The organism is Clostridium ljungdahlii (assembly GCF_001636845.1).
Classification (GTDB): Bacteria; Bacillota; Clostridia; order Clostridiales; family Clostridiaceae; genus Clostridium_B; species Clostridium_B ljungdahlii_A.
Genome location: NZ_LITT01000019.1, coordinates 1 through 40,792, shown reverse-complemented (window position 1 = coordinate 40,792; position 40,792 = coordinate 1). Strand labels below are relative to the sequence as shown.

The following is a 40,792-nucleotide window of genomic DNA, read 5'->3' as shown; positions in this document are numbered from 1 at the left end:
TGGTTATGGCGGAGCCTTAAGTATGAAAATATTTATCTGCAAGATTATGAAAGCCCTCGTGAAGCACGTACAGGAATCAATAATTATTTAAAATATTATAATTATAAGAGACCCCACCAGAGCCTTGACTATAAAACCCCAGCTGAAATATATTTCAGTAATTAGTTGGTTACTTTCCTATTAAAAATAATACTTGTAGATAAAGATGATATCAAGGATGCTGATGCACCATCTACGATGGCAAGTCCCTGACATAATCTTTACCTACAAGTTGAGAATATCTAAAGGAAAGTAATCTTAAATATTATTAGATAATTTATTAGAATACATGTTTATTGACCTAACTATAAATATACTAAAAAATTGTCTTGACAAAGGGGTCCACTTTAGCCATCTAACTTGCCCACATAATTCAATAGCAAAAATATTTCTTCTAATAAAATCACTTCCTACAATTCTATACTCCTCACTTTCTAATTTAAATATCATATTTTCTCTAAAAAGCATTAGTCATCACCTCAACAACCTAAAATTTTATCAAAATTGAAATTATTTCATCTAAATTGATACTTTTCTCCATGTCTACTGCAATCTCTTTTATTCCTATCAAATACCTAAAGATAAAAAGAGCAGTTCCCTCATTAGCTCCAACATTAGTATCAAACTTTTCTAAAACTTCATTCAGCTTTCTTTCTCTGTTTTCTTGTAAAAAATAGCATAAGCTTTCTGCTAATTCTCTTTTGTCTTTTATACCTCTATCCATTAACGTTTCTCTAACCCACTTAATATTATCTACAAATTGTTTATCAATCTGCTTTTCCGTCACTACATAAAATAATATTCCTTTACTATTCCAATATCTTCTCTCAATTTCCATCTTTTCAATAACAGTTTTTCTTTTAAGTTCTGATAAGCCCTTAACTGATATTGCAACCTGTTCTTCTATGTTACTTCTTTTAATCGTCACCAAAAAATTAGTATGAAGCTGATATAACTTTCCTGTTTCCTTATCTGTAAATTTGTCCAATCTTAAATTCTCTACATCATTAATAATAATTTCCAAGTCTTTAAGCTCTACATTTTCCTCAATATCCTTAACACTCTCATTCCATTCCAATATGAGAAAAACCCTTAATTGATTATCACTTTGAATATGATGAATTCTCTTAGTTTTATATCCATATATCCTTGTAACTCTTCCCTTGCTACTAAATGTTGTTACTTTTAAACTCAATAGTTTCACTTCTTTCTAATACATAAAATAAAAATTAAAGCTTTTAACATAGCCTAAGCTTATCTTTAACTCTAATATTGTTATACTTATGGCAAAAAAAGAATAAAAAATGCACTATAGTAAAAAAACCCACTTTTTTTTAAAGGGATTACCATAGTGCATTATCTATTCTATTATTATATTGTATCATTATAGTAATTCTGCCATTTCTTTAAGCTTCTTCCTTGATGGATTTGTATAGATAAGGGTAGTTCTTGTATCTCTATGCCCCGCTTGATATGCGACTTCAGCCACAGAATATCCCATATCCAGTGCATGGCTGCAGTAATAGTGCCTAAGCATATGAGGCGTTATAACATTGCTATATTTTTTAAACTCTCTATTAACCACTGACCTACTTAAATTTTTACTTTCTCTGGAAACAAATAAAAATTCACTGTCATCTCTTCTTACTTTCACGTAAGCCTTTAATGCTTCAACAATTTTAGTATTTATATAAACTACCCTTTGCTTATTTCCTTTACCTTTACGGATGATAATTTCCTTCCCTTCCAAACATATATCCGCAAGTTTTATGCTAAGTGACTCTGTTATCCTTAATCCAGAATATGACATTAAAGTTGCTAAAGCATATAACCTTTTTTCTCCTGCCTCTAATATTTTTTGTCTAAAAGCTTCTACATCTTTTTTCTCCACTATGCATGGATTAGCATATTCCTGTTGTACCTTTATTGTATCTTTATTGTTAATAACTAATTCTTGCTGAATACCTTCCTCTATTAAAAATTTATTTATAGCTACTAATGAACTTAACTTTACATTAATTGTTCTTGCATTTAGATTCCTTCCTTTAAACTTTTTAATATTTAATAAGTAAGATTTATAATCTAATACATTTTCTCTATAAAGTTTTGTAACTTCTAATCCATAACTATCATTAAACCACTTAATATATTCATTTATGTTAATGATATAACTTTTTATAGTGTTTTCACTTTTACGTTCTTTTAAAAGATATTTTTTAAATTTATCTAAATCGAATATTGTCTCCACCTTCCTTGTAATTATGTTGCACTTAAATTTAACCTTATTTATAGTAATTATGTATCACTTACATATAAATTTTATCACCAAAACCACCTCTAAAACAACATATTTCCAATTATGTTGTGTTGAAGATAGGCAACGCATTTTTTTAATTACGTATATTAAAAAAGCATCTTAAAGATGCTATAATTTTGATTTTAGCTCTATGCTGATTTACTTTATCACATGCTCTACCGTTGAACTAACTCCCCTCAAACACCACATCTTAAATACACCAATCTAACAGATTCCTAATTTTACATAATATTGACTATATTGAGAGTAATTTATTAATAAAATTCTGATATAATAAATATTAAGTTAGGAAAATCTAACCTTTAAGAATGTTTTTGTGTGTGAAAAGTATAAACCCTTTCTTATTCTTTATTTAAAACAATAAGTAGAGTTTATATTTTTGTCATTTACTATATTTAATTATAATTTTTTATTCGTTTTAGGATTTGGATTAATCTTAACCACTGAGGAGATGACATCAAGCTTTGTTGGGGAACTGCAGGATTCAGTAATTACATGCAACTTCCAACTGTGAATAGTAAAAGCCAATATATTGTCCATCAATTTGCAACTTTACTTTTTTTCCTTTATTATTCTTAATAACATAATTTAATAGTTTTTCAGAAATTCTTTTTTTATTATTGACTACTAATATATAATCTTTTATATCCCAAGAAAAACATTTATCTAAGTCATAAACATATACTTTGACATCTATTGTCGTACCGTAGTATTCGTGTCCAATTGCATAAGTACCATTACCTCCTGGTGTCTTAGGATTATTTTCATATTCATACTGTTTATTTTCCTTAACTCCTTGTTTTATATAAACTCCTGTATGAACATTTTTTTCGATTTCAACAATTCTTCCCTTTAACATTTCCATAATGCAAACACTCCCTTTTTATTTTAATTATAATTATTATAAATATTGCATCTATACTAATCATGGTATGTTTTATTAAATTATACCTAAATTAAAACAACTTTTAAGGAATGAGTTTTGCAAAAAAACTATACTAAAAATTTTGCTTTTTCATTAAGTAAACAAATTAAATTGTTAAATAAAATACTATTTAGTCTATTACACCATTCAAGAATTAACGTTTCATCATATAACTTATATAATTCTAAAAATAAATTAATAGCATTTTTTTGTATTTCATTTTTCAATATATATACGTAACTTAAATCATTTTCTCTAAAAAAACCTCTGTTTATTTTCTCCCTAATAAAAATATAATCTAAGTTTTTTTCAAATACTTCCACTTCAATTTTTTTTGAATCTAACTGAGCATAATAGTCTCTCATTATCCCAATTGCTTTTTTTGACCTCTTACTATATTTATTATCATTCATGTAGATTTCCCTAAAAAACACCTTTAAGTCTCGAACGTTTTTTTCATCAATATTACGTCCGCCATATTTCTTAAAAATATTAATAGCTTTTTTTGTCTCTTCAAGTTTTTGTTTATACTGATAAACTTTTTGTCCTTCGCAAATAATATTTTTCAATTTATCACTATCTGCTATTCTCATATGTTTAGTTGTTTCAAATTCTTTCTTTATAGGTCTAAACATATCTTGATTTTCCTTCATCTCTTTTTCTAAATTTTTTAAAATATCAACATACTCTGTACAATAACTACTTTCTTCCATCCACATAACAAATATATCAAATCTTTCTATTGCATAATCAAATATAAGTTTCTCGTCTTCCTTATTGAATTGCATTTTTGAATATTTGTTGATATTTTCTTTCTCTACTTCTTTTAATCGTTCAACCATGTTATTTTGTAGAGTTAATAGTTCATCTATAATATCATTTTTATTAAGAATCTCTTTATTAGTTATGATTATGTATATTAAAGCTTGTATCCATGAATCATATATTAACTTAGTATATGCTTTTACTTCATTTAACGCATTTTGTCTCGTTTTCTTAATTCCCATTGCTTTAAGTATATTGTTTTCAGTTCTAATTTCTTTATATACTTGAGAATTATAAAAAATTACTTCATTTATTTTATCAATTATATTGTGGTTTAATCTAATCACTCCTCTATTAATATTAATAAACCTTTCATATGAGCTTAAGTATGCATTTTCATCATTACTATTGTCACTATCTTTATAATAGCTATAAAACTTCTTATAATCTATATCTATGGTAGTTTTTTTGCCTTTGCCTAATATCTTTCTGTTTATATTATGAATTATTTGTCTTTGTCCACAACATTCAATTTTATTAAATATATACTCTATTAATTTAAGTTTTATCTCTTCGTTATATATTTGTATCGGAAATCTGCTAAGGAAATTATCTTTATCTTCTAAATTATTATAAATTTTTTCAAGTCTCTTTTTTATACTTTTTTTACTAAACTTTGTCCTATCTGCATCTTCTATGCCTTTTTTATTTACTTCACTTTCTTTATTTTTATATATTTTTTCTACCAAATCTCTAAAATTCATTTTATTCTATCCTTTTCTACTATACTTTTTATAATTATATATTTTCAATTTAAATTTAGTCCAAATGCTTTACTGCCTAATTTTTTTTTGTAAATTGCTTCTATAGAAATTGCTTCCTTCTCAGTAATAGTTTTGGATAGTGTTCTTAGTATAGAATATTGAAAGTTTTTACTATAATTAGGATTATTTTTTAACAATTTCAATAATACTTTATCACCTCCATCTGCATTTTTACAATACTCTTTCCAACGTCCTAAAATACCTTCCTTTCCATATGCTGAGCCAATATATTGCTTACCAGTTAATCTATCTAAAATCAAATAAATTCCCGCTACCGACGATAACATTGTGTGCCACTCTTTATTAGCATCTGGGTTATTTATAATTTTCTTTAATTCATTATACTTTAAAATAATGTTTTCAAATCCTGGAAAATTGTCATAATAACCCTTTGGTAATATTTCAACCACCTCTTTTTTCCGTAATTTCTGGTGCCACTTAACAGTTCCTTTTCCCCACTCAATTATCAATCTATCTTTTAAATCTGAAAGATAAGTTGTTTCTTTTTGTTCATAATAAAACTTATTATCTGTATAGAAGTTTTCTATTCCTAAATTTTCTACAAATTTAGTTGTCCCTTTTTCATCTTTAACTTTAGATTTTCTAATTATTTCATATATTCCAACAAATTTAGCTTTCGTACCTCTTGTGGCTATAAACGCTACTATATATTGAATATCTTTAAAAACATCCTGTGATTGAACACTTTGATAATTTAGCAGTTCCCCATTTTCATAAATCTCATTAATGTCATAAACTTCTCCACTTGTATGCCTAATCAGCATTGTTTTTTTATTTGTATCAAATCTATCCATTCTTAATAACTGAATAATATTCAAAATCATTCCCACCTATATCTTGTATTTTTAGTTCAACTCTTATAAAATCACTTATCTTTATTATTCCAGTTTATTCTTTATAAAAATAGTTTTCCTCTTATCCTATTTTATAAACATTTCTTAATTTAAGGCTACCATTTTCTTCATCCATTGCTTTTCTTACAAGCTTAAAATTCTTTTTTAAAAATATATAACACACTTTATAATGGACATATCCTTATTATTATTAACATAGCTTATATAAGTCTGATATGCTATAAGCTATGGTGTTAGGTTGTAGATATTCCTCCTGTAATATTTCAATAATATTGTTTGGAGGTATAGGGGCTTTTACCATAAACGCCGATTTAAACTCTGTATTATATCTACCTTTTATACACTTATCATTATTATAATGGTCAGTAATAATACTTTCATCTTGACAAACAAGGTCTACAATAGCAGCTCTATATTGTATATCTTTTTTCGTAATTGCTCTTTTATAATAGTCTATAATATTAGAACCATATAAATCTTCGAGTATTGGAAGAACCTTATTTATGTCATCTTTGCCAAATGCATAATGAAGAAAATCTCTTCCGTCTATGTATACTTCTGATATAGGCATTTCAAACTTGATTATCAATGGTTTTGTATTAATCTTACTTTTGTTGTGTATGTTTGCATAATATCTTGCGGTATTTATATCACTTGAACAACAAACACAATTATTAGAATCTATATATTCTCTATAAAGACCATCCTTAGTATGAATAACTCTCGAAGGTCTGGTCATTTCTAAATTAAGATTAGAATTATTTAAAAGAGTTGATATATTGCCTTTTACATCGTGGACAGAATAAGAAACTGCTTCCTCACCTGTAATTCCATTTGTTTTTATATGTTCAATAATTTTATTTGCTTTAATTGGTTCAACTGTTATTCCTCTATAAAAAATCATATTTTATTTACCTAATTGCGAAAATAATAAAATTCGCAAACTCTACCTTTCTTAATTTTTTATTATTTTTTTTAATCAAATGATTAAAAAATTATATTATTCTACGTTATGGATAACCTCACACGACTAAATTTACAAGTATGTGAGTACTGTTTATCCCTACTTTAGTCTAACAAATCCTAATTTTAAAATTCCTTGAACTATTTTACCCAATAATCTTATCTACTTATTTATGTATAACCAAATAATACATAATGATATATTTTACAAATTTAAATTCTAATATATAATTATGCGTATAAAAAAAGCACCATTTCACTTAGGTGCTGTATTTTGATTCAGCTCTATGCTGATTTACTTTATCACATGCTCTACCTCTGAGCTAACTCCCCGCAAACGCCACATAGAGCTATAATTGTAAATATAATATTCATAACGCACCATATCCTTCCGTATTCTTCCTTGCAAGTTGCAATTAAGTTACCAATAGTAATTTTAACTGTAGCATCACTAAGTTGCTTAATAGCACAAATACTTATGATTATGAACGTAGGGAGTGCAGGAATCGAACCTACGACCTGGGCAAACGATATTATTAATAGTATTTAAATCTTAAATTAAAATTTTTAACATCAATATTTAGTATTTCACTTGATTTAATTACTATAATATAGCTTAATTACAGTAATTTGTATCCATTCATTATAATCTTTTTTTATTGTTTTTGCAATTTATAACATGCTATTTCTTCTTTATTTTCATTACACTTATATTTTTTAAGTCAAAAGGCATCTGTATAATCCTATACTTTTTCTATACTACAAATTAATTACATCTTCATATGGTAAGTCAGTGCCACAATTAAATACTCAATCTGAAAGACTCTCAGTTTTACACAATATTGACTATATTGAGCGTGATTTATTAATAGAATTCTGATATAATAAATATTAAGTTAGGAAAATCTAACCTTTAAGAATACGTTGTGTGTGAATATGTGTGTAAAAAATATAAACCCTTTCTTATTTTTTATTTAAAACAATAAGTAGGGTTTATATTTTTGTTATTTAATTATAAATCTTTATATTAGCATGGATTGGAAGTTGATAAAATGAACGCATGGGAAATTAAAAATTTTATTATTCAGGAAGTTGAGTGTAATAAGTTCGATATTAACAACAAAAATATATTTGATAGTAAAGAAAAAGCTTTAAAATCTGCTATAGCTAAGGTAAATCAACGAATTGCAAATAATTTAAGTTGCTTAGGAAATCTAAATAAAGAAGTCTTAGACCAAAAATCCATTGTAGAATATTATCTTCTCAAAAAAAATAAATTAATTGAAGAAGCTCAGATATTATAAATACAAACTATTCCCAATTTTTTCATATTTATTTAAAAAACTATTTTAGGAAATCAATTTATTTATTTGCTATTCTCTGCTAAAATAGTTTTTTAAATATTTGCTTATTTGTAATGTAAGTATAGACAAACCAATCATTTCTAATAAAAATACAACAATTTCCACTTGTTCTCTAACAATAGCAATGCTGGTAAGTAAGCAGCATAAAAACAATTCTACTTTTGAAATGACTATAAGTATATTAGATATATATACTATTATTTTCATTAATTTTTCTCTATTCATGCTCTTTTCCTGTAAGATTCAAATTATGCATACAACTTATCCCATGTCATCATAATTTGAATACTTTCCTTTTGCTAATACCAATATATCCTATAACGTGCTCGAAGTAATTTTAATATTAGCTCATTTTTCTTGAGGAGTGGGTCTGATTTTAGAATATCATCTGGAACCGTTATTTTCTTTCTTTTTCCATTAGTTGTTACTTTATCTCGTCGAATACTTGTCATTATTATTACCTTCTTTCTTTAAAGATAATTTATTATATATAAATTATACCAAAAATTATCCAATATTGTTGTTGCATATAAACAAATATTGCATCATACGAATTATTCCTTCTTATTCGCTCCCATTAAACTTATTTAGCACGATTATTTAGTAATAATTCATACTTCTACTGTATATTATATAAAAATACTTAAACCCTTATAGGAGGAAGCAAAGATGAAAGAATTATTAATAGCAGTGGATTCTGGCAAATCTGCAACAAAAGCAATAATTAAAATGAGAAATAAAATTGAAAAAGTTATTTTTAGAACTAAGATTAAAGAAATTTCTGATTTAGGTGTAGACATAACATCAAACTCATATTTAGTTCAGTTTGAAGGAAAATCTTACCTTATAGGCGACATGGTCTCCGAAAGCTCCTGCAACTACCAAATAACAAAACATACAATAAACCACAAATTAAGTGTATACCTTGCAATTTGTAAAATAATTGCTAAGACAGACACTTTAAAGTATGGTTTACCTAAAATAGATTTAGCTCTAAACATACCCATTAATGGATATAAAAACAATGTATTAAAAGAAAATTATAAAAAGTTTATGCAAAATAATAATAATATAATCTCGATGAAAGTTAATGGAACAACCTATGTATTTAAAATTAGTTCTTTACTAATTTTACCAGAAGGTATGGGAAGTTTATATGCTCATACAAATAACTTTAAATACAATAGAGTTACTGTTATAGACATAGGCTCTTTAAACATAAATTATTGCACATTTAATAAATTAGTTCCAGAATTAAATAGCATGAATATCTCTAACTCTGGTATCAATGTTTTAAGGTCAAAAATTGCTGAAACCTTAACCTCTACATATGGAATACTGGTAAGCGATGATGATGTAGAAGAGATATTAAAAAATGATGGATGTCTTTATATATCAGGTATAAAGAAAATAGAAAGCAAAAAAGTTATTCAAAATTTAATTATTAATCATATATCTGAAATATTTAATTATGGCAGAAGCAGAGGTTTGACATTTAATAATATGAATCTTGTATTCTGTGGAGGTGGGGCATTGCTCTTAAAGGATTATATACTCAATCAATATCCGCTTGCAACAATAGAAGAAGATGGTCAATTTTCTAATTGTTTATCTTTCTTAAATATTTTAGAGGTAAAACATGCTAACTAAGAAATTATCTATCAGTTTTTCCAAATGTAATAAAGATATATATGATTATTTAAAAACAAAGGATAATATAAGTAACTACATCTGCCAACTTATACGGTCTAAAATGAATAATAAAGATATCCTAAATCCAGAGTTTGAAGGTAAAATTGAAGAGATTATAAAGAAAGTTCTAAAAGAAAATAACTATTCTTCAAATAATAATTCTCCAGTAATTACAAATAATGATGTAATAAATTCACTTACAGAAGATGACAAATCCTTAATTAATGATTTATTCTAATAAATATCAAAAGAAAGATGGACAATACTAAAGCATGTCCATCTTTCTTTGATATTTATATAAATTACATACTAACATACTTTAATACTATAACTTTTCCTGGATTTTGAAGCAATTTATAATTATTTTTACCTGTTTTTAAAATTTTATTTTTTAACTCTATAAATCCATCCTAACTCCATAATTTTTCAGCCATTCTTTTCTCACTTCATAATCTGGAAGTACAGAAGCTACAAACTCCCAAAACTCTTTTGAATGATTTTTATGGTACATATGACACATTTCATGGACTACTATATAATCAAGGGCATTAGACTTAGCCATTATACATCTCCAATTAAATAGTAATTCATTCTTTGATGTACAGCTTCCCCACCTTTTTTTCTGTTCCTTAATTCTAATATTCACAGGCTGTATATTAAAAAATCTCTGATAGTATTTAATTCTTGAAGTTATTACGTCCTCGGACTTATCCCTATACCATTGTTCCATAGCATTTCTAATATCTTCATCATTTTTATTACTTGCTTTAACTATAAATTTACCACGATACAACTTTACTTCTGTCTTTTTAATCTCTGAATTCACTTCTATTTGTAGTGAATAATTTCTTCCTAAGTACATAAAGGATTCTCCATTAACAAATTCCCGTTCAATATGCCTATACTGCATATGTTTAAAAGAATATATCTTTTGGATAATCCAACTTCCTTTGCTCTCAACTTTTTTAAGTATTTCCTCTTCTTTTGTTCCTATTGGAGCAGTAACAGTGATAATATTAGGTGGTTCTATAGCTATTTCCATCGTCTTTCTATTCTTAAATACTACATTAAATACTATATCCGTTGTTCCATATTTAAACTTCAATTTCATAATTCAAACATCAATCCCCTTAACTTCTAACTTGCAGCTCGCCGCTTCTCACTTGTCACTTATCACTTGTCACTTATCACTTGTCACTTATCACTTGCTACTATCGAATAGTGTTTTTTAGCTAAGTTTAATAAAGGTTGTATCATATTCCTTCTACTTTTAAGTGGTATCTGCTTAAAATACTTCTTGTTAAGTAGCATAAATATAGCCCTCTCTATGTCAGAAGTTTTAGTCTGATTATTTGTCCAGTCCACCACATAATTATCTACTACTACTTTACGCACATCTACGGCTATACTTTTAGACAATTCTATAATTTCATTGCTTATATAAATTTCTGCTTCTTCTTTAACAACATCATCTCGATGCTCTTCACTCTCAATATATTTTTTTACTACTTCAAAGAAGGCATATTCTTTTTCATCTAAACCTAAGTTTTCTGATTGAGATTTCGTACCTTTTTCAACTTCTCTTTCAATAAATTCTTCAAGCTTCTTCTTTCTTTCAATCCAATCATTTTTAGTTTCATCAAGTATCTTTTGAAGTTTTTCCAATAAGCTTGTATAAAATACTGGGTTATCATCCATCTTTACACTAATGGCATGTTTAACAGCATGTTCCATAGCAGAAGCCTGAGCTTCATCAGATTTTAAAGTATTAATTTTAGTCTTAAAATCATCTTCAAATAATGTAATTGGTTCTATCCACTGAATTACACCAAGAGATTTCAAATGTTCTTCTATTATTTTTCTCACTTTTTCACCACAATCGCTTATATCCAATTCTTCTTGCGGACTATACTTTGCTTTAGCTCCTGCTCTAATATAACCAAGCCATTTTACATCATTTAAAATATCTGTTCCAGCATGTGACGGAAGTAATGCCTCTACTGCACCTGAAAATCGCTTATATCCAATTTCAAACTCTGCTCTCTTATCCTGCGGTTCTAATCCCTTGATTAATTCATCAAGATTGTTTTTATCCTTACCCTTAAACATATTCATAACATCTTCTCTATAAGAAAGCATTTCCTTATATAAGTCCTCCATAGATTGCATTGGCTCACCTAAGTCTTCTTTATCAAAAATATCTAAAGCTTCTTCTAAATAATCAGATACACCATAATAATCAACAACGTAACCACACTGCTTTACAATACTTTCCTTTTTAATTTCATTATCATCTAATTTACGATTAATATTCATTGTACAAGTTCTATTTACTCTTGCAATAGCCTGTAATAAATTATGCTCTTTCAATGGTCTATCCAAATACATAACCTGCTCTATAGGTGCATCGAACCCAGTTAAGAGCATATCTTTTACTATAATAAAGCACAGCTTGTCCTTTTCTATTGGCTGCTTAAATCTACTGATTATTGCCTCTTGCTCTGCTTTGGTTGTAAAATGTTCTTTTAAATGAGTGAGGTCGTTTAACTTGCCAGAAAATATTACTTTAACCCCTAAATCCTCACCTATAATTTCCTTCATATGTTTCTTTAAAGCATTATAATATTTAACACAGGCCTCTCTGCTTGCACATACAATTTGAGCTTTGAAGCCATTAGGCATTATATTATCCCTGTAATGTTTAAGTATATCTACCGCAATGTCATTAATTCTATCATCATTTTCAATTATTGCTTTTTTATTAGCATATTTTTGCTTTATTGCTTCCTTTTCTTCATCGCTTTTATCTTCAAAAGCTTCATCAAACAATTTATCTAAACTTTCACCTTTTATATGGAGCTCTGGTCTTCTTCCTTCATATACTATTTTTACAGTAGCACCATCATCTACAGCTTCTTTAATCCCATATTTATCAATGTATCCTCCAAAAGTTCTTGGAGTTGATTTATCCTGTTTATCTATAGGAGTACCCGTAAATCCAATAAAAGTTGCATTAGGCAGAGCCGTTCTCATATTTGCTGCTGTATCTTTATATTGGCTTCTGTGAGCTTCATCAGAAAGTACAATAACATTAGATTTTGTTGTTAAAACTTCATATGGTTTGGCAAACTTTTTCCTAACCTTTATAGCATTTTCAACTACTTCCTTTTCTTCTGCTTCACTTTCAAATTTTTGAATAGTAGTCATGATAATTTTAGGTTGGGCCTTTGATAAAAGCTCTTTCATGACTGATATTTTATCAGCTCTCTCTGGTGTAGTAATTTTAGATAAAGTTCTCAAAAATGTTCCATATATCTGCTTATCTAAATCAATTCTATCTGTTATAACAACTATAGTAGCATCAGAAAGTTCATTAGTTCTTTTTATCTTTCTTGCAAGCATTACCATAGTCAAAGATTTTCCAGAACCCTGAGTGTGCCAAACTACTCCGCCTCTTGATAGAGAATCTTTTCCACTTTTTAATCTATGAATAGCTTTATTAACAGCTCTAAACTGTTGATATCTGGCGATTTTTTTAACAGTTACATTATTATCAGTTTCGAATATTAAAAAATTTCTCATTATATCTAAAAGATTCTTCTTTTCTAATAAACCTTGAATAAATAAATTTTGTCCAAAATCATCTACATCTTTTACATTATCCTTGCTAAATGGATAAGGGTCTTTCCACTCCAGATAGTGATTGTATTTTGAGCTGATTGTTCCCACATAAGCATGATACTTATTTAAGATACCAGTAAAAAAATTAGTATAGAAAAGCCTTGGATTGCCTTCCACAACATTAATATCTCTCTCATTCATATATCTTTTAAGCTGCTCAAATGCTTCTTTTTTACCTATATTTTCATTTTTAGCTTTTTCTAAAAAAGGAGACTTACATTCAAGTATAACTACAGGTATTCCATTAACAAAAACAACTATATCAGGAAAAATAGACTTTCCAAACTGAGTTTTTACCTCAAATTGCCTTGTAACTAAAAAATCATTATTATCAACACTATCCCAGTCAATAAAGTGTACTGTCTGAGGTTTCTTTTGACCATTGCCATAAATGTCCTGGTCTACAGTATAATTTAAGTCTACTATAGCATCATAAAGCTTTTCATTTATCTCTAAAAGACTTGTACCTAAATTTTCTGGTCTGTTTAAAAATCTAACAGCTTTACGAAGATTTCCTTCATCAATCCATGGATTTAATCTCTTTAATGCATTTCCAAGCCTTTTAACTAATATAACCTCAGTTAAAGAATCTCGTTCTCCATTCTCAGGAATTAATTCTTTTCCATGTATAAAATCATAATTTAAAATATCTTTTATGTATTTGATTGCAGGAAGCTCTACAAGAGTTTCTTCATTACCCAAGTTAGGCATTTTCTCACACCCCCCATTTTTAGTGACAAATTTCAAGTGACAAGTTTTAAGTTTCAAGTTATACTTTTTACCATTGATTTTTAACTTGTCACTTATCACTCTTACTTTGTCACTTATCTCTTGTCATTTGTCACTTAACAAACTTTCACTCTGATTTTTCCTGTCAAGAGTTTCTGCATAAGTCCTTTTTTTAGTTCTTGTAGTTTTTCTTTTTTAGCTTCATATTGGTCTATCTGTTCGTCTACAGAGGATAGAATTGATGATATTTTTTGTTGTTCTTCAAATGTTGGTACTGGAAAATATATTTTTGAGAATTCAGAAGTTTTTATATATGGTTGGTCAGAACCTACAAGTGAACTTGTCAATATATTTATAAAATAGTCACTCTGCAAATATTGGAAATAAAAATTCGGATTATATTTTTCTAAATCCATTTCTAATCTACCAACTCTTTGATATAAAATCGCAGGTTCATTTACCACTTTACCAATTTTTAGCTGATTATTTGTAACTGGTCTATTCAAAGCTACTAATATATCTCCTTTTTTAAGTACAAATTCTTTATATTCTTCTAAATATGTTTGTGGTAGAAAGCATAAATCTTCATCTGTAATCTTACCGTACATAACATTATTAATTCTAATTAATGGTATTCCATTTTCAACATATTCATTTAATTTAAACCCAAAACCTGATTTTATATTTATAAAGCTACATTCAGAACTCCATTCTTCTGGTATTCTCCCAATCTCCGTATTCTTAAATCTGCTGTGTCCAATTCCTTTTGTAAAAAGCTTCTGCATAAGCCCTTTTTTAAGTTTCTTCGTTTTTTCTATAAGATTATCACTTATTTCTATTTGCTCATCTACGGAGGATATGATTAATGAGATTTTTTGTTGTTCCTTAATAGAAGGGATAGGTATTATTATGTTTTTAAAATCTACCGATGTAAAACTTGCTTGATTTACTGCTGGTTTAGTTATTAACCCTATATCCATGTTATATTTATTAGTTTGAGTATAATAATAAAAAAACTTATTATCTACTAACTGTGTATTAACCTTAATTCTAAATATATTAGTTGTGTAAATTGATTTTCTACCAATATTTCTATAAATACATGTTTTTCCAATTTGAGCTATACTATTAATAAAGTTCACTAATATATCGCCATCATCTAATACATAATCATCAATATTGGCACCTTTATCATCTTTTAAGAACCAATATTTTAAATCAGCTTTATCAATTTTTCCGTTTACCATGTTATTAGACCTTATACAAGGAATTCCAACATCCTCTTCCTTTAGATTTCTTGATAACCCGCTCTTCATAAATGAAAGAACATCACCAAACTTCCTAATTTCCCACTCTTCTGGTACCTCACCTAATTCAGTCATCTTATATCCACTTCTACATCTTAACTTTTCATTCTTAACTTCATTCTCATTATTCTCTGTTATTTGTTCTTTCTTATCTGAATCAAGTCCTGCTCTAACTTTTTTCACTGCCATCACCTACCTATTACCTTTAGTTACTTTCATTCCATCTAAATTAATTATCGCTCCTACTTTTTTCATAAAATCCATTCCCAATATACCATTTATCTCAAAGCCATAATCCATAACTCCTACTTCTACTTTAAAATTATGAAGCTCCAAGTCACCTAAAGCTATTGAATCTACCTCTTTTTTATATACAAATTCCGAACCGCCTACACCTGAAATAGTTTCAATGACATCATCATCTTCTATTGTTATATCTATTTCCTCAACTACATCCATTTTGAATACAGTACCACCTGAACCAGTATCTAAAAGTACATTGTCAATACTTATCTTTTTTCCATTATAAGAAAGACTAACTGTGCAAAATGGAAGTCCATATTTCAAATCAAGTTTAACCATTCTTTCGCACTCCAATCCAGTTTCTTTCTTCTATTAATAATTGTTCATTTTTAGTATTATAAACGTACATCTCTCTACTTTTATCCTTTTTATGCTTCTCTGCATACTCTTTAAGAGCTTCTTTTCCGTTGTCATATACATTTATAACTGAAAGTTCCTCAACAATTCTTTTACCACCCTCAGAACAAGCCTCTATAGCTTCAAATAAAAGCCATTTATTTGGATATACTTTTCTCGCCTCATTCCACTTCATTCAAACTTTACCTCCTTACTTTTAACCTTTTTTACTTGCCGCTTAAATCAAATAATCTCAAATCCCAACTCTTCAAGGTATCCGTTAAGTTTTTCTTCTGAGTCTGCCATCTTCATTTTTAATTCTCTGATATCCTGTAAAACTAAGTCAATATCTACTTCTTCCTCTTCTTCTGTAGTATCAACATATCGGCTAATATTAAGGTTATAATCATTCTCCTCTATAGTTTTTAAATTAACTACGCTTGCATATTTTTCTACATCTTTATATTCATCAAAAACTTTAACTATTTTATCTATATCTTCGTCTCTAATCTTATTTTTATTTCCATCTTTAACAAAATCATTACTTCCATCTATAAATAAAACCTTTTTTCTTTTATCTTCATCCTTATTCTTATTAATAACTATTATAGCTGCAGGAATACCTGTACCGTAGAATATATTTTGAGGTAATCCTATTACAGCTTCTATTAAGTCATCTTTTAAAAATCCTGTTCTTATTTTCTGCTCCGCTCCACCTCTAAAAAGCACACCATGAGGCACTACACTCGCCATCTTACCTTTTACATTTAAACTTGCCACCATATGAGATACAAATGCTAAATCTCCATAAGATTTCGGTGGTACTCCATAAGAAAATCTATGGAACTCATCAACACCTGCTTCTTCACGTCCCCAATTCTTCAATGAAAATGGAGGATTGGCAAGAACCTTGTCAAATGTCTTTAAAACTCCACCTTCTGTATGTTTAGGTTCTCTTATGGTATCTCCCTTTTGTATGTCAGCTCCTTTTGCTCCATGAAGTAACATATTCATTTTGCAAATTGCCCAGGTAGAAAGATTTATTTCCTGGCCATAAAGAGATACATTCTTGTAATTTCCACTATGCTCTTTTATGTATCGAATACTCTGAATTAACATACCACCAGAACCACAAGTTGGGTCATACACTCTATCACCTTCTTGTGGCTTCAGTAAATTAACCATTACCCTAACTACTTCTGTTGGAGTATAAAATTCTCCTCCCTTCTTGCCTCCTTCATCTGCAAATTGTTTAATTAAATATTGGTAAGCGTCTCCTAAAATATCTTCTGATTCAAGATATTTATTTGAAAGATTCATACCATCAAAAATAAGTAACAATTGGCTAAGTTTTTTATCAGGTACACGTTCCTTATCATTATAATTAACCGTAGTTAAAACTCCTATAAGTTCACTATTTTTAGGTTCGTCCTCTATAGCTTTAAACGCTTTATCAAGTTCGGGTCCTATATTTAAATTTAAATTTTTTAACTTATCCCATCTTGCTTGTTCTGGAATATAGAAAGTTTCATAAATAGACGAATCATTTAAAAGTTCTTCTATTTCTTCTTCAACCATACCTTCCTCTTTAAACTCATTAAATCTAATCTTCCTTTCGGAAACAAATTCATCATTCATCCTTTTTAAAAATAACATTCCAAATATGTAGTCCATGTATTGGGTCGCTGATAATTCTCCTCTAAGAACATCCGCACACTCCCAAAGCTTTGATTCTAATTGTTGTAATGTTAGTTTCTCCATAATCTTTTTCTCCTCTTAAAATATATATTTAATATAAAACTAATAATCTTCTAACTTACTACATTTTATCACAATCCTATATCTTATTGTCTATAGTAAGTAGTTTATCTGCTGTAACTAATAATGAATATTGTAAATAAAGTTGCAATTGTATAATAATATATAATTCAATGCCATACTTAAATTTCAATAAAAATGATTAAATCCTGCTTAACTTGCATATGAAAGACTTCTATATTTTATAAGTTTCATATCAAATTAAACAGGATTAATTTATAAAATTGTTAAATTACATTTATTTTACAATTCTATTATTGCTTTAGCTTCTTCGTAAAATTCATGGGTATCTTCATAGATGTCAAAGTGAATCCCCATTTCAAACTCAAATGTTTCTATATAATAATTTCTTTTAAACTCATAAATATCTTCCTCTAATACTTCAACAATAAAAGCCTCATATTCATCATTATAATAGTCACTATTAAATTCATAGTCATATTTTCTTTCTATTCCATTAACCCAATCTTGATATTGTTCGTTAAATGCCTCAAATTCACAATATTCGTTTCTTATAGAGTCGCCAATGAAAGGACCATCATCATACGCGTCTTGGTGATAAATGCATCTAATTGTAGTAGTATCTCCCAGGCTGAATGTTCCATCATCTATGCCTGCATATATTTCACCTGTTTTCAGATTTATTTCAACCGTATAGCCATAATCATAGATTGAATTATCAACTACATTTTCTGCTATATTAAAATCATCAATAGCTTCTATAGCCTCTTCCTCTGCAATAACTTCATATTCTTTTATATCATTTGTAGATTCATCTAATCTCTCAACTATTACTTTTTTCATAAATTATTCCTCCTATGCTTTTGTTTTTTAGTTTGTTTATTCTTTTCTACTCTTTTATATAAAGCGATGTTAAGTACGCCTGAATATGGCTTTTCAATACTAATGCAAATTTCTTTAAGTCTTCATCATTCAAAGGTACTCTAACAATTTCTTCTGGCTTATCCTGAGGAATAATTAGTCCTGTTTCACTCTCTTCTCCTGCTCCTATCTCTCCAGAAAAAATCCAATTTACCTTATCACCAGGTGTTATTTTAAATCTTCTAAATAGACACTTTCCATCTGGCCGCTCTTTTCCACGCTCTTTTAATTTTACTGCTGACACTCCTCCAATATCGGCATAAATTTCTTTGCAGTATTTATACCCACTTTTTTCTTTTATGTTATTTGCCTGTTTAGCTAATGCAGCTAACCTACCACTTAATATGTCATTTGCTAATATCAATATTTTATCAATATCTATATATAAAGAAATGTTTATTAACTGTCTGCTATTTTTTTCAAGTTTCAAATCATATTTAACAAAATTTATCTGTACTTTGTTGATTTGGAAAGCATTATTCATAACTTCGAGAAAAACATTCTTACCATCTATTCTTAAAATTTGATTTATATTATTTTTAACCATTTCTTATATTCAACCTTTCTCTATACAAATAATTATGAATATAGTTCATTCATCTTCATTCTAATTAATTATTTTCTTATATTCAGTATATTCGCAATATGAATATACTGAATATTCTGATATATGTATTTGCAAGATTATTAAGAAATCTGAATTTCTAACAAATATCTTTCTATTAAGTAAAATAATAAAGAACAGTGTCTTGTATTTTGAAAGCTCAATTTTATTCTGAATTAACTTTTTAACTACTTCTGATGCCAATTTTCATAGTCTGCAATCCATCTTATTTAATTAATCCCCAAAACATTAGTATATCTAATATTTTATACTTTTAATTAAGTCATATTTTCCTAAGTAATTTATTATAGCTATAGCCTCTCTCTCTTGAAAATCATCTTGATAATCTGAATCAGCTGGATTTGTAAGCCATACTATTTCTGCCTCATTGCCATTTTCTATTAGTTTTACTACTTCTTCAATAGATTTCTCAGTTGGATTACAACATTCACTCCAGCCTGCATTATCATTTATGTCACAATCATAATCAGGAAACTCTTTCTTAGCTCTCTCTATTACATACTTAGAATCTACATCATATTTTAATTTTATAGCTTGTTTTAAATACTGACTTCCATATGCTGCAATCCATTTATCTCTTTCTTGACCAAATGCTTCTTCTTTTTTCTTTTCTTTTTCTAACTCTTTGAGTTCTTCTTTGCGTTCGTTCTCTTCTTTTATTTTTAAGCGTTTATCCTCTTCTTCTCTTTCTCTTAGAGATTGTTCTCTTCTAATTTCCTCAACTCTCTCTCTTTCTTTTCTAAATTCTTCTTCTCTTTTATCTCTTTCATCAATAAATGGCTGATACTTTTCTTCTAATTTTTTTAAATTTTCTCTTCTATTTTCTTCCCAAGTCAACAGTTCGTTAACTTCTTGAACTTTATCAAAACGCTTTTTCCTCATTTTTTCTGTTAAATATTTTCCACATTCATCCTCTTTTTTAATATAATCAACAAGTATATTTTCTAAATGATTCTTATACTCTGAAAATATAAATCCAATATTTAAATATATATTTCCATTAGTATCTACATTAGCAAGTTTCAAAATTCTCTCTGAAACCTCAGCTTCAATCTCTTGAATTTCTTGTCCATCTCCACCTAATAAAATACTGTTTTTTCTTCCATCTTCATTAAAAGATATTTTACTATTACTTTCTTTTTTTCATCCATTCTTATTTTCTCCTTTTCATCTTAGTTTAACTTTCTTATCACTTAAGCCATCATTATGCAACTGCAATATACAAATTCTTATATGGACAATAGTCTTTAATACTATCAATATCTATTATGTTTTCATCATATATAAGTGCATGCCCTTTCCAAAATTGTAAGCATTCCTTTAATTCATTTTTTGACTTAATGTTTAAATCTTCTGGCTCTTTAAAACTTTGGCTGGCTGGGAAAGCAGTTATCAAAAAATATTCTTCATCATTATTTCTATTTTTGTTTAAAATAAAAACAATTGACTTTACAAGTTCAGCTCTTCTATTTTTTACAAGCCTGGAATAAATCTCTCTGCCTGTTCTCTTAGCAAACACTATTTCATCTTCTGGTTTTGTCTGTATGCACTTACAGTACCCTATGTTATATTCAAATTCGATTTTTACTATTTCAAAGGATTTATTTAAACTATCAAACTTTCCTTCAATCTCACACTTTTTTAATAACTCCTTCCAATTAACTACAAAATCAGTCTCATGAACTTTCATATGTTTTTTAGCGTTATTACTTATAATAACCTTCATATCATTAAAATCCTCCATTCTTATTGAAATCTTATTGAAATTATCTATATATTGATTTATAATGTTTGTGTGTTTATAATTTATTTTTATTTTAGCGGTTAAGTTAACCTGGCAAAGTTAACTTAATTTTTTGCTATTTTGTTCCAAATATTTCTTTTAATAATTTTTCTACATCAAAAATACTTTTTCTTTTGCTCCAAAATTCAAAAGCCATTCTTATTACAGTAAAGCTCCTAAATGAATCAAATTTATATATTTTTTCAAGTAGCTTGTCTATATTCACATTGTAAATTAAGTCAGCTCCTTTGGTTGCTCTTATAGTTATTAATATCATTACTATAATAGTTTTTCATCTTTAGACTCCCTTTCTTTTATTTTTGGTTTTCTATTAACTCCGATATATATATTATATCCGTTTTATTGACTTAAGTCAACATTTTTTTTAAAAACTTTTTTCATATATATGTTGGTCAGCAAAATCCATAATCAAAGCACAAATTAAATGACTTAAGTCAAAAGGAATGTAAATTTATATGATATTTACATTCCTTTTATATTAGTTTTTCCATATTTATAAGATTTCTATTATAGTTTTATATCAACAAGTTTATAATAAATGCAACTTTAACTACCAAAATAGTTATATCTTTTTTAAATCATCAGCTAACCTTTTTCTACTTTTTTTATAGCAATCCATATCATTTAATAATTTGGTTAAAACATATACTATACTTTCTTCATTTGATATTCCATACTTAAATACATCATTTAAAATTGTTGCTATCATATCTTTTTCATTGTTTGTAAGTACCTTTTTTTCTTCTTTACCGTCTATTATAATTGGAGCTTCAAAATTAGTTTCCTTTAAAATAGTTTCAATATCATCTTGCTTTATGCTATTTTGCTTCATATTGTTAGCTATTATATCACCATATCCAAAACTTTTAAACACTTCAATTAAATCTAAATTAAACTTTTTTATAAGTAGACATACCAAATTAAAAGATACGTTAACTCGATTTTCATTTTCAATCCTATTTAAATAAGACGCTGTAATTAAGGCATCTTCCTCAATAACTTCTTTTCCATCCTTAACTTTTTTAACTTTAACAGTCATCTCTTTTTCGATTTCCTTTAAAGATTTTCCACTCTTCTTCCGCTCTCTTCGGATAATACTGCCAAATGTTATATTACTACTATTATTTTCATTTTTAATTTGTTCATTTTCCATTGTAGTACACACACTCCTCAATTATAAATGATATTGGTTTCGTCAACTATTGTCAATATCAACTTGAAACTGTTAATATTTTTTTATATTTACCTATCCAAGTAAAATTATCTTTTTGTGAGTATGTTTACTGGTCTATATATCTCCTAATTTTCATCATATCTAACCATGCGTGACATTCATTAGAATATCCAAAAGCTATTATATAAAAACTTGCTTCAACTTTCTCATAAAATTCCCTATTTTTTTAGTATACATATATTCTCCTCTATTCTATCTGACAATAATGAATTTCTTTCTTTAATTACTCTTTTTACCGCTTCATTAAAAGTATCCTTATTCCCTATTATTATTATCCTTTCAATGCACCTTGTTACTGCAACATATAATAATTCTCTGCTTAACATTCTTTTATGTTCCTTATCTACTATCATTATTATTACCTTGGATTCACTGCCTTGCATTTTGTGTACAGTAGAAACATATGCCACCTCTATATCCTCAACTTCATTTTTTTTAAATGTTATTTCTTTGCCACTAAAATCAATTGTTACAGATTCTATCTCAGTCATATTTCTCAACACTTTTTTAACTATTCCTTTCTGTCCATTGAATATATTTTTTCGATAATTATTTCTTACTACAATTACTGGGTCCAATATCCCCAATTTATAAATATCTCTTTCTTGGATAGGATTAAATTCATTAGCTATTTCCCTATTCAATTGTTCTACACCATTATTTCCTTTCTTAACAGGAGACATTACTTGTATATCATATATACTTGTCCCTTTATTAAGTAATTTCTCTACTGCTCCTATTACTTTTTCCTTAATATTTTCTCCATCTGCATTTATAAATTCAAATTCATTCTTCTTTAACCATATTCCAGACTTTTCACCATTTATGCCTATGCCTTTAATTATTTTATTTGCATTACTAATTATTAAACTATTCTTTTGCTGTCTAACAACGTCTTGTAAATAAACCACAGGGATTACCCCACTTTTTATTAAATCTTTTAGTACACTTCCAGGGTCAATAGATTGCAGCTGAAATTTATCCCCAACGATTACAATTCTAATATTCTTGTTGTCTTTCACACTAATCATCAAATCTGTAAACAACTGTAACCCTATCATTCCTATTTCATCTACTATTAGCACATCTGCTTTAATACTTCGAAAATTGTTGTTATCTTCTCTTTCTATTCCTAATAATCTATGTATAGTTGAACCTTGAACCCCAGTAATACAGCTCATTCTTTCGACTGCCTTTCCAGTAAAGGAAGTGAGTTGGATATTATTACATTTTAAATATTTAAATCCTTCTACAATTGCTTTTATTACTGTTGTTTTCCCGCTGCCAGCTACTCCTGCTATACACGTTATTTTATTAGAAAGAGACATCTTAACTGCTTTCTGTTGTAAATTATTTAATCTAATATTTTTTGATATATAACTTTTTATAAATTTCTCAACCTTATCTAAATCATAATTAATCTTCTTATTTTCTTCTACAAAATTAGTTATTAATTCCGCAAGTTTAACTTCAGAATTATATAGCCTGCTTAGATATATACAAGTATTTTCATTTAAATCTCTATACAAAACTATTTCATTTTCAGCACTTAAAAAATCTAATATTTTATCTAATAATTTTTCGTCATTTAATACCCCTAATTCTTTAAGCCTATCCTCTAATTCGCTTTTATATGTAAATACATGCCCTTCTTTAGCCATGCACTCATTAATGTAAATAATTGCAGCTGCAACAATATTTCTACTTTTGTAATCTTCATCTTTATTAACACTGCACTTTTCTATTATCTCTTTTATTACCTTAAAAGAGATTGCATAATGACTTAATATATATGCTCTATCATTAACCATATTTGTTATATCCATACCATAATCTACAATTAACTCATCTACTACTTGTTCCCCAATATCGCCAAACTCATATATAAGTTTTTCCTTAATTGTTAAATTTCTATTTACATTATCTTTTTTCATTCAATTTATAACTTCTCCTTTTCTTTAGTTACAAATTGATTATGGCATATAAGCAATATTCTTTATATAGATAAGCTGTTCTACCTCGTTCGAGTTTATTAAATATAAAAAAGGCAGAAGCACTAACTTGCTCTTGCCTTTATCACTTTATCTTTAAATATTAAATTTGCTACTTCTTCTCCAAATTTAGCTTTACAAATCATATATGAAAAACAACTTGCAGTGGTACGTTTTCCGCTATAAAGCATTATTTTTGCTAATTGTTCTCCCTTTTCAAACAACTCTTGATTATATTCTGGAATATAAAAATATGTTATTTCATTTCTATTCCATTTAGTATATTTTACTTGATTTAAATTTGGTTTCTGTATTAAACCAAGTAAAGCAAATGTGTTAATTACGGGATTTATTGTACTTTTACTTTTCTTCATTATACCAGCAATATATTGAAGTGACATAGAAAATGCCATACCTGTTTCACTTTTGGTATGCCAATAGAGCTTCTCTATACCTTCATCTAATATTATTTCTAATTTAGCTATATGTACAGATATCAATTCAAATAAGGCTGGAAAATTATCTTTAGTTAAGTTACCTTTTATAAATTTCTTGCATCTATTATATTTATCTCTAATTATTTCAAGTTCCGTTATCCTTATTTCTAATAATTTACTCAAATCCTGTATAACTTTTCTAATATCACAACCTATAAAAATTTGATACAAATCTAATACATCAAAATCAATGTTAGCGCAGTAATTTTCTTTAGTTTTGTCGCCAACCATATATAAATATTTATTTTTATTAATACTATAGCTTACCCATGCTTCTAAATTATCTCCTTTTATCGTTAGTTCCCTAACTTTCATTCCAAACCTCTCATAGCCTGATATGCATACTTCTCTACCAGTATATTTTACACTTTCTTTTTCTATAACTTTATCTGCTTCTTTTTCAGTTTTAAAAGCAAAAGATTTACACTGTTCCTTATACATAAATTCACACATAAAGGTTTTTTCCATTAAAACATCCAACCCAAAAATATATCTAAAATCTATTTGTCTAATAAGTACCATTGCTTCATCTACTGTAGAAACGTCTTTATTAACAGCTAATAATCTTTTTATATATTCCTTATTATTAATAAAATATTGCTTATATTTATTGTTTGTACCAACAGCCTGTTGTGCTTTCTTAATTCTTTTAACTCTATCCATAAAATTTCTCCTATTCTACCTCTCCGAACGATTACCTATAAAAAATTACTCTGTTTTATATTTATATATCTAACCACGTTATCATTTGAATGTTTTTATCCAATTATAAATTTTAATTAAACACATTTCTATGTTTTAGATGTTCTACAAAGTCCGAGTACTTCTTATTCTTAGTAAAATTGTCACTATATTGAATAAATCCTTATAAAATAAAAAAAGCAGTGGAAGAAAAAAGAAAAATAAAGTAATTACATGTCTTCTTATTGAAATTTTAATATCAGCAAAAATGTCTTAATCAAACTAAAAAAAGCTCACATCTTTTAAAAATATGAGCCAAATTTTATTATATTTTTTCTTTTTCTTTTGATTTTATTATCTTTTCATAAGCAATTCATTAAAGTCCTTAACTCCTTTGCTTCGCAACTCTTGCCTACCATCCATAACATTACAATTTCTATATTGATTTTTAATATTCATATAAGCCTTATGACCTGAATCATCATTGTCTGTACAAACACAAATAGTGTCAATTGATTCATATATACTTATATATGTTTGAATTATATTTATTTTAGCTGAGCCACCAGTAGATAATAGTAAACAATTATGCAAGATGCTTTGATTTATCTGAAAATATGATATTAAATCTATTGGTGCCTCAAACACCATAAGATTTTTAAACTTAGTACCAATTTTGTATGCAAATCCATAATTTTGATTAGAACCTGACACAACACCTTTAAATCTTGTATTAATATAACTATTTGTGCCACACTTATCTGCTCCAACTACCTTATTCATTTCATTTAGATGTAAAAAAAGTGCATTATGCCTTTCATCTTCCCCTAATAGTCCTTTACTTATAAATTCATTTATTACTTTAGCATTTATCCCTCTCGTTTTACATAAGTAACCATATACATGTTTAATTTCATTAGTAGAATATTTAATATCTATACTTGCTCTCTTAGTTTCTGCAGAATTCTTTTTATAGCATAAAGTTTGTCTTGTACTATTAATACTATCTTTTAATAAATACTTGACTGCCTTTCTAAAATCATTGCTTGTAATATTTGACATAACATAATTTATAATATTGCCTTGTTGACCATATTTATACCAAAAATATATAGGTGTCTCATACTTATATGTAACTACAAGAGTATGTTCTTCTTTAGAACGATAGTTATTTGTAGATTCTTCAATAAAATTAAAACCTTGGCTTTCTAAAAAGCTTTTTAAATCAACCGACTTAGCTTTATTAATAATTTCATCTTCTAATAATGGCATTATTCATTTTCTCCTTCATATTTTATATTTTTTATAATTTTATAAAAATATTTAGGAGATTTATATAATTAAACGGTCGTAGCAAGTCTTACCAAAATCAGGAATTAATTTGTAACTTGTTATTACTTAACATATGTAAAATTACATAACTTGTTACTAAACTTAACAATTTTTGTTTTTATTTCGTATTCAAATATTATATTACATATAATTATCTACAATATATGTAACATGTCATGTAAAAATATACAATTTAATTCAAAATATTTTTTACATAATTATACTCTTACTTATAAAAATTTTGTATGAAAATAAAATACTGATTGTAAAAAATAGTAATTGTAGATATTAACAATTACTATTTTTTCATGTTGGTGAATTTATTATTAGTAGAACATATATATACCTGTGAAGTAAGTATTATATATTCATTATTAAAATATTCAATTTAAAGCCTATATGATTAATTATATAGGCTTCTTAATGTCTTTATACCTTTCTTCTTATATAAGTTCTTAAAAGAGTATATACACTCGAATATCATATATGTTTTATAGTACATATTATGTTTTATCTTTTAAGGTGTTCAAAACAAAAAATATTTTATATCACATAAGTATTTATGTATTACACATATTGTTATTTATATATTATTTATTGTTTATATACTTAAAGCTCTTAATTCTTGTTTTCCATAAAATAGAGTTTATTTTTTAGCAGTATATAGGTTTATGATTCGGGGGTAGTTGTGAATATTCTTACAATTTATTTTTATACATGAATATTCAATATTTATACCTATTAAATATTGAATTAGGCTTCTCTTTTTTCTAAGGTTTCATACTCTTTACATCTGCAAGACTTAATCCTGTTATTTCTGCAATTATTTTATCATCATACTTCGAGTCTATCATTTTTATACCTATATCTACAGCCATCTTCATTCTTGCAAAATTCTCAGCCACTTCAATTTTGCTTTCAATTCCGTTTAAATTAAATGTTTCCAATGATTCCATAGTTTACACCTCTTCACCTTTTTTAACTTAGAGTAATATTTTAAACTATAACTAAAACATTATAGGACCCTCAAAAGCTTATAATTACCTTGCCAAGTTTATATAATTGTAATATAAAGATTAAATATAATAAAGATATCCAATTTAATTATTAATGTTTTAGATGTATCTGTCATATATTAATACTAAATCTTTCTAAAGCCTCGTATCAACAACTCTTTAGAAGCATCTAAAATCTAAAACTATTAATATATCTTAGATTTTAGTTTTTGCGTAAGTACTGTTATAAATATTAATCGAAGTGTATTCCATAAAGTTCCCACATTAATTTTAATATCCGTTCATTTTCCTTTTCAACTTCAGATTTAAGGTTAATTTTAGTGATAGTACGGGTTTCCTTTCTTATTTCATTAGTTGCCACTTTACCTTTATATTTTCCTCGAATACTTGCCATTTTAACTCCTCCTATTTTCTTAAACTTAATTTATTATAATTTTTAATCTCTCAGCTAAATCTATATCAAATTGTTCTAATTTATTATCATTTTTTTGCACTTTCTTTGCTATAATAAATAAATCCATTTATTTTTTTATTATAACTACATATCTATTTTACCAAATGCAGCTCGATTTTACATCAACATTATAAGCAATTTTTACAACGAATTAGTCGTATCCATACTTAATTTATTTTTCCTTAATTATGCTTTTAATTAATAATGTATCTTTGCTTAATGAGGCTCCACAAATCCACTCTATGCATTCAAACTCAACCTTAAATCTTTTTAACTCATTAACATCCTTTAATGCTTTAAATACTTCTCCATCAAAGTATTTAGATATATCGAATATTCTATGTTCTCCATTAGATAACTCGATTAGTAACTTGTTTGAACTGTAAACACTAATATTGATTATTCTCATTTATATACCTCTCTAAAACTTCTTTTTTATTATTAACCAAATTTCCTAACGTTGTATCATTTTACTTACTCTAAAAGCTTTATTAATACCATATTTATATAAATACCAAGTTAGAAAAATTAAATAAAAAAAGATATTAGTCAAGGATTATTCCTAAAACTAATATCTCTAATTTTTATTTAATTGGACTAAAAAGAATACTTATAAAAGTTTGTTCAACTTTTATAGTTATTGTTCTGCCATCCAGTTCAATAGTCTGAGATTTTAAATTAGGATTTTGTAATATAGAAAATAAAGTATCTCCCTGAGTTGGAAGTATCCAATTTAAGATGGTATGTATTTTAGCATCTATTTCTGGATTACTTGCCATAATTCCAAGTCCCATATCAACATCTCCAGAACCTACACCATACGAAACTGCATCCCAGTCATCTAACACCTTTGAACCATATCTATTTAAAACTACATTAGGATATTTATCAACAAATCCTAAACTATATAATTTTTGCTTTATCTGATTACCAGTATGACCTGGTGCATCTACAACTGGTGTATCTATAGCTAAACCATAATCTCCAACAATTATAAGATTTTTATTTTCAACAAAACTTTTTTCTGTTGAACTACAATCATTATCTATTAATGTTAGAGGGTAATTCATTTTGCCTGCCAATACAGAAGCTACAAGAGCGTTGTGAAAATCCTTTCCTGTTGCCAAAGTAAGTCCTTCTGTAGAAGAATCAAAATTATTAACTATTGCTTGAGAAGTCTGGTATCTATCAGCTCCACCAAAGCGACTAACAGTTACACCCATATCCAAAAGTTCATTATATATATTGGAAGACATAACGAATTCCCCTCCCAGTATATTTACTCGCTGAATTCCCCAATCCTTTAAAGCTTGCTTGGTTTGTTCATTAAGGGAATTCTCATTTGTAAGCAGTATAGGACTTCCTGTTTTTCCTGCAAAGGTTGATGCTGAAAGAGCATCAGGATAGTTATATGCATTAGCTAAAAATGCAGTTTTGGAATTGCTTATTTTCTCAACAGCCTTTCCAACTTGTACTGCCGTAGCAAATCTATCTAACCCTCCAAGTCTTTCTACAGTTAAGCCCTGACTTTTAACTTTATCCTCTACTGCTTGTGATACTGAAGAAGTACCCCCAAGGATATAAACATTTTTTGCTTTTAACCTGATTATTTCGGCTAAAGTATTATCACTAAGAGTGTTTGTTTCTGTGAAGAGTATTGGTGCATCAATCTTTATACCTAAGGATGTACCAGACAGTGCATCAGGGAAATCTGCTGAACTTGCCAAAATAACATTGTCTGAGGTTGTCCATCCTTTCTGACTTACCTTAATACCTGTATCGTATACATCACTTCCATTTATTCTTGTTACTGTTGGCGTTGAATCAGCACTCACCTTTGTATTGAAACCGATTAATATTCCAACAATCAAAATTGATATAGCTATTAAAATGTTCTTATTTAATAATTTTTTCATAATGTCCCCCCTATTAAATTATTATATTAATTAATATTTTATTAAAAATTCGCTTCCTATTTAACTAAATTATAACATTGATTTAATAAATATTTTATATTTTTCTGTCGGATTTGTAAAAAACATTTTAATTTATACTCTTTTCTTACAAAATATATCTTATAATGCGCAAAAAAGTATATAAAATGATAATCAGCATATACACTGTTTTCCATTTTATATACTTTTCAAATATTATTTAGATTTTTAAAAACAATCAGTTTACTAATATTAATTATCCAAAAAATCTTTAAGATTCTTCTTTTTAATATTATAATTTTTAACCCACGTCTTATATGCCTGTTCATCCAGAAAATCCACCATTTTACTAATATTTTTCCTATTATTAAAGTATTCTAATGCCAAATAATATTCTTCCTTATCAATTTCAAAAATAATAATTGGAGGTAAATTATTTCCTATAAGTAAATAGTTGAGTAACACTCTTCCTACCCTTCCATTACCATTAGCAAATGGATGTATGACTTGAAAGGAACATATAAAATAGCCGACTATCTTTAAAACATTACTTTTATTAATATCTACATCATTAATCGCTCTAATCAATAAGTTTAGATTTTTCTCAATTTTTAATGAAGATACATCTGCATTAGTTAAATTAACGATATAATCATCTTTCTTAAATTCTCCTGGTTTTTCTCCTTTATATAATAATTCTTCTGTAAAACAATCCTTCATTAAAGAATAATGAACATTTTTAATTAACTCAATAGACAATTTCCTATTATTCTCTTCAGCTAAATGTAAAATATTATTACAAAAATCCCTATGATTTTCTATCTCTTTAATTGTCTTTTTATTTACTTCAAAAGTAGTAACCTTTTCCCCTTTAAAAACTGTTTCTACATCTCGAAGCCTGGTTTCATTATTTGCTATTTTATTAGACGAATATGTAAACTTCACAAAAAACCTATTTAACATAGTTTTTGTTTTTCCTTTTCTCCAAACCTTTATGGCCTCATTATAAAACATTACTAAAGCTCCTATCTAACATTAATATATTATATTAAGCTCTTAAGTAAATTAAAAACTTTTTTTTATTAGTTGCTACAGATGGTATATAGTTATCAGGATTATGTGCATTTCTTGTAAAAGTTCCAAGAATAGCTCCTGTCTCCTTATCTTTAACTACTTCGTAAACTATTCTTAAATTTCTTATATCATTGTCACTTTCACGAAGAACAAGGTCTCCATAATAAGTTCCGCCACCTATTGAACCAACAAACACTGCTGTTGTCATAGTTGGGTCACTTCTTAATGAAAGATACTTTGCCCAAGTTTCTGCACACGTAGCATTCATCGTTGGTTCTTGCTGTATTAGCTTTCTTAAAGCATCAAGTTTTACGGGATAATATGCATCGTCATCTGGATTATCCCACTTAGTGTCTCCACTTGGACATGCTAATGAATAAGTCCAAGGGGATAAATCATATCCATAATCTCCTGGCGTTGCATTTGATGTATGGTCTGGTGGAAAATATGGGTTACTTATTTCATTACCTAAACTTGAATACCCCATGTATCTCCATTCTCCGTTTACTCCTTTATATCGCTCACAATTATTTGTTACTCCAACACCATAAATTACATTGCCTCACTAACATCGTTAACTATACGTTTTGAAAAAGGCTTAAACCTATCTCCATTTGAATAATTATATACATTTTCATACATATTAGCATAAAGTACAAGTATTGGACATTTGAGCCTCAGCAAGAATGGGAACAGGTGAATACCATCTAAGATGTTTATATTGTTCCAAAAACACCATATTGCTTATATCACTTTTACCATCGTACCAATCTAATTGATTTTTTCCATTTGAATTAAAGTGCATTACTGTAGGAATTCCTGTTTTACTTATAGTATTTAGAATCATCATAATCTTCAATAAGTCCGGTTGCCGCATAAACCTTTATAGGATATGCAATTAATATTAGTATAAATAAAAACATAAGTGCCAATACCTTTATTACTAATAAATTTTTATTTATAGTTTTTCAATTTTATCACCATTCTTTCTTATCTATTATATTGGTTGAGTGTCTTGTGAACTCGCTTCGCTCGATATTTCAGTGGAGGTATCTATTTCCCCTACTGAAATTTACTAAATCCCCCACCTATGCTGCCGCTTACAGGTAGGGGGAATCCTGATTATGTTATAAAATTTAACTAATCTACCTTAAAATCATCTATATATTTTTAATTAAAGTAGTTATATACAATAATAATACTAATAAGAAAAAGATATTAGTTAAGAATTAATTCTAAAACTAATATCTTTAGCTTTACTTAATTGGTCCAAAATTTATACTTATAAAAGCAGGCTGAACCGTTATGGAAATAGTTCTTCCATCCAATTCAAGAGTTTGAGAGTTCAAATTGGGATTCTCTAATATAGAAAATAAAGTATCTCCTTTAGTAGGAAGTATCCAATTTAACATGGTGTGTATTTTTGTATCTATTTCTGAATTGCTTGCATAAATTGATATATTTATATCTCTGCTATCGTGATATGTGGAATAAGTTACACCATCATACTCATCTACTCCTTGCGAACCATACTTATTTAAAGCCATGCCTCCTCTTTTATCAAAGAAACCTAAACTATATAACTTTTGTTTTATTTGACTGCCAGTATAACCTGGTTCATCTACAGTTAAACCATAGTCTCCAACAATTATAAGATTTTTATTTTCAACAAAACTTTTTTCTGTTGAACTACAGTCATTGTCCATTAATGTTAGAGGGTAATTCATTTTACCTGCCAATACAGAAGCTACAAGAGCATTGTGGAAATCCTTTCCTGTTGCCAAAGTAAGCCCTTCTGTAGAAGAAGCAAAATTATTAACCATTGCTTGAGAAGTCTGGTATCTATCAGTTCCACCAAAACGATTAACAGTGATGCCCATATCCACAAGCTCATTCAATATATTGGAAGACATAACGAATTCCCCTCCCAGTATATTTACATGTTCAATTCCCCAGTCCTTTAAAGCTTGCTTGCTTTGTTCGTTAAGAGAATTACCATCTGTCAGAAGTATAGGACTTCCTGTTTTTCCTGCAAAGGTTGAGCCTGAAAGAGCATCAGGATAGTTATATGCATTAGCTAAAAATACAGTTTTAGAATTGCCTATTTTCTCAACAGCCTTTCCAACTTGTACTGCTGTAGCAAACCTATCTGACCCTCCAAGTCTTTCTACTGTTAGACCTTTGCTTTTAATTTCATCCTCCACTGCTTGTGATATTGAAGAAGTACCCCCAAGGATGTAAACATTTTTTACTTTTAACCTGATTATTTCGGCTAAAGTATTATCACTAAAAGTGTTTGTGTCTGTGAAAAGTATTGGTGCATCAACTTTTATACCTAAAGATGTACCAGATAATGCATCAGGAAAATCTGCTGAACTTGCCAAAATAACATTATCTGAGGTTGTCCATCCTTTCTGACTTACCTTAATGCCTGTATCATATACATTACTTCCATTTATTCTTGTTATTGTTGGTGTTGCATCAGCACTCACCTTTGAATTAAAACTGATTAATATTCCAACAACTAAAAATGATATAGCTATTAAAATGTTCTTATTTAATGGTTTTTTCATAATGTCCCCCTATTCAATTATTATATTAATTAGTATTTTATTAAAAATTTATTTCCTATTTAACTAAATTATAGCATTGATTTAATAAATGTTTTGTATTTTTCTGTCGAATTTGTAAAAAACATTTTATTTTATACTTTTTTCTTACAAAATGTATCTTATAATACACAAAAAAGTATATAAAATAAAAATCAGCGTATATACTGATTTTTATTTTATATACTTTTTAAATATTATTTTAAAACTTCTTCTAAATATTTATCAAAGCAGTATAGATATCGCTTAACAATTCTACAAAATATCAAAATTATTTTTTCTTTATCATTAAACCATCCAAGTGCTAAGAATGTAGCTATTTGATTATATTCATCATTCCAATCCAGCATAAAATCAAACTCGTCATCAATCTTTTCACGCTTTGTCTTTAACTTGTAATAGGCTTTTTTACTTTTTATGTTATTAAATGCCAAAACAATGCCAATGCGATTTCTTCTATCTGCCATAACTTTATAGTCTATTCCACCATATCCCGTTCCCATAATAAAGCAATTTCCTGTAACATCCTTATATTGATAAACATTACCTTGATTACTACAATCCTGTCTCAGTCTTTTGCAAATTTTTATCAAAATTTTTTGTTTATACGACATGACCTTAATATCATCTTTTACACTATTTACTTTACTTACATTATAATAGTTTTTTATACTACTAATTAATAAAAAATGTTCCTTAATATTATTTAGTTGTTTAAGCATTTCTATCTGTTTATATTTGTTGCATTTATTTATTTCTACAAGCTGCTTAATAACATCTTTATTAATAATTAGAAATAGTAATTCGATGTTTTTTTTAGAATTCGTAATAATTAATTGCTTTAATTCTGTTATATACTTATCTGTAAATTCTGTAGCTATCCAAGCTATTAATGTACTTTTATCATTTTTTGCCAAACTTATTAATTCTACAATTTGCCTATAGTGTATTTCATCGGATTTTGTCAACTGCATCTCGCAAAATAATTGTTTTTCTTTTTCTGCAGCACTTATATCAACTCGTCTCTTAAAATTTTTATCAACATAAACACGTTCTAACATAATATCATTTTCACTTAAGATTATTCCTATTTTTTCAGACAACTCTGTCGGGTTCTTCTTTATATAAATCGAATATAAGTATTCTCTCCTACTTCCGTCAAAGCTCATTTCAATCTCCTCCATAGTAAAATAACTTCCAAATGTGTAAAACCATGTGGAAGTTAAAATTATTATACGTTTCTTATTTATATAGACTTTCTTATTTCTTTTTTAAGGTTATCAGCCTGTTGTAAAATATTAGTTTCATCTTCTCTATCACAAGCTTCCTTTGTAACATATTCCTCAAGTATCTTTATTAATTCCCTTAAAGATAATTTGACACTTATGCTCGCCTCTTTTTGTCCAAATAAATATCTTTCATTTAACAATAAATCTTCGATTGTATCAATATCTTTCTTAATCTTCTCTTCGGGTGAAAAAGGGAAAAGATTTTCTATGGTACTTATATCTATATTTAGTGCGGCCATCAATTTTTGTATACAATATATGGTAGGGTTGACTCTTTCTTCCGTTTCCATTCTGCTAATATAACTGCAGCTTAAATTGGTAATGTCTGAGAGCTCTTTTAAGCTCATTCCTTTTTGTTTTCTAAGGTATTTAATTAGGCTTCCAAAGCTTTCTTGGGTATTTTCCATTTAAATTCATCCTCTCTTTTTATAGTAGTTACTTTTAAATAACTCCTTTTTTATTATTTTTTATATCATATACACTTGTCCTCAAATTTATAATTTATTTCTTAATTTGAATTTAATAATGGATACTACTCCCATAGAAATTAAAGTTAAACAATAAAAAATGCCTCTTCCTATATGTAACATTGCTTTTTTTGAGCAAAATCACTTATAGGAAATGACATTATCTAAAATAATTTCTTTACCTGATAGAAGAATATAGTAACTTGAAACTATTAATTAGGAATAAAAAGCATGGGTTTATCCTGCTATGAATTAAGCAATATCTTCTAAAAACTTCTTTAAATTATAGCTATATCTTGTTCTTTTTATTTCCTGCCCTATTAATGTACCATTCTCCTTACAAAAATTTAAAGACACACTCTTTCTTGTCCTCTCTGTATAAATATTATATATATAATTTATATTAACAGCATAAGTCTCTTTTAAATCTCTAAAGTTAAATATAAAGAATGCTTTTACATCATCACAATTCTTTTGACTGTTATACATTTCCACTACTTGATGTTTTTTTATATTGGTAAAAGGACAACTTTTTCCTCTAAAACTTTTTAATTCTAACAACAATAACTTTTTATAAAATGCAATAAAATCGCACATATTGCTTATGGTAAATCTACCTTTTTCGCCTATATTCCATGCACTGCTTGAATCTCTTAAACGGTATATAAACACCTTTTTGTGGGAGCTGAGAAAACTATTGTAAAAATCTTGTTCGAATTTTTTTCCTTGGTTCTGCATAAAATCCTCTTCTCTTTTTTAAACTTATATATTATATACATATTATCCATTTTATATATCGTTTTTTTGTAAGGGAAAAAACGATATTTGTATAATTAAAGTATAGATTAACTATAATATGTTACATTATTAGTATGGTATTTTATAAAAAGGAGTTAATACTATGAATATTTTAAGAGAACTTATTATTAGAAGTGTATTAGTTGTTATGTTAAATGATGCAATTATATTTTATATAATTAGTAAACTTTCTCAGAGAATAACATTGCCTGTAGCAGCAGGAATTATAGCAGTCACATGTATTGCATTAGTAATTAATATTTGGTATTATCTATATCCAAACGAAATAATATAAATGGATTTTTCTTGTAAAACGTTTTAACGGATGAATGATATTCACCCGTTAATTTTCGTAACATTTCAATATTATGTTAAAACATAGCCTTTATTTTAAATATAGTTCTTTAATAATTTTTAATTGTTCCTTAAATTTATTTTTATGTCAATTTTAAGCATGTTAATATTACTATATCTCTCTAAATATTTTTTATTAAAATTACACAGATGTCTCAAACAAAAATCTAATTTCATATAAAAATATAATTTTCAACATAATAAATATCAATTTTTAATATCATCTATTAATCCATATGGTAGTCCTTTTGTACCATCTCCATCAAATTCTTTAATAATATTAATCTTATCAAGGAAGGCTGGATAACCATTATTAACAACAATTAATTGAATACTCTCTTCATAATCCTTACCAACTTTTATAAGACATCTAACTATTGAATTAAATATTTCTTCATCCTTGAAGCCTTCTTCACTTGCCTTAGCTCCCAAGTTTTTTCTTGGAGAATCAATTATAAGTAACCCTAAATGATTGAATTCTTCTTTTCTTGCCTTAATAGTAATTGCTAAATAGTATGCCATTGTTATCAAAGTAACACTGGCTAAACTACCTAAATCCCTATATAACCTGCCTCTTACATAAGGTAAATAAGTTTTTTCATCAATATATGCATTTTCTAATTTAGGAAAAGCAAACGCATCCAAAATTCCACTTAATAACCCTGACAAATCCTTAATTAATTCGTCTCTATTTACAGAACTATTCTCAGTATTTTTTATTTTCTCATTTAAATCTTTGATTGACTGCTGTTTACTATCATATAACTTATTTATTCTATCTAATTCAATAAATAAGTTATGGTCATTATCTAATTCTCTTAAAGCTCTATTTAATTCACCAATTTCATAATTTAGTTGTTCGATTTGCTCGATATACGGATTTACATAGTCTTTTTGTAAATACAATAGCTCTTTCTCTAAATTTAACAAATCAGCCTTAAATCCAGAATTTTTCTTTATGAGAATTTGCAAATTTTTTTCTTCCCTTTTTATAAATTCAACTAATTCCTTATGCTTCTTAATAAATCTTTTCTTATCTTGCTTAAACTGTAATATTTCATCTATTTTTAACTCAGTTTTTTCTCTACCACATAGGCTACATGTATGCAAATCATCATTCTTATTTATAGGCTGTAAACAGCTGGGACACAAAATATAATCATATTTATCAAGTGTTTTATAACCTTCAATTATAAAATCGATTTTATGTACTTCACTAATATACTGATTTTTTAACATCTGTAATTTATTTAAATATTGTTTTTGGTCACTTATGTCTTTCTCAATCTTTTCAATACTATTCTTTAAGTTTACAATTCTCTTTTGAAGGCTAAGTGAAATTTCATCATTAGTATTATTTGTTCTTTTTATATCTTCAAGCTGTTTTTGCTTCTCTAATATATTGCTCTCTGCATATTGTCGTTTTTTGAAATACGTTTTTAAATCAACTACATCTATTCGCTCTAAGAATTCACTAATTCCTTTATTTTTAATTTGAAGTTCCCTTAATTCTTTATTCTTTACTTTTAAACTTGTTTTAAGTTCGGCCACTAATTTATCGTACATATTAAAAATTATTTCAAATGTTGGTTTTCTTTTAATTGAAGTTTGCCAATTCTTCTCACCCATAATATTTTCATTGTCAATTTCTGTTTGTTTTAAATATGAAAATTTAAATAAATCCCTAAAGCTAAATTCTTGTTTTGCAACTTTTATATTTGACAAATCAAGCTTTTCCAACAGAAAAGCTGATAATGATTTAGGATTACTTGGTATATCAATCTCATATGTATCCAACAATTCAAATGTATTACTTTGAGAATTCCAAGCAAATACTGCAACTGGTTCATTAAATTCAAACAATTTTCTTCTAATTTTATATTTACAATCTTTTATTTCAATCTCAAGCTCAACTGCTATACAGCTTTGTCCAATCTCAATATAATTTTTATGTTTTTCCGAACCCAACGCATAATTAATCATCTCTAATATTGAAGTTTTGCCAGTTGAAGTTGGACCCGATATATAATTTAACCCATCCTTAAATATAACTTCATAATTTTTTCGTGTACCTATTAATGAAAGTTTTTTTAATTTAAACTGTTTTCCCATATTCCTCACCCCCAAATCTATTTATGATACCGGTTTTCATTAATATCTCATTTTCAACTTCACTATCACTTTTCTTAGAAATATTGTTCTTGACGAAATCTGATAAGACTTCCAAGGATTCTTTGTACATTGAGCTTAATTTTCCTAAAAATTCATTTCCCATATTAGTTATCATATAATAAGAAACTTTTTTATCAAAATTACATTCTATAAAACCTTTTGATATTAAATATCTAAGAACTTTATTATACTCACTTACTATTGGTTTCCAATGATAAAAAGAATAATACTCATAAAAATCATATTTTATATTAACATTTAAGTTATTTGTATTTATCATAGTATTAGGAAATTTCATGTAATAATCATAAAGCATTATTTTATCCATAGTTAACTTAAATGTTTTTTTTACTTCAAACTTTGATATAAGAATTAATATTCTAATTGAATCCATAATAATATTACTTATTAAAGAATTATTCTGATTGTCCAATATCATTTTCCCCTTTCTTTAAATAACTTTCTAACTTTTCTTCATAATTTTTTAACCACCCTACTTTGCATTCATCCGAAAGCTGATGTAGCATTCCCTTTTTAGCAATAAGCGAAATATCATCTGTAGCTTTAAGTGTTGTGGTATCTAATTCCTCTATTCTTTCATATGTTTTTGCTAATAAAATATTACCATTTTTTTCTTGAGCATATTGTATATATTGAGGATACCATAAACTTTTTATTTTTGATTTTAGTTGTGAATACATTTTTAAATCATCTGGATTACCTTTACTTTCAATTATACTTTTAGCTATCTCAGCATTAAAAAATTCTTTTTTGCAAATTTCATTTTCATAGATATTAGCACATTCAAGTTTTTTTATAAATATGCAATCATCATATTCTAATTCCGATACATCATCCATTTCATATATTACTTCTCGATAATACCTTTTTTGTCTTGCAGATATTCTAATATCTGGTTTAATAAAATTTTTGTTTCATTATCAAATAAAGTATCATATAACTTATACTTTTTTAATTGTGTAATCAATAAGCTTCCATCATATAGTTTGATTTTTCTATTATACTTATCCTCCATTTTCTTTTTCCATTTCCACCACCATATATGTTCTTTCTCATTTAATACACATGGTAAACATAAAAACCAATTATTAAGCTTGTACTTATCTGTCGATACTGCAGTGTTGAATGATTCTCTTATCTGAGATTTTTGAGAATCTCCTATTCCATCGATAAAATATTTACATTGATATACATCAATACTATCTGAAAAATCTCCAATAAAAATATCTATGCCATCGTCTCCCCGTGATACATCGACAGGATAAGCATCTTTAAATTTTAACTGCATTAGTTGTACACATATCTTTTCAAATACTTCACGGGCACCTGCATCACCATATTTGTCTCTCAAATATCTAAAATCTCTTTCCAATTGAGCTCCCCCTAAAATATAAATATATAGTATATTATATCATTATATGTCATGTTTAACCATTTTTTTCATAAAAATCCCTTAACATCAAAAAATCGTTCTTACTATGTACTCACCCATCAAACCCTGACGAAAACACACCCTCTCACCCCGCATTTCTGCGTCAATTCTAAGAAACCTTGGCGAAAATTTTCCAAAAAAATGATGGTATTGAATACCACTTTTTTCATCGAAGTTTAGTGGGAAAA

43 protein-coding genes are annotated in these 40,792 nt (G+C 27.4%); 5 read left to right on the top strand and 38 right to left on the bottom strand.

Translation table 11 applies throughout. The features are described 5' to 3' along the window. Positions 1–165, top strand: a 165-nt coding sequence (locus WY13_RS20505) for an integrase core domain-containing protein (protein ID WP_156499009.1), incomplete at its 5' end; no start/stop codon positions are given. A gap of 132 nt (positions 166–297) precedes the next feature. On the opposite strand, the gene WY13_RS09340 is transcribed toward WY13_RS20505, so the two are convergent. The 7 genes from WY13_RS09340 to WY13_RS09310 all read right to left on the bottom strand — a co-directional run bounded on the left by WY13_RS09340 (position 298) and on the right by WY13_RS09310 (position 6,649). After that, on the bottom strand, positions 298–489 hold the full coding sequence (locus WY13_RS09340) for a hypothetical protein (protein ID WP_204377958.1): 192 nt from the start codon (positions 487–489) through the stop codon (positions 298–300). A 37-nt stretch (positions 490–526) separates the two neighbouring features. Continuing rightward, positions 527–1,234 (bottom strand): heteromeric transposase endonuclease subunit TnsA, encoded by a 708-nt coding sequence (locus WY13_RS09335; protein WP_063555413.1) that lies wholly within the window; start codon positions 1,232–1,234, stop codon positions 527–529. A gap of 189 nt (positions 1,235–1,423) precedes the next feature. Then, positions 1,424–2,287 carry a tyrosine-type recombinase/integrase gene (locus WY13_RS09330; RefSeq protein ID WP_278321781.1) on the bottom strand — a complete coding sequence of 288 codons (864 nt, stop codon included), beginning with the start codon at positions 2,285–2,287 and terminating at the stop codon, positions 1,424–1,426. A 553-nt stretch (positions 2,288–2,840) separates the two neighbouring features. Then, positions 2,841–3,221, bottom strand: coding sequence for a hypothetical protein (locus WY13_RS09325; protein ID WP_063555412.1), 381 nt, complete (start codon positions 3,219–3,221; stop codon positions 2,841–2,843). Positions 3,222–3,349: 128 nt separating this feature from the next. After that, positions 3,350–4,810, bottom strand: a complete 1,461-nt coding sequence (locus tag WY13_RS09320) for a hypothetical protein (RefSeq protein WP_063555411.1) — start codon at positions 4,808–4,810, stop codon at positions 3,350–3,352. Between the two features lie 44 nt (positions 4,811–4,854). Then, positions 4,855–5,709, bottom strand: coding sequence for a GIY-YIG nuclease family protein (locus WY13_RS09315; protein WP_082848454.1), 855 nt, complete (start codon positions 5,707–5,709; stop codon positions 4,855–4,857). A 226-nt stretch (positions 5,710–5,935) separates the two neighbouring features. After that, on the bottom strand, positions 5,936–6,649 hold the full coding sequence (locus WY13_RS09310) for a hypothetical protein (protein ID WP_063555410.1): 714 nt from the start codon (positions 6,647–6,649) through the stop codon (positions 5,936–5,938). Positions 6,650–7,760: 1,111 nt separating this feature from the next. Here WY13_RS09310 and WY13_RS09305 point away from each other — a divergent pair. Beyond that, positions 7,761–8,012 (top strand): hypothetical protein, encoded by a 252-nt coding sequence (locus WY13_RS09305; protein WP_063555409.1) that lies wholly within the window; start codon positions 7,761–7,763, stop codon positions 8,010–8,012. A gap of 69 nt (positions 8,013–8,081) precedes the next feature. Here WY13_RS09305 and WY13_RS09300 read toward each other — a convergent pair whose 3' ends face one another. After that, positions 8,082–8,297, bottom strand: a complete 216-nt coding sequence (locus WY13_RS09300; RefSeq protein WP_063555408.1) for a hypothetical protein — start codon at positions 8,295–8,297, stop codon at positions 8,082–8,084. A gap of 444 nt (positions 8,298–8,741) precedes the next feature. Here WY13_RS09300 and WY13_RS09295 point away from each other — a divergent pair, with 444 nt between their 5' ends. Together WY13_RS09295 and WY13_RS09290 are read left to right on the top strand one after the other, a co-directional pair. After that, the gene (locus WY13_RS09295) at positions 8,742–9,722 is read left to right on the top strand and encodes a ParM/StbA family protein (protein WP_063555407.1); all 981 of its coding nucleotides are present in this window, start codon (positions 8,742–8,744) and stop codon (positions 9,720–9,722) included. Then, positions 9,712–10,002, top strand: a complete 291-nt coding sequence (locus tag WY13_RS09290; protein WP_063555406.1) for a hypothetical protein — start codon at positions 9,712–9,714, stop codon at positions 10,000–10,002. The genes WY13_RS09295 and WY13_RS09290 overlap by 11 nt, the downstream gene beginning before the upstream one ends. Before the next feature lie 159 nt (positions 10,003–10,161). On the opposite strand, the gene WY13_RS09285 is transcribed toward WY13_RS09290, so the two are convergent. The 26 genes from WY13_RS09285 to WY13_RS09165 all read right to left on the bottom strand — a co-directional run bounded on the left by WY13_RS09285 (position 10,162) and on the right by WY13_RS09165 (position 36,565). After that, on the bottom strand, positions 10,162–10,875 hold the full coding sequence (locus tag WY13_RS09285) for a M48 family metallopeptidase (RefSeq protein WP_063555405.1): 714 nt from the start codon (positions 10,873–10,875) through the stop codon (positions 10,162–10,164). 83 nt (positions 10,876–10,958) lie between these two features. Continuing rightward, complete coding sequence (locus tag WY13_RS09280; protein WP_063555404.1) at positions 10,959–14,156, bottom strand: type I restriction endonuclease subunit R; 3,198 nt, start codon at positions 14,154–14,156, stop codon at positions 10,959–10,961. 134 nt (positions 14,157–14,290) lie between these two features. Then, positions 14,291–15,664 carry a restriction endonuclease subunit S gene (locus tag WY13_RS09275; RefSeq protein ID WP_192845013.1) on the bottom strand — a complete coding sequence of 458 codons (1,374 nt, stop codon included), beginning with the start codon at positions 15,662–15,664 and terminating at the stop codon, positions 14,291–14,293. 9 nt (positions 15,665–15,673) lie between these two features. Beyond that, a complete protein-coding gene (locus WY13_RS09270) occupies positions 15,674–16,063 on the bottom strand; it encodes a retropepsin-like aspartic protease (RefSeq protein ID WP_063555402.1) in 390 nt (129 codons plus the stop codon). After that, complete coding sequence (locus tag WY13_RS09265) at positions 16,056–16,316, bottom strand: hypothetical protein (RefSeq protein ID WP_063555401.1); 261 nt, start codon at positions 16,314–16,316, stop codon at positions 16,056–16,058. Before WY13_RS09265 ends, WY13_RS09270 begins: the two co-directional genes overlap by 8 nt. A gap of 47 nt (positions 16,317–16,363) precedes the next feature. Further along, positions 16,364–17,881 (bottom strand): type I restriction-modification system subunit M, encoded by a 1,518-nt coding sequence (locus WY13_RS09260; RefSeq protein WP_063555400.1) that lies wholly within the window; start codon positions 17,879–17,881, stop codon positions 16,364–16,366. A gap of 300 nt (positions 17,882–18,181) precedes the next feature. After that, the gene (locus WY13_RS09255) at positions 18,182–18,742 is read right to left on the bottom strand and encodes a hypothetical protein (protein WP_063555399.1); all 561 of its coding nucleotides are present in this window, start codon (positions 18,740–18,742) and stop codon (positions 18,182–18,184) included. A gap of 46 nt (positions 18,743–18,788) precedes the next feature. Next, entirely contained in the window at positions 18,789–19,367 is a 579-nt protein-coding gene (locus tag WY13_RS09250; RefSeq protein ID WP_063555398.1) for a hypothetical protein, read from the bottom strand. Between the two features lie 315 nt (positions 19,368–19,682). After that, positions 19,683–20,471 carry a hypothetical protein gene (locus WY13_RS09245; protein ID WP_063555397.1) on the bottom strand — a complete coding sequence of 263 codons (789 nt, stop codon included), beginning with the start codon at positions 20,469–20,471 and terminating at the stop codon, positions 19,683–19,685. A gap of 178 nt (positions 20,472–20,649) precedes the next feature. Further along, entirely contained in the window at positions 20,650–21,171 is a 522-nt protein-coding gene (locus WY13_RS09240) for a hypothetical protein (RefSeq protein WP_063555396.1), read from the bottom strand. A 133-nt stretch (positions 21,172–21,304) separates the two neighbouring features. After that, on the bottom strand, positions 21,305–21,505 hold the full coding sequence (locus WY13_RS09235) for a hypothetical protein (protein WP_063555395.1): 201 nt from the start codon (positions 21,503–21,505) through the stop codon (positions 21,305–21,307). A 306-nt stretch (positions 21,506–21,811) separates the two neighbouring features. Then, positions 21,812–22,402: a hypothetical protein gene (locus WY13_RS09230; protein ID WP_063555394.1), complete on the bottom strand. Its 591-nt coding sequence runs from the start codon at positions 22,400–22,402 to the stop codon at positions 21,812–21,814. A 239-nt stretch (positions 22,403–22,641) separates the two neighbouring features. Beyond that, the gene (locus WY13_RS09225) at positions 22,642–24,417 is read right to left on the bottom strand and encodes an ATP-dependent DNA helicase (RefSeq protein WP_063555393.1); all 1,776 of its coding nucleotides are present in this window, start codon (positions 24,415–24,417) and stop codon (positions 22,642–22,644) included. Positions 24,418–24,539: 122 nt separating this feature from the next. Continuing rightward, positions 24,540–25,634, bottom strand: a complete 1,095-nt coding sequence (locus WY13_RS09220; protein ID WP_063555392.1) for a hypothetical protein — start codon at positions 25,632–25,634, stop codon at positions 24,540–24,542. 372 nt (positions 25,635–26,006) lie between these two features. After that, positions 26,007–26,924 (bottom strand): DUF3991 and TOPRIM domain-containing protein, encoded by a 918-nt coding sequence (locus WY13_RS09215; RefSeq protein WP_063555391.1) that lies wholly within the window; start codon positions 26,922–26,924, stop codon positions 26,007–26,009. Positions 26,925–27,754: 830 nt separating this feature from the next. Next, positions 27,755–27,940, bottom strand: coding sequence for a hypothetical protein (locus tag WY13_RS09210; protein WP_063555390.1), 186 nt, complete (start codon positions 27,938–27,940; stop codon positions 27,755–27,757). 292 nt (positions 27,941–28,232) lie between these two features. Continuing rightward, the gene (locus tag WY13_RS20945) at positions 28,233–28,394 is read right to left on the bottom strand and encodes a hypothetical protein (RefSeq protein ID WP_156499007.1); all 162 of its coding nucleotides are present in this window, start codon (positions 28,392–28,394) and stop codon (positions 28,233–28,235) included. Positions 28,395–28,626: 232 nt separating this feature from the next. Beyond that, positions 28,627–28,863, bottom strand: a complete 237-nt coding sequence (locus WY13_RS09205) for a DUF2442 domain-containing protein (RefSeq protein WP_063555389.1) — start codon at positions 28,861–28,863, stop codon at positions 28,627–28,629. A 175-nt stretch (positions 28,864–29,038) separates the two neighbouring features. Next, the gene (locus tag WY13_RS09200; protein ID WP_063555388.1) at positions 29,039–30,370 is read right to left on the bottom strand and encodes a cell wall-binding repeat-containing protein; all 1,332 of its coding nucleotides are present in this window, start codon (positions 30,368–30,370) and stop codon (positions 29,039–29,041) included. Between the two features lie 270 nt (positions 30,371–30,640). Continuing rightward, positions 30,641–31,402, bottom strand: coding sequence for a Fic family protein (locus tag WY13_RS09195; protein ID WP_063555387.1), 762 nt, complete (start codon positions 31,400–31,402; stop codon positions 30,641–30,643). A gap of 34 nt (positions 31,403–31,436) precedes the next feature. Then, on the bottom strand, positions 31,437–32,015 hold the full coding sequence (locus WY13_RS09190; RefSeq protein WP_431602454.1) for an Athe_2463 domain-containing protein: 579 nt from the start codon (positions 32,013–32,015) through the stop codon (positions 31,437–31,439). A gap of 90 nt (positions 32,016–32,105) precedes the next feature. Next, on the bottom strand, positions 32,106–32,312 hold the full coding sequence (locus tag WY13_RS09185; RefSeq protein WP_156499006.1) for a hypothetical protein: 207 nt from the start codon (positions 32,310–32,312) through the stop codon (positions 32,106–32,108). 406 nt (positions 32,313–32,718) lie between these two features. After that, positions 32,719–34,035, bottom strand: a complete 1,317-nt coding sequence (locus WY13_RS09180; protein WP_063555384.1) for a cell wall-binding repeat-containing protein — start codon at positions 34,033–34,035, stop codon at positions 32,719–32,721. Positions 34,036–34,268: 233 nt separating this feature from the next. Next, positions 34,269–35,240, bottom strand: a complete 972-nt coding sequence (locus tag WY13_RS09175) for a hypothetical protein (protein ID WP_063555383.1) — start codon at positions 35,238–35,240, stop codon at positions 34,269–34,271. 77 nt (positions 35,241–35,317) lie between these two features. Then, entirely contained in the window at positions 35,318–35,767 is a 450-nt protein-coding gene (locus tag WY13_RS09170) for a helix-turn-helix domain-containing protein (RefSeq protein WP_063555382.1), read from the bottom strand. Between the two features lie 312 nt (positions 35,768–36,079). Beyond that, positions 36,080–36,565, bottom strand: coding sequence for a Holliday junction resolvase RecU (locus WY13_RS09165; protein WP_063555381.1), 486 nt, complete (start codon positions 36,563–36,565; stop codon positions 36,080–36,082). A gap of 163 nt (positions 36,566–36,728) precedes the next feature. Between WY13_RS09165 and WY13_RS09160 the strand changes: the two genes are divergently transcribed. Further along, positions 36,729–36,920 (top strand): hypothetical protein, encoded by a 192-nt coding sequence (locus WY13_RS09160; protein WP_063555380.1) that lies wholly within the window; start codon positions 36,729–36,731, stop codon positions 36,918–36,920. A 266-nt stretch (positions 36,921–37,186) separates the two neighbouring features. On the opposite strand, the gene WY13_RS09155 is transcribed toward WY13_RS09160, so the two are convergent. Genes WY13_RS09155 through WY13_RS09140 form a run of 4 tightly spaced genes read right to left on the bottom strand, consistent with a single transcriptional unit; the run spans position 37,187 to position 40,544 of the window. Next, complete coding sequence (locus tag WY13_RS09155) at positions 37,187–39,091, bottom strand: AAA family ATPase (RefSeq protein ID WP_063555379.1); 1,905 nt, start codon at positions 39,089–39,091, stop codon at positions 37,187–37,189. Next, a complete protein-coding gene (locus tag WY13_RS09150) occupies positions 39,075–39,584 on the bottom strand; it encodes an ABC-three component system middle component 2 (RefSeq protein WP_082848453.1) in 510 nt (169 codons plus the stop codon). Before WY13_RS09150 ends, WY13_RS09155 begins: the two co-directional genes overlap by 17 nt. After that, positions 39,568–40,011 carry an ABC-three component system protein gene (locus tag WY13_RS09145; RefSeq protein WP_082848452.1) on the bottom strand — a complete coding sequence of 148 codons (444 nt, stop codon included), beginning with the start codon at positions 40,009–40,011 and terminating at the stop codon, positions 39,568–39,570. The genes WY13_RS09150 and WY13_RS09145 overlap by 17 nt, the downstream gene beginning before the upstream one ends. 8 nt (positions 40,012–40,019) lie before the next feature. Continuing rightward, on the bottom strand, positions 40,020–40,544 hold the full coding sequence (locus WY13_RS09140) for a hypothetical protein (protein ID WP_063555376.1): 525 nt from the start codon (positions 40,542–40,544) through the stop codon (positions 40,020–40,022). Between the last annotated feature and the right edge of the window lie 248 nt (positions 40,545–40,792).

Bases quoted from the DNA above. Each gene is read 5' to 3' on its own strand.
- WY13_RS09340 (WP_204377958.1), bottom strand. From the start codon at position 489: ATGATATTTAAATTAGAAAGTGAGGAGTATAGAATTGTAGGAAGTGAT.
- WY13_RS09325 (WP_063555412.1), bottom strand. From the start codon at position 3,221: ATGGAAATGTTAAAGGGAAGAATTGTTGAAATCGAAAAAAATGTTCAT.
- WY13_RS09320 (WP_063555411.1), bottom strand. From the start codon at position 4,810: ATGAATTTTAGAGATTTGGTAGAAAAAATATATAAAAATAAAGAAAGT.
- WY13_RS09310 (WP_063555410.1), bottom strand. From the start codon at position 6,649: ATGATTTTTTATAGAGGAATAACAGTTGAACCAATTAAAGCAAATAAA.
- WY13_RS09305 (WP_063555409.1), top strand. From the start codon at position 7,761: ATGAACGCATGGGAAATTAAAAATTTTATTATTCAGGAAGTTGAGTGT.
- WY13_RS09300 (WP_063555408.1), bottom strand. From the start codon at position 8,297: ATGAATAGAGAAAAATTAATGAAAATAATAGTATATATATCTAATATA.
- WY13_RS09295 (WP_063555407.1), top strand. From the start codon at position 8,742: ATGAAAGAATTATTAATAGCAGTGGATTCTGGCAAATCTGCAACAAAA.
- WY13_RS09290 (WP_063555406.1), top strand. From the start codon at position 9,712: ATGCTAACTAAGAAATTATCTATCAGTTTTTCCAAATGTAATAAAGAT.
- WY13_RS09285 (WP_063555405.1), bottom strand. From the start codon at position 10,875: ATGAAATTGAAGTTTAAATATGGAACAACGGATATAGTATTTAATGTA.
- WY13_RS09280 (WP_063555404.1), bottom strand. From the start codon at position 14,156: ATGCCTAACTTGGGTAATGAAGAAACTCTTGTAGAGCTTCCTGCAATC.
- WY13_RS09270 (WP_063555402.1), bottom strand. From the start codon at position 16,063: ATGGTTAAACTTGATTTGAAATATGGACTTCCATTTTGCACAGTTAGT.
- WY13_RS09265 (WP_063555401.1), bottom strand. From the start codon at position 16,316: ATGAAGTGGAATGAGGCGAGAAAAGTATATCCAAATAAATGGCTTTTA.
- WY13_RS09260 (WP_063555400.1), bottom strand. From the start codon at position 17,881: ATGGAGAAACTAACATTACAACAATTAGAATCAAAGCTTTGGGAGTGT.
- WY13_RS09255 (WP_063555399.1), bottom strand. From the start codon at position 18,742: ATGAAAAAAGTAATAGTTGAGAGATTAGATGAATCTACAAATGATATA.
- WY13_RS09250 (WP_063555398.1), bottom strand. From the start codon at position 19,367: ATGGTTAAAAATAATATAAATCAAATTTTAAGAATAGATGGTAAGAAT.
- WY13_RS09240 (WP_063555396.1), bottom strand. From the start codon at position 21,171: ATGAAGGTTATTATAAGTAATAACGCTAAAAAACATATGAAAGTTCAT.
- WY13_RS09235 (WP_063555395.1), bottom strand. From the start codon at position 21,505: ATGATATTAATAACTATAAGAGCAACCAAAGGAGCTGACTTAATTTAC.
- WY13_RS09230 (WP_063555394.1), bottom strand. From the start codon at position 22,402: ATGGAAAATGAACAAATTAAAAATGAAAATAATAGTAGTAATATAACA.
- WY13_RS09225 (WP_063555393.1), bottom strand. From the start codon at position 24,417: ATGAAAAAAGATAATGTAAATAGAAATTTAACAATTAAGGAAAAACTT.
- WY13_RS09220 (WP_063555392.1), bottom strand. From the start codon at position 25,634: ATGGATAGAGTTAAAAGAATTAAGAAAGCACAACAGGCTGTTGGTACA.
- WY13_RS09215 (WP_063555391.1), bottom strand. From the start codon at position 26,924: ATGCCATTATTAGAAGATGAAATTATTAATAAAGCTAAGTCGGTTGAT.
- WY13_RS09210 (WP_063555390.1), bottom strand. From the start codon at position 27,940: ATGGAATCATTGGAAACATTTAATTTAAACGGAATTGAAAGCAAAATT.
- WY13_RS20945 (WP_156499007.1), bottom strand. From the start codon at position 28,394: ATGGCAAGTATTCGAGGAAAATATAAAGGTAAAGTGGCAACTAATGAA.
- WY13_RS09205 (WP_063555389.1), bottom strand. From the start codon at position 28,863: ATGAGAATAATCAATATTAGTGTTTACAGTTCAAACAAGTTACTAATC.
- WY13_RS09200 (WP_063555388.1), bottom strand. From the start codon at position 30,370: ATGAAAAAATTATTAAATAAGAACATTTTAATAGCTATATCAATTTTG.
- WY13_RS09195 (WP_063555387.1), bottom strand. From the start codon at position 31,402: ATGTTTTATAATGAGGCCATAAAGGTTTGGAGAAAAGGAAAAACAAAA.
- WY13_RS09185 (WP_156499006.1), bottom strand. From the start codon at position 32,312: ATGATGATTCTAAATACTATAAGTAAAACAGGAATTCCTACAGTAATG.
- WY13_RS09180 (WP_063555384.1), bottom strand. From the start codon at position 34,035: ATGAAAAAACCATTAAATAAGAACATTTTAATAGCTATATCATTTTTA.
- WY13_RS09175 (WP_063555383.1), bottom strand. From the start codon at position 35,240: ATGAGCTTTGACGGAAGTAGGAGAGAATACTTATATTCGATTTATATA.
- WY13_RS09170 (WP_063555382.1), bottom strand. From the start codon at position 35,767: ATGGAAAATACCCAAGAAAGCTTTGGAAGCCTAATTAAATACCTTAGA.
- WY13_RS09165 (WP_063555381.1), bottom strand. From the start codon at position 36,565: ATGCAGAACCAAGGAAAAAAATTCGAACAAGATTTTTACAATAGTTTT.
- WY13_RS09160 (WP_063555380.1), top strand. From the start codon at position 36,729: ATGAATATTTTAAGAGAACTTATTATTAGAAGTGTATTAGTTGTTATG.
- WY13_RS09155 (WP_063555379.1), bottom strand. From the start codon at position 39,091: ATGGGAAAACAGTTTAAATTAAAAAAACTTTCATTAATAGGTACACGA.
- WY13_RS09145 (WP_082848452.1), bottom strand. From the start codon at position 40,011: ATGGATGATGTATCGGAATTAGAATATGATGATTGCATATTTATAAAA.